This window comes from Legionella sp. W05-934-2, assembly GCF_964199965.1.
Lineage (GTDB): Bacteria > Pseudomonadota > Gammaproteobacteria > Legionellales > Legionellaceae > JAFIFT01.
Genome location: NZ_CAXMZT010000016.1, coordinates 1 through 53,241 on the forward strand (window position 1 = coordinate 1; position 53,241 = coordinate 53,241).

Genomic DNA, 53,241 nt, shown 5'->3' on the forward strand with positions numbered 1-53,241 from the left:
ATGATAGGGAACAAAAAATGTATAAAATATGATACAGTTTTGTTACCGATGTATCCGGTCAAGTTTGTTACCTATGTACCGGTCACACCGTTACGGTCAAATAGCGGCAATCCTGAGGAGGCTTGTACGACAAACGCATTAGAATGGTCATCGCTAAAATGGCGCGCACCTAGCTGCATCGCTAACGTGGGCCACACATTGCGCTTTGTTGCTGTAATCAATAGCCGGTTCACCTCAGCAATTAAGCTTTTCTCGCAAAGGAAAATACTCTTAAGCATTCGTTTTTTGATAATTGGCCAGCTTATAATGCGGTGGGGCATACTGTGGGCATCGTAGGTAAAGCGAGTTTCTGGGGATTTTCCCAGGGTCTGTGCTAGTTTTCCTTTGGCGATATTGAGATCGCGACGGGCTCTCATTTGCATGATTTTTTCATTGGTTAAATCGATTTTTGCAAACTCTAAATCCAGTTGTTTACTGGCGCCGGAGCGGATTTTTCTTTCAACGTCGTTGACAATATCTTGACTAAGCTTCACCAACTGCCCTGTTGTTTGGTACCACTGTTGTGCATAGATAACGTCGACATAAGCCTTTCCCACTTGGATATACAACTCAGACTTTTTTCGAGCAATGGCAGCTTGCATCGACGCATAGCGTGCTTGCGCTACTTTTTGCTGGAACGACCATTTCCCACCTAAAGGAATCGGCTGCGTTAGGTATACGGTAGATTCAGCCGATTCAAATCCACTAAACTCCCCTGAACCACCAATATTTTCAGACTCTAAGGTAAGTGTGGGATTTAAAAAACGATGACTTTGAATCACTTGGCCTTTCGCCGCTTGCGCTTGTGCGATTTGGGCCTGTAAATCAGGATTATTTCGATAAGCCAGATTAAGCGCTTGCTTAAACGATAGCATAGGCTGTGCACAGAATACGAAGCAACAATAGGTTGTCAAAAATATTCCAAATAGGAGTCTTCGTTTGTGCATAGTTAAATTTTAAAAAGGATTCTAACTTATAATCATATACCTAGGAGGTAACAAATTGCTAGGTATTGGCGTTGATTGCTTCAAGGCCTAATAAGTTGAGTAAAAATCGCACAACAAATCAAGCGGTCTTGAATTGATCAATGACAACTTAAATGATATCGTGCTTATTTTTTATGAACTGTAGGGATGTTATGTACACAAAACAAAATGTTGATGAATTGGTTGCGGCGTTTGTAAAAAAGCATATTCAAGAAAAGGATACTAAAACACTTAGACAACATGTCCTCCAGGAGAAAGTCTTTATACAACTTTGTGAATCAAATCTGTATCCATTGATTGAGAAAAATTATAAAGATTCGCTGCAAGATGAAACGGCGAAACTTGAGAAAAAATATTACAAAAAGCAGCATCAATTGGATCAAAAGGAAATAGAGCGCCTTACTCAGTTAAAGAATGACAACCAAGATAATAGTTTAAGATGCCAAAAACAGATCCAACAATACAAGACAAACATATTTCAGCTGGAAATAGGTCTGAATGATAATTCATCGAATAGAGATTTAGCACGTCGGCAGCATATTCATTCACACCCAGCTACGTCTGATCCCAACCATCATGGGCGAGAATCACAGTCTGATACGCATCACCATGGACGAGATTCACAAACTTCATCGCATACGCATGGGCGGGAGGAAGCGCCGGATTTATCGAGATTTGATCAAATCGAGCGGGAACTCAGGCAGAAGATACTTGATTTTGAAAATAAAATAATGCGGGAAGAGTCGAACCTAAGACGTTTTGAAGTGGAGTCAAGTCAGCTTCAGGAACAGATCTCCGCCATCAACTTTCGGCAACAACGGTACAACGTTAATAACGATTTAAAAACCTATTTATCCGAATCGCACTATCAGCAATTGGAAAAAGATCGCCGAAACTTAGAGCAAACATTAACGGGAACCCAAAATGAGTTAAAGCGACACGTCCAAGCTAGTTGTCATGCCTGTTTATTGGAGAGTTTACGCTCGCATTTAAATTCGATGAAATCAGCAAGCAAGCTTGATGAATCACAAACTGGCTTATTGCGTCTCGTTGAGGCAATTTTTCAAAGAAAAGAAGACATTGCACAATTAAAAAAACAGTTAACGGAGATGCGTTCTAGGCATCAAAAGGAGAAGGATGGTCAGGAAAAGGTTGTTCTTGAAGCCAATAAGACGTTATTACGACAACAAACATTATGCACGCGCTTAGACCAATCTATTTTCGAATCAGAACAATTTTTACTGCAAATTCCCCAACAGATACAACAACTCGAACTAGCCAACCAACAATTGAAAGAACAAGAAGAAACGTTTCAACGTGACCATAGTGACTTAGAGAAAACCGCTCGCAAGGCAAATTCGACTTATGCCAAAGTCAAAGGGTATTGTATGCCTATCATTTATGCCTCTGTTGGACTAGCTGCCGTTTCCGTCATCCCGTTAGTGATAGCTTCCGCACCCGCATGGACCATCGCATCGCTGGTCACGCTTTCTTTGAGTGCCTTGTCAGTGCTTGTTGCTGGAGGAGTAAACATCGGTTACAGCCTTAATGCTTCTTGGAAACAAAGCGCATTTGAATCAAATACGACTCAGATACGAGAAAAGCAACAAGGGCAATTTGAGAATGTTAAAAAAATTATGGGTCTGCAAGATTCACAAATAAAGCTTCCTGACACCATAGAAAAAGGTAAACAAAGCCTAGCGACGGAGAACGAAACCCTGGAGAAAAATCAAAAGTCATTGCAAGATGAACAGAAAAAACTTCGGGAAATGGTCAAAGCGCATAAGCAAGCAGAAAGTCAGTTAGAAGCTGAAATCAAGCAGTTAAAAGACAAGCCGATAGACGAAGGGGAAAAAGTCAGCCATCTTTCGATTTTTGCTTCACCAACACAAGAGCCGACCAAACCCTGGAGCCCGACATACACAACGATTTTAAATTAAATCATAGGATCGTAGCCCGCATGCAGTGAAGTGCTGAGGAATCCGGGATTAACAGGGCTGCACAGAGTGCCCCAGGCGTTTATTTAACCAAATAACCCCCTCTCCACCATGCGAAGCATGGTGGAGAGGGGGTATCATAACGATCATAACGGAAACCATTCGATACTAACGTCTTAAGGATGATGGGCTTTCAAAGGCTGTGAATGGGTATCCTCGTCTGCCGCCTTCTGGAACAAGGTTTGAATCGCTAAAGGCCCTTGTTCCAATTTTGGAAAATCTAACCAAGTCGGTTGATGCGGTGGTTTGTTATTTAATTGGTTAGCAATATCGCTTGGGTGATTGCGGATGAACGCCATTTGTGTAATGGATACTTCAGTCGGTGTGATCAAATGGTTGGCGCCTTTGTAAGATTGCTTGAACGTATTTAATGGGCCAATCAGTAGCGTATTAATAAAACTGAGTAAGCTTGAGTCTGAAAATGCACGAGCAATCGTGTTGAGGTGAGCCATGAGCACGGGGGGCAGGTCCCCATTTCGTTTGGCAGGAATCTTACCCATTTCTATCATCAGTAAAAAACGCGCTAATTCATTATTACGCAAATAAGTATTATCAATATAGGTCGATTGGTGGGCTAGGACCACCTTGGTTAATCGAAATAATTGGCGATTAGAAAGACAATGGCTCACTGCCAGGGCAAAGTCTGCCATGGCTTCCAGCGAGGTGTGAGCATCTTCCGAATAGGTTAGCTTTTCTTGATTCATAGGCTTTGGGCGATATCCCAAGCTATTTTCACAAATACATTCCTGCAAAGCCTCCACGTCTTTTAACGTCAAATCGGCTTTGATTAATTTAGGCAGCCAAATCTTGATTAAATCAATGGTCTGTGGCATAGGTTGCCATGTCGATTTCCTTGGCATAATCCCTCTCCTTTAATAACGGATCAATTGGTTTAGAATCTTACAAGAATTCCTATCATTTGGCTATTGTTTGACAATGACTCACAAGATAGGGCGTCGGAATTACCCATTTCCACACATTGGCGGCTTATGATAAAATCACAATTTAAACAGTCCGACTAGATATTGTTGTAAGAGGTCGCATGGTTAGAAAGATCCGATTAGCCATTGGATTATTGATTGGATTAAGTATCACAACGAATGAGCTAATGGCAGCGCAAATAACATTTGCTGCGATTGGGGATTATGGAAGAAACACCAGTGCTGAAAAGACGGTTGCATCCCTCGTCAAAAAACATAATCCGGAATTTATTATTACGCTCGGTGATAACAATTATCCAAAAGGGTGTTGGTCTTCGATTGATACGAATATAGGCAAATACTATCATCGGTTTATTTATCGTTATAAAGGAAAGCAGGGTGAGGGCAGTGAAAGCCTACGCTTTTATCCCAGTCTCGGAAATCATGACTGGGCAGCAGCACAAAGTTGCCTCCACCATGGTGCTCTTCCCTATTTAGCCTATTTTTCTTTGCCCGGAAATCAACGATATTATGATTTCGTCAAAGGCCCTGTCCACTTTTTTGCATTGGATAGTGATTATCGAGAACCGGATGGGAACGCTATCGGTTCCAAACAATATGATTGGTTTTTAGAACGAATCCAAGCCTCAACGGCGCCTTTTAAAGTCGTGTATTTTCATGTGCCTCCCTATAGTTCTGGAAGGCATGGTTCCAACACTACCCTGCAATGGGATTTTGCCGCACAAGGAGTCGATCTGGTTTTAACCGGCCATGATCATATCTATGAGCGAATCGAGCGTGATGGCATTATTTACATTGTTAATGGATTGGGCGGCGCAGGCCGAACACAATTTTCCAAAAATCTGGTGCAGGGAAGTCAAAGACAATACAGCAATCACAATGGCTTTTTACTCATTAATGCAAATGATCATAGCATGAGCGTTCAATTCATCAATGATCGAAACAAAGTGAGGGATGAGTTTGTGTTATCAAAATGATCTTTTTTGACTGAAGTGACCATATATATCATCTCTAAATTGAACCACCTCATCATTGTCCACCCAACTTGTGATATAGGTAATATGCAAGGGCATGTTTTTATTCAATGCAAGATGTTTGGATTTAGTGGTAGCTAGGTAGGGTTTGACATTTTCTACTTTGAGTTTTGGGTTGGTTTGACTGAGATATTCTAATAGTTTAAGCGGCTGCTCTAAACGGATACATCCATGGCTCAAGTTACGCTGGGGTTGATTAAACAATGACTTTAGTGGGGTGTCATGCAAATAAATATGGTCCTTATTCGGGAATATAAACTTAATTTTTCCAAGTGCGCTTGTTTCACTGTGTTCTTGAACTAAGCGATAGGGCATATCTTTGGGGCCTGCATATTCTTGCCAGTCAATATCTCTAGGATTTATTTCTTTCGCATCAGGCTTCCAGCTTTCTAAAATTTTTAAGTTATGTTCTTCAAGATAATTGGGATCTTCCAAAACTTTGTGAATGATTTCTTTCTCAGTAATATTCACGGGAACATTCCAACCAGGATTAATTTCGATGGTTTTAATTTCACTATCGAGTGTGGGTGTTTGCCAACTTCGGCTTCCAACAACGACACGCATCGACAATTCATTCTTACCCTGGTTAATTGCTTGCAGTTCATAACTGGGAATGTTGACTAATAAATAAGTGTCTGCCATTTTGGGCGGTAATTTTTTCCACATCTCAAGGCTTTGTTGCAATGAAGTAATACGCTCAGAAGGCGAAACATTTAATTGTTGAATGGTACTTTGACCTAAAACCCCATCATCTTTTAGCCCATGCCTTTTTTGAAAGTGACGCACCGCATTTTTTAAGCAATTATCATATAAATGAGTACTATTCTGCTCACACTCGATGGGCCAATCTTTCAGTAAAATAAGACGCTTTTTAACCTCAGCAAGCTCATTATGGGTCGAACCCGGCTTTAGTGTCTGTTTGGCGTTTAAATGCGGCCAGGGTTGGTGTTGAATTTTAGAATAACTGGCCATGGCCTTGTGGATTTTCTGCACTTGTGGGTGACTGGTATTATCAATCGATGAAACAGTGGCACATCCACTGATGAAAGAAAATAAGAAAAAATAGAAAAATCGCATTTTGCGGCAATTTGATTAGCTATTAAATCAATTATATTTTTAAATGTATCATGCTGACAACAACTATTTATTTAACATATTTTTAAACCTGTTTCATCTATGGCTCAAACACATAATGTGTTTATTTAATCGAGATTAGAATGGACAGATTATAGTCATTTTAATCGGTCAGAAAATAGGAGGGATCAATTGGTGTTCCCGTTTGCTTGCAAACGGGCTGCCGAATTGGGGACTACGCTCAAAAGCTAGCTATTTAAGATCCAAAGCGCAACGAGCGCGCAGACGAGGGCTCCGTTGAAGCGCTGGTAGAGAAAAGGCCGATATTAGCAGCACTAGCCGCTGTTTCATTTCCCGTGATCTCAGTAGAACTTTCGCTTCGAGCATGACGCATGGCCAAGGCTTCCACTTTGTGATTTTCAGCACCAGAAAGCACTTGCATATTCTCAAACCCTCTCTTGACTCGAGCTGGGTCTCGAAAGCCATCTATCTCATTCATATGTTGTTCTTGGAAGGAATATACAAATCAATAATGTGTAAAACAATTGAGTATCTCTCTTTCATAAAGGATCTCGAGGTTTCATTATCACTTTAAATGGTTCTGAATTTAATAAGTCTGGGCCTGGATGTAAATTGTTATTCCATTTTAAAAATAGGATGGTTAGTACGTTTCTATGTTCAGCTTTTTCAATCCGCCCTCTATCCCAAGGTTCATTGATAACATTTGTAATTGGGTCATAACGTTGTTTTATATATTGTCTAATTTTATCAATGGGTTGACGGTTTGTGATATTATCAGCTAATAAATAGCAAATACCAACTTCTATGATAATGTCATATTTAAGGCGAGATATAATGTCATCGATGTGAGAATCAAAATAATCATATATCCAATTAAAATCCTCTCTAGGTACCTTATGTTGGTAATAACTGCTTGCGGCAAATATAATGTGAGTCATACCATAAATTTTTTCTGTATATTCAGCATCCGTCAGTTGCCGAGCCATTTTTTCCTCAAACACTTTTTGAAAGGCTTCTTGATAATCATTGGTTATATCAATGATTTTAAGATTTCTTAGGGCATATACATGAAAAGCAATATTTGGAGAGGCATATTTAATCAATATTGGATTGAGAAGAAAACGCTTCAATTGCATGCTATCTTTCTTTAGTTGTTCGATGACATGGTTTGAATTTGGATATAATGTTGAATTCATCAGATTTAGATCAGAAGCAATAGTTAAAATATAGAGCATTTGTAGTTTTAATTCGATTTCCGGAAAATGATTGATAATATATTTTCTTTTTTCCCACTTATTCATAGCATCAAAATTTTCATCTAAATCCATTTTAAACCCTAGATCTAGGTTATGATTCCATTTTATCTTTCTGTTGAGGTTTTCATATTGTATTTTAGCTGCCAACTGATTAAATATAATCGGATAAAGGTATTTTTGATTTGCCGTTAACCGAAACATCCGAATAGCGTAGTGTGATTGTAGATAGGGCTTAAAATGATATAAGTTCGATTCAATTTTATTTTGAATGTTATCTGCAATAGTTAATATAGAAGAAAAAACCTTTTGATTTACAGATAAAATAAGAAAAATCAACCCGACATTTTTTAGAATGGCTCTCAGTAATTGTTTATAAAATTGGGGCCATTGTTCCATTGTATATTCATTTCCTCAATATGCTCTATTTCAAGTTTAGGTTAAGCATTATATTTAATCAAAATCAGGTATATCCACACAGAAAATGAAATAAGCAACATGTTAAAGTCTAAAAAATAATGATAAAAGTATAAAAGGCGCACTTGGCTCAGTTAGCGATGATGCTAATCATCGTCATGACAATATCAGCTTTTGGAATAAACAAGGGTTTGAATCTAGTATTGCAAAATTCAGCAAGAGTAATGAAATGGACCCTTCTTCTTTTATTAATTGAAAATAAATCCTTCAATCTAAAAATGGCTCATTATGAAGCCGTTTGGTGAATGGGTCCATTTCATTACGCTAGCTTATCTCTAAGCACAAATCAACAAATTAAGGCCATTGAACAAACAAAAACACATTATTTATTTGCATTATTTGAGCGCATTGTTTAAAATAAGCCTATTTTCGTATTTGTTGTTTCTTTTCAGAATAAGGTGAGTTAAATGCTTGAATACTATTTTAAACGAAAGGCATATGATGCCATGAGTGATTTTGATGAAAGTGTTAAAGGAGTTCTGGCTCAACTTGATATGCTTATTGAACCCTACTCTTGTTTTGGTATTCATCTTCTTTCTTTTACCTATCCTTTTTTTCATCTACTACACTGTGTCCAAAATTTAGTAAGCCTCTCCATGGGGGGGGTGGCGCTTGTCCACAGTGTGTTTGATTCTAAAGTGAGCACAAGGCAAAGTGCTAAAGTGATCTTGCTAGAAATAGGAAGTTTTACTTTTAATCTCATTCATGTAGGCCTATCTGTTATTAGCTTAGCGAGTAGAACACTTTCAACTCTTCTCAATTTAGGATATCCCAAAGAAAGCCGGCGTATGGATTTGTTTTTTAGTTCTTCTTTATGTTTTGCCGAACTTGCTACGCTTAAGAAAATGGATGAGTATCTTCTGGACGTAGCTTGCTCTTTGGAAACAGGTGTACGTTGGTAATGTGGTTCTGCCGCAATTTCTTTGATGAACATTGAATACTCGTTTTAATCACATCGCCCATGACATGCGTTATTGCTGATTTGGATTTATGGTTGCATCCGATGATTCATCAGTTTCTCAAGTACATATTTGACTTGCCTTATGCGAATTCAAATATTAAGCGGCGATTGGTAATTCAAACAATCCGCTACAGTATTTTTTCCATTTAAATTCATTTAACGAAATCCGGGGTGTTCGAAACCCAATATCCCGGATTACGGCTGCGCCTGCATCCGGGCTACATCTTTTGCCAAATCTATGCCTAATACGGTAATATTCTTCACTGGACTCTCCTGTTCTTTTTGTTTTTTTAGACAAAAACATTTTGGCTCATTTAATAGCCGGTTAAAAGAGAGGATGAGTCCATATCATGGCTAGCTAAATGAAGTTTTTAAAATCTTTGGGATATTTTATCTTTATAGTTGAGATGAGCGAAAATATCTCCAGAACCCTAGCCCCATCCTTCGACACGCTAAATTTGAAGTTTTGATGAATTGGCAGAAAAGCCTTGTGGAAAGTGGCTCCCCGGGACGGGCTCGAACCGCCGACCCAATGATTAACAGTTATAAAATTACGGCTTTTAATTACTTTTACCAAATTTTAAAATATTCTACAGCCCTTTTATTTAAAGGGTTTTCTTCTGTTTTTATGGTATAAGCACTTTTATTGTGTTTTAATTATCTCTTCGACACATGTTCGACACGTTTTCGGTACAACCAAAAGAGAAGAAAAATGAAGATCATAAAATCAGTCGTAGATAAATTACCAATCCCCGTTTCAAATACTCAGGGGAGAACGGCACAAAAGCGATATTACGATGATGCGATGAAAGGCTTTGGTGTCAGAGTGACTTCGGGTGGTACGAAAGCCTTTTTTGTTGAAAAGCTGATAAAAAATAAACTCTCTCGCATTACGTTAGGCCGTTATCCTGAACTTACAGTCGAAATGGCAAGAAAAGAAGCGCAAAAGTTACTGGGGCAGATTGCTATAGGTGTTGACCCGGTTGCTGAAAAGCGGGCTGAAAAAATGCGTGAAATGACCTTAAACGAGGTATTTAATGATTATATCCAAGTCCGTAAATCGTTAAAGAACAACACGTTATACAACTACAAAAAAGTGATAGGCACTGCTTTTGCCAACTGGATTAATAAACCTTTTCTTGAAATCACCAAAGATAAGGTTGCCAAACACCATAAAAAATTAGGCAAGGAACGTGGTGAGGCCTATGCTAACCTAGCTATGCGTTTACTTCGGGCATTATTTAATTTTGCAGCAGGGCAATATGAAGACTCACAAGGCCGATCATTAATTACCGAAAATCCCGTGAAACGCCTATCACAAACCCGTGCCTGGTATCGTGTTGAGCGACGACAAAGTTTTATTAAAGCCCATGAACTGGCGGCTTGGTATCTTGGTGTACAGCAATTACAAAGTGAGGTTTTGCGAGATTACCTAATGTTAATCATATTAACAGGCTTGCGACGTCAAGAAGCTGCGACTTTACGTTGGGATCAAGTTGATTTAAAAGCCAAAACACTTACCATCCTTGATACCAAAAATCATGACTCCCACACCCTGCCACTATCTAACTACCTGTATGAATTGCTTTTAGTGCGCAGCCAAAACAAGATCAGTGAGTATGTTTTTCCCGGTAAGGGTTCTGCTGGTCATATCATTGAACCACGTAAGCAAATGGCCAATGTCACTAAGCTCTCAGGCATTCATTTTACCGTTCACGACTTAAGACGTACGTTTATTACCATTGCTGAGGGGCTGGATGTCTCAGCTTATGCTTTAAAACGTTTGATGAATCATAAAATGAATGGGGATATCACGGCAGGATATATCGTGACTGATGTTGAGCGGTTGAGAAAACCCATGCAACAAATTACAGATTATTTTTTAAAGTGTATGGGGGCTGTAAATCATCACCATTAAAAGTTTAAGCATTCTTAAATTAACTATATTTCATTGTAAGTTTTTCAATAATTATGTGAAAAATCAAACATAAAATATAGTTTTTCTGATTTTATGCTATATTATATATATAAATATTCACATATAGTATGAAAAAATGAAGACTAAATATAGTAAAGCAGTTGCGTTGGGAGGTTTAGGGAAATTAGAAAGAACGTCTGTTTCTAAACTATGGCGTGGTACCAAAACAATAGTAACGCCAGAACAAGCTGCAAAAATATGGGAATTAACTCCAGCTCAAGCTGCAAAACGTTTGGCTTGGTTAAATAAAAAGGGCTGGCTTGAGCGAATCAGGCAAGGTGTATATATCATGGTACCTCTGGAATCATTAACCAGCGATATCGTAGCAGAAGAGCCTTTTGCCATAGCTTCAGAAGTGTTTGATCCTTGTTATATTGGCGGAGTAAATGCTGCCAACTATTGGGATTTAACAGAACAATTATTTAGAACCATTACCGTAATGACGGAAAAAAATGTGCAAAACAGGAAACCTGCTCTTGCAGGTACGGAATACGTTCTACATACACTAAAGACTGAATATTTTTATGGTTTAAAATCAATTTGGTTGGCTGGAGTAAAGGTAAAAATTTCAGATCCAACTCGTACATTGGTAGATATGCTAATGTTCCCAGATTTTTGCGGGGGGCTGAGTTTTATTGTGGATGTATTAGGGAACTATTTTAAATCTGATATGAAAAATATTGATCAATTTATGGAGTATTTAAAGGCAGCTCCAAATGGTGCGGCTTTAAAACGTCTTGGTTTTATTCTTGAGCTTAAATACCCAGAAGAGCAAGAATTGATAGACTATTGTCAAAAAAACTTAACCAACGGCTATGCTAAACTTAATCCCGCTCAAACTTGTGAAAAATTAGTCACTAAATGGCGAGTCTGGGTGCCGCAATCCTGGAAGGAAAAAGCAGTATGATTAACAAACAAGATATTATTGATGAAGCTAAAAAACATAAGCTGCCTGCGAATACCATTGAAAAGGATTACGTATTGAATTGGCTTCTTGCTGGTATTAGTGAAGCAAAACCATTACAAAATGGTTGGGTATTCAAAGGGGGTACTTGTTTAAAAAAGTGTTACTTCGAATCTTATCGATTTTCAGAGGATCTTGATTTCACAATATCCAATCTTGACGACCGGAGCCCAGATTACCTCAAAACAGTGTTTGTGGATATCGCAGATTGGGTTTATGAACAGATCGGACTGGCATTTCCAGAAGATGGCATAAGCTTTGAATTATATAAGAATCCAAGAGGAGAACTTTCTATTCAAGGGAAATTAGCTTACATAGGCCCTATGCAAAGAAGGGGAAATAATCCGACTCTTAAAATGGATTTATCCTGGGATGAAATCGTTGTTGAGCCACCAGTCAAGAAACCAATTTTCCATCCTTATAACGATGATGATTTTGATTACCAGGTTCAAACCTATTGCATTGAAGAAATATTTGCAGAAAAGCTACGAGCATTTGTTGAGAGAATGAGACCTAGAGATTTATACGATATTATTCATCTATTTGATGATCCCAGATGGTCTCCAGATCGTAAAAAACTAATGTCGGCTTTAGAAAAAAAATGTGATTTTAAAAATGTCACAATTCCTACTCTTGAGTCTGTGAATGCTATGTCCGGCAAAGCGGATCTTTTTGCTGATTGGAACGGCATGTTAGCGCATCAAATCTATGAGCTTGAAACACCAGAATTGTATTGGGAAAAACTACCTGATTTGTTTAACTGGTTGTATGGCAACTAGAAAAATCATGTTAAAGAATTTCTTACAGACATATAAAAATTGAGCGGGACATCGGGGACAAGTGGGGCACCCGCAGTATTACTGGGCTTGCGCCGTCCCCAACTTTAATTATTAATGTGGGGCAAAGGGGACAAAAATCCTTACTCGTTATGAAAGCTTTTTATTAAGAAGAATGTAGTACCTTTCTTTGATTCATATTACACCCTCTTTAATTAGAATAGACGTTTGATGGTGGTCATTTCATTTCAGACATATTATTAGAAACTAAGGCTCTTTTTGAAATACCTAATAATTTAGATAAATCCTTATCTGAGAAGCCATGCTTTTGTTTTAACAAATTTAAACAATCTAGATGACTAGTTTCTAAATTGCTCATAAAAACTCCTTATTCATGAAACTAAAATCAATACAATTTATTTTTTTATTCTTCTGATGTGATTAAGTTATTAGACATAAAATCGGGGAAATTAAACAGATATCGCTGAGGTCGCCTCGGCGGCCTCATAATGATAATAAGAATTATTTTAATATAGCAGGCTTAATTTATAAATAACCTTCCTTTTCTAAGATTGCATTTAATAGACGTAAGGTTTTATTTCTTTCAGGATTAATGAAAAAATTAATTATTTCTTGGGGGATTCCTAGTAAATTGGATAAATCACCGACTGAATATCCATGATTTTCTTTTAAATATAATAAACAATTAGAATAACTATCTGTCTTTAAGTCCATTGTATATATCCTAAATTAAAAAATGTGTATTTATGGCGTTACAAAATAATCTTTTGCAGGTGTAATGCATTTAGTAAGCGGTTCGTATGTTAATGAAAATATACATCAATGTAAATAAAATTTTACTATAAAGTAATTTTGTCCTTACTATAAAGTATTTTTTATTTCTGAGAAATAAAATAAGTCCTATAACTTAAAAAGATGTAGGATTTATTTATCTTTTATGTAAAAATGCTACTTTTTTGGATTATTGGCTTCACAATGGAAGAAGAAAGAAACAGTAACGATGTGGACTTAAGTTGTATATTTTTGGCAAAAAACCTCAAAAGGCTTCTTCATGAAAATAGCATCAACGAAAGTATTTTGGCAAAAACATTAAATATCCCTTATAACACAGTTAAAAGACTAACTTCTGGGATAACAACTGACCCCCGCATTTCGACATTGCAATTAATTGCTCAATACTTTGAATTATCAGTTGATCAGCTCCTTGGAAATCTAGATACTGGAAATACTCAAAAAGTTGCAACATCGGTACCATTATTTGATTGGAGTGATATCAGTAACCCTGATTTTTTTAGTAATCTCAATCTCGATACCTGGTCTAATTGGTATCCTATTCCACCAATATCTCAAAGCTCATTTAAGTCTAAAGCTTATGCTATTAAAAGCAGGCCTTCTATGCAGCCTAGATTCCCATTAGGGACTGTGCTCGTAGTTGATCCTGAAGCTGATTATTTTGATGGTGATATTGTATTGGTTAGGATAAAAGATCAAGTTGATATTTCCGTACGTGAAATTGTTATAGATCCCCCTACGCACCAACTATTATCCATAGTAAAAAATTCATCAACTTTAATGTTCGATAAAACACAGCATGAAATTATTGGCGTGATAATGTTAACTATGTTTCAGAGGGTTGTTTTATGATCAGACTTATTAGTTTTATAAAGAATTTATTTTCTGCCTTCAAAGTCTTACAAAATAGAACTGCAAGATATTACTATAAAATTGAAGAGATTGATTTAATTTCAAGGAAAGTCATCTTGTCTTGCAAAGGTAAGGGAGCAAATCTCCTCACAACCATAGAAGATATAGGGCTGGACCAAGCAGTAATTAAATTACTTGCGCCACATCATTCCTCTTGGGTTGGATATTATTTTGGCAAGTATTGGAAAAGTCACAAAATTGATATTAGTCAGTATCTTGGAAATGATGAGTTTACTAAGAAAGATGATCAAGTACATACTTGCCATATTTTAAGCGTGGATCGAAATGGAAATATTTGCTATCAAGATACAAATTTAAATAAATCGTTTCTTATGCATTCTTCTGACTTAGCTAGCGAACATCTTATCTTGAAATTTAGCCCTCTTCAGGCTTTTTATATAGGGTTCATTGCGGGTATACATAGTGAGAAGCAAGACAACAAAAAAAGAGGGGCTGGTAGAAACAGCGAATCAAAACCAAAACTGAAACTTATTAAATGATTATTTGTGACTCACATGCGTGCCCTGACTTAAGTGAAGAGGCAGATTTAAGTCATCTTCATAAATATCTTGAAAGTGGCTATAGTTTTATATCACTCAATGTAGGTTTTCAACCACAATCACTTGAAGCGATAAAGAAAAACTGTATTGCATATAAGCATTTTATAGATTGCAATCCTAAGTATTTTCAATTTGCAAAAGATGTATCAGACATAATATTAGCGAAAGAAAGTAATAAACTTGCCATTTCCTTTGATATAGAAGGACTAAATAAATCAACGTTCAATGATAGCCAATTGAATGTTTTAAGAAGTTTAGGGATCAGACAGATTTCACCTGTATATAACCAAAATAACTTTTTAGGCGGTGGTTGTTTTGACAGGGATCTAGGCTTAACTCAAGAGGGAAAGACATTTGTTAAGCTTATGAACCATTTTGGTATGGTTATTGACTGCTCACATGTTGGTGAAAAAACCGCTTTCGATATTATCGATGCTTCTGAGGATCCGGTTATATTTTCTCATAGCAACCCTAAAGCTATGAATGATCATTCGAGGAATATATCCGACAAGGTTATCATGGGATGCGCTGAGAAGTTGGGTTTAATTTGTATTAATGGTATCAATCTATTTCTTAAAGATAATGTATCCTCTCCTAAAAATATCGCGGATCACATATATTATGTTTGTAATCTTGTTGGATCCGAATTTGTTGGGATTGGTTTGGATTATGTTTTTGATCATGAAAGAACATTAGAGCTTGTAAAAGACAACCCCGATAGCTTTTCTGAGGCTGAACAATATATTAATGTTAAAGTCACTAAACCTGAGGCAATTAAGGAAATATCAAATCACCTGGAAAATCTAGGACTTTCCGAGAAAGATATTAGCAACATTCTGGGGGAAAATTACTTACGTCTAATTAATAGCGTTTGGAGATAATCAATGAGTTATACTGTATTTTCTCCAAGCCAAATGTTTGTATCAAATAGGCATAAATATTTAACATTAATTTCAATGCTATATTTATCTTGTGAGCTTGCATCTCTTGTTTTGTCATATAAGATCGTTAACTATACAATTTTTTTTGGCGCAGCTTCTTCTTTCATTTTTCCAATAACATATACTTGGAATGATTTAATAACAGAAGTATATGGTTTGAAAATCGCATTAAGAACAGTGTTTTTTGTCTTTGTATGTGATTGGTTTTTTATTCTTCTTATCACTATTTCAATAAAAGCCCCTTCTGAATCAGCAACTATTCAAAATTCTTATGATTATGTCTTGGGACACCTATGGCGATCTTTATCTTCAGAAATGTTTGGGGTGCTTATTGGTGCAACAGCTAACAGTTTCATCATGTCCAAATGGAAGAGAATTACTAAGGGAACTGGGTTTTGGTATAGATCTATCATTTCCTCATTAATAGGTGAAATAATAATGTTATGTATATCAGTGCCCTTGGCCCTTTGGGGTATATTGAATTTCCACCAAATTATAAAATTGATGATTTATGCTTTTTCATATAAGTTGGTTTTCGCTGTGCTGATATCAGTCCCAGCAGGCTTTTTATCTTCGATTTTGAAAGAGAAAGAAAATATTAGTCACTTTAATTTTGATGAGTCCTATAACCCATTTAGATAGCCACAGACTCCACAGGTTTTTACTCTACCCCATTTTTCAACCGTTTTCATGCTCGAACTTTCAAAATCATAAGCAATTAGTTCGCCTATTTTGCAAGTAGAGATATTTGTTAATATTTTAATAACTTCATTGCTCATTAACCCTGCTACGATAGATATCATAGGCATTATGGCGACATTAGGGGCAATAGCTGATTGGAATGTTGAATTTGATAATATGTCATTAAATTTAAATGAATCTACAATTTGACTTTTCCAACACTCAAGACAGCCAGAAATTCCTGGGAGCACAGAAAACAGAGTAGCCCACCTGCTGTCTACCCCTCCGCAAATGTATGGTATTTTTGACTCAATACATGCTGTATTAACATAATCCAATATCTTTTCTCTTGGGGTGTCGATAGCAGAAATGAGTATATCTGCCCCATTAACAAGATTTTTTATATCCTCTGAGCAATTTATTTGAGAGTGGTGTTCTACAATATTCAAATCTGGGAATTTTTGGGTAATCCTTTTTTTGGCAGCCGTGGCTTTAAGCGTGCCTATGTCTTCATAGTTATATAAAATTTGTCTATTTAAATTTGATAGCTCGACTTTATCAAAATCTACAATAACAAAGTTAGTAAATCCTAGACAAGCCAAATTGATTAATAGATTTGAACCAACCCCACCTAAACCAAGAATTGCAATTTCTTGCTGGTAGAGTTTGTGTTGAATATCAAATTTGTTTTGATTTAAATGACAGAAAGAACCGAAAAACTCAATATTTTTATCATACCTTGATTGTTCCCTTTTGTGAGTAGCGTCATAACTTTCTAGAAGAAGGTTTTTGTCAAGTAAAGAAATAAGATTATGTACATCATTTGTAGATACACTATGTTTAGTAGAAACAATCTCTGCTATTGAATCAGCTGGACAATCGCCATTGAGGAGTAAGCTGGTCTCATATATAAACTTACTCTCATCTTTTATTCTAATGGAAATACCAGGTAATCTAAAATAATAGATATAGCCATTTTGCCAAAAATACTCAACAAATGGCTTTATTCTTAAATTCATCAGTGTATTAACTAGTAGGGTACAGCACTACCAGCAAGGCTAACGGGGATAAAGTCAACTTCAAATTCCATATCATGCTCCTTATAAAAAACAAGCATAGTTTATATAAAAAAAATATTATTACAATGAAAAAAACAGTTAATGGGAAGATTTGGGAAATAATATGTGTATTTACAAAATTACCCGATGCAAAAAATTGATATCTGATTATTTCTTAAAGTGTATAGATGTTTAGCCATCCACCATAGTTGTGGCAATCCAACCGTCACAAACGGGATATGAAAGATTTGTGTTAAAACATATCTAATATAACGATATTCATTATATTGTTAAAGTTTTAACACAGATTAATAATATCATCATGTTCATTTTTTTATGTTGTTCATTTTTTTTGAACACGCTATAATTATGAACAAGGCATAAAGGATATTGTGATGAATATAGACAAACTATTATCGATTATAAAGGATAGTTCAAAGCTTCAATGTAAATTTGATGAAAAAAGAAATCAATTAATCCTCCAAACTGAAAAGAATAATAAGCTAATCTATCAGCCTGAATTTGTTGGTAATATCGATAATTCCAATATTGGCGCCATCATTCAATATATGCGACATTTAAATAAAAAAAGCATTTTAATTAGCAACCACATTAGTAAGGTTCTTGCTGAAAATTTGCAAAAAGCAAATATTGAGTACATTGATTTCTCCGGTAATATGTATATAGATTCGCCATCTGTATTTGTGTCTATCAAAGGAGAACCCCCCCAGAAAGTAAATCTACCGGATATAACATCATTTACACTTAGTGTTGCCAGTATAAAACTTATTTTTACATTGCTGGTTATTAAAGACCCGTTAGAGCATAACTATCGTGAGCTGGCCAAAATGAGTGATGTGGCATTAGGTAGTGTTAGCAAAACACTTTTAATGTTAGAAAAGCATGGATATATCGTAGAAAAAAATCGTGGTGAAAAGCATTTGGTTAATAAAGAAAACTTATTAAGTAAATGGTGTATCGGCTATTCTGAAAAATTACGTCCAAAGCTAATAATCAGTAAATTTTCGACAGATAATGTAGCCCAGTTAAAAGAAATAGATCCAGTGGATTTTAATTTTCTTTGGGGAGGAGAAATAGCAGCAACAAAGTTAACTCATTATCTAAGTCCCCAAATAATTACGCTTTATGCAGATGATGCATTACCACAGTTGCAATATAAATGCAGGTTAAAAAAAGATAACAATGGAAACATAGAGCTAATAAAAAAATTCTGGAATTTTGATTCCAGTGAATATAAGGAAAACCATGTGCCATTCATTTTGGTTTATGCCGATTTATTAAGCTCACTCGATGAAAGAACCCAAGAAACAGCGGAAATGGTATATGACAAGTTCATTAGAAAACAAATGGAATAATTTTTCAGATATTGATATTGAATTATTTGCATTAATTAATAAGATTGCTCGTGAGAATGATTGTTCTTATTTTTTAATTGGTGCTAAAGCGAGAGATATGCTCTTAGACTATTTTGATAAAAAGGTGGAACTAAGAAAAACTTTGGATACCGATATTGCTTTATGTTGTAGAAATTGGCAAGAGTTTTATAAAATAAAAAACGCTTTTGTCATTGACAGTGATTTTACTGTCAATGACAAAATTGAACACCGTATCATGTCTACAAAATATGGCTATCTGGATATTGTTCCATTTGGTGAAATAAACGAACATGACTCGAATCTAAAATGGCCACCAGATTATGACATAGAACTCAATTTGATAGGATTTGAAGATACATTTAAGCATGCAATAGATATCACCATTAGGGATATTACTATAAAGGTAGCCTCTCCATTAGGGTTCGCTCTTCTGAAGCTATTTGCTTGGGTTGACCGAAGAGCTCAAAAAGACGCTAGTGACTTTGCTTATTTTATTGCCAACTATTTTGATTTGGGCAATGAAAATAGGCTTTATGAAGAGAATCAGGATCTTTTAGGTGAAAATTTTGACTATACGCTGAGTGGATGTCGTCTTTTAGGTCGTGATCTTAAAGGTTTATCCAAAGAGACATGCGGTCATCTAAAGGATTTTTTTGATAGTGCCGAATTAACAGATGGACTAGCATTAGCTATTTCTAGGGCTCAATATAATTATCAGGAAGCAAGTCGTATGTTGCAAATGATTAAACAGGGATTCTTAGACTAAGTTTCATATTATGATTTTACGTGCTTTTGTAAAGAAAAGTGGAGCAAAAAGTTTTTACGCCAATAGCAAAATCCTGATGTTCATTTTTTTATGTTGTTCATTTTTGTTGAACGCAATATGTTTATGAACAAAGTAAGTGTGGGCTTGGATGTATATAGACAAATCATTCATCCAAGCAACTGGATAAAAACTTACAAAAAGGAATAATATCCTGCTGAACGCTGGCTTGCTCTAACGCTTCCATATATTCATTTCTTCTATCAACTGGAATAATCGTCCAAGGGTAATGACCAGTAGCCATCATCACATTCATTAGAAAGCGACCAATTCGACCATTTCCATCAGGGTATGGGTGAATATATACAAAAAAGAAATGGCCAAGCACAATTCTAACGGCAGGATCATTTTCCTGGCTTACTAACTGAAAGAATTCCTCCATTAATTCGCTAACAATTTGTGCTCTGGCCGGAATATGTTTTGATTGACGGATATATACAGGGTTTCTTCTATATCCAGCAAGATCGGTTGGTTTTAATAGACCTGCTACAACACTGGGCTGAAACAGTTCTCGATACCAGCTTCCATGATCTTTTTGTATGACTGTTCCCGGGTTTTTTCCACCCAGTACTTTAATCAGACTTTTTTCAACCGCTTGAAAAGCCTGCCAATATCCTCTTGCAGCTAGTGCATTGCGTTGGTTTCTATCATCTTCAAATGCATCAGGATTCCACTGACCGGAGCGTACTTTTTCAATGAGTTCTGCACTGACCTGATAGCCTTCAATGGACAATGAATGATAAGCATCATTGGTGTAGCTTTCTTCAACGGATTCTATATATTTTTCAGTGTTGATAATCTGGTGCTTTGGCTTTGGGAAATAATCGATGATAGGTTGCCGCATTTCATGCCACATCACTTCTAATCGACTACGATACGAAGGCTTATCTGATTTAGAAAAATTGATGGGAGCTTCTGTTGCAAAAGGATCTTCTTCTCGTATAAGATAGCCTGCGCTTTCCATGGTCTGTTTAATATCTTCTGCAATCTGCTCTTTGCCAATATTTTTAAAGGCACCACAAAATCTACCAGCAATCTTTGAATGCCCTTCTTCGAGTAGATAATGGAGTAAATCAGATGCATTACTGAACATTGAAAGAGCGGCTCTGGCTTCAATCGGGTATTGATTAAAAAATTTTGGAGATGAATAAATTAAAGCAGGCGTTAAAGCATATAATCTCAAGCCATCTTTAACTTCAATATCTTTCGATGCTGGCAAATGTAACTTGTGTTGAAATAGAGAAGTTTGATGAGGTAATTCCATTCTTGTGTTCGTTCCCTTAGGCGATCGTACCAATAATTGTTTGGGAACAGTCCAGTTTTCAGCATGTAATAGTAAAGATTGCTCGGGTGATAGACACCATTGATTTTTATAACGCTCATTTAAATAAGAAGCGCAGAAATGCCAAAATGAGGCATACCAAGCAGTACTATCTCCCTGCCGTTCATCTGGTTTTGATGGGATATACCAACCTTTGACCACCTCTTGTATAAAACCATTGGCTTGCAATCTTTCTCGGTGTGTTCTGCTAAGCTGTTTTGATTGTATGGCATAATGACCATTTTGTTGTAATACTCTTAATAAATTGAGAGATTCAGCTAGTTTTTCAGATGGTTTCATAGTATTTTCCACGGTTATAATCCTGCTATATTTTTAGTATATCATGTTGTGCAATTTTTAGTATATTATGTTGTTTACTTTTTATGGTATTATGTCGTTCTATTTTTAGTGTATTAAGTTTATAAAAGTTCATAAAGAGATATGAAGAAACTGGAGGGACATCGGGGACAAATGGGGCACCCGCGTCATCACTGGGCTTTCGCTGCCCCAACCCTGTTTTACATTAGTGGGACGCATGGGACACATTCATTTTTGAACGACTTTCAGTATCAATCGATATCATTCGATAACACTGCTTTGAAATCGATCTTTTTCCCTTGACAATCTTTGAAAGAATGCGCGATACTTTTTTCAAGCTTGATGTATAAGCTTTCATTGCCAACAATGGCTAATGAGTTTGAAACAAATATCAATTTCTTGTCCAGATTAAGGTGGATAGGCAATTGACTAGATTTGCAAGGATGCGACTGGTCAGCATTATGCTGAATTTAAATCAATTGCGGAGTATCCTATGCCCTCACAAAATAATTCTCGTCTACATCTATTAAACGAATTCGAATCAGCACCACATTCCACGCTATTCAATCAACAAACCATTGCAGCCGTTTTAAGCTGTTCCACTCAGTTACTTGAGCGTAATCGTTGGGCTGGTGGTGGCGTCCCCTATTTGAAAATTGGTCGCAAGGTTTTATACCGTAAAAGTGATGTCCTTAATTTTCTCCAACAACAAAAAATTTATCAATCAACCAGTGACGAAGGTCAGTCGCAGCAGGTTGAGAGCGCATAATTTTTATCATTTTAAATTGGCCGGGATGATTTGCTTTCATTTCATTCCGCTGTAATGAATGTTGTCTGGAGAACGATGTATGTCACAAAATCACGTTATTGAATTACCCAATGGGCCAAAGAAGCGACCAATTTCATGCGATTACGCCGGTGGTCGGTTCCGGTTAACGGATGAAGGGTTAACTTTTATCGGTATTGATAAGGATGACAACCCATTGCCACCTCGATGGATATGCTCACCGTTGTATGTCGTTGCAAAAACACGAGATGCTCAAAGTGGTGAATGGGGTCGCTTGCTGGAATGGCAGGACGATGATGGCATAACCCACCAGTGGGCGATGCCATTGTCATTGCTACAAGGTGATTCCTCTGATGTAAGACGAGAGCTGGCAAGGCTTGGGTTGAGTATTTCGCCCAATAGATCTGCACGCGATCTGCTTACTTCTTATTTACAGGTTTTTCCTGTCGAAGCGCGAGCCCGTTGTGTTGAAAAACTTGGTTGGTATGAAGATATCTTTGTCACAGCAGGCCAATGTATTGGCCAGTCAACAGAGAAGATTGTATTTCAGAATACCAATGCCATTGAACCTGCTTTATCGTCTAAAGGGAGTGTCGATGAATGGAGAAATTCAATAAGTCGATTGGCTGCTGGAAATTCAAGATTGGTTTTTGCCATATCAACAGCACTTGCACCAACACTTGCAAAGCTTGTTGGTGAAGATTCAGGCGGTTTCCATTTCAGAGGCGCATCGTCATCGGGTAAAAGCACCGCACTGAAAGTGGCCGCTTCTGTTTGGGGCAATCCACAATCTTATTGCCGTTTATGGCGTAGCACCACTAATGGTCTTGAAGGACTGGCGGCATTGCATAATGATGGCTTGCTTATTCTTGATGAACTCAGCCAAATGGATTCCAGAGAAGCAGGCGAGGCTGCTTATTTACTGGCAAATGGTCAGGGTAAAACACGCGCCTCCCGTAGTGGTAGCGTCAGAAAATCTTCGCGATGGTCTTTGTTTTTCCTCTCGGCTGGGGAAGAGTCTTTGACCGCGCTCATGGCAAAAACAGGCCAGCGCAGTAATGCTGGGCAGGAAATTCGACTTGCGGATATTGAAGCGGATGCTGGTTGTGAGATGGGACTATTTGAAACAATTCATGATCAATTAAGTCCTGCCAGCATGGCCTTATCCTTAAAGCAATATACTAACCAATATTATGGAGCCATAGGTTTGGAGTGGCTCAATCAAGTCGTTACCCACCGACAGAGAATAGCCAAATTTGTTACTGACACTATTCAAAATTTTGTTGATGCTGTGATTCAGCCCAACGCAACAGGTCAGATAATCCGAGTTGCCAGACGCTTTGCGCTGGTTGCTGTTGCTGGTGAGTTGGCCAGTCGTTTTGGTTTGACTGGCTGGGATGAAGGTGAATCATTCACCGCTGCACAGAAATGTTTTACTGCATGGCTGGAAGCTTTTGGTGCCGATGGTAATCGTGAAGATCGCGCCATCATGGCACAAGTGAGAGCCTTTTTTGAATCTCATGGTGCCAGCCGCTTTGACAGTGCCAACCATCCCAACAATGAAAAAATTATTAACCGTGCTGGTTTTTTTCAAACCGATAGCGAAGGACTTCGAATTTATATGGTGTTAACCGAAGTATATAAAAACGAACTTTGCAAAGGCTTCGATCAACGGATGGTGACCAAAACCTTATTACAAGCTGGTTGGTTGAAACCCGCGCCTGATGGCAATACCTCACACAAACCAAGAATTAAAGGTGTGGGGACGCCAAGGTTGTATGTTTTCACCAGTAAAATTTGGGGAGGGGAATAAAATTTGCTATGCAAAACAGAAAATTTTGGTTATTTACGTTGAGCACCGAAGGTGCGAATAAGACTCGTGAAGTTTGGCAACCAGCTTGCTGGTTAGCTAACTTCACCTATCTTGCCCTGTATTTTGAAATTTATTTTGGAACCCCCTTTGGGTTATTTTAAGGTTCTTTTTGGAGCTTAAACGATTATTAACGAAAATAATCAAAAATAAACGAGAATAAATAAAAAAGAGCTGATAAATAACCAAAAAGGACTTTGAGAGGAAGAAAAAGAGACCAAAATAAATAAAAAAAAATAATAAACACCAAAGGACTGACCAACCATTATTACAGAGAGTAGATTATGAAAAATTCCTTAATAGAAAGTATGATGGCTGCTGATAAAAATCAGCGAAAAACGCCAGCAAGAAAAAATAAAGTAGAATTTTTAGCCTTAAAAGATGACATATCCGAAGCTTTAGAAAAAGGCTGGCCTATGACTGCCATATGGGAAACGCTTCGGGATGAGGGAAGCTTCACTGCAAGTTACAATACGTTCCGGTTATACATATTAGAATATCTTAACGGTCAAAAGCCCGGGTATTCGCAAAAGGACAGCCCATCCCCTAAGCCCAAAAAATTGTTTAATAAGAATGCAGTGGAGAAAAGTAACGCCACAAAGGAAATCAAGGGCTTTACTTATAATCCTATCCCTAATATTGATGAGCTGCTTTGATTGCATGGATTTTATCATCAAATATGTCCCATATGCCCCATCTTGAATTTTAAGGTGGGGGACACTTTTAGACCAGCAATGACGCGGTTGCCCCAATAGTCCCATTTGTCCCTGTGGTTTTTGATAACTTTGTAATGGCATGAGTTATTTTCTCGTTGTGTTTTTTTGTTCAAACGCGTTGAGCGCTTCTAAACAATAGTGCTGAATATGTTGATTTTACTAGAGAAAATTAAGGATGGTTTTTTGCGTCACTGTACATGAATTTCAGTACCGATGAAGAGTAGGAGTTGAGTTATAAATGATTTATTAAGGTATAAATTACCATTCTTTGTTTGCATATTGGTTACTTACTAGGATATTAGAAAATTTGCCAGATTGATGTTTTTTCTTCAGCAAGTTGTATTCATTAACTACTCTTTGAGCTAATGGTATTTTTGAGATAGATGTTCCATCTTTGTAAATTTCGATATCACATCCCAACTTGGTTTTATTATTTGGTGTCATTTTTTCAATTGCTTCAGTGAAAATTTTGATATTATCTCGTAGCTTTTCATCAACAATCACTCTTATTGATTTGTGAAGCTCCCATATCATATCAATATAATTTCTAATCAAAAGTGTGAGATTGGCTTTATCAGAATTTATATAATTCTTAAATCTATCAATATCTGATTTTCTTTTTGCTTTCTGACTATGGCTTCCATAATTCATAAAATTATGATCGTTAGTGATAGAGGATATGGTTATAAATGGTTTTACTGTGCAGTTTCGCATCCCTCCCTCTTGTGGTTTCTTTGTCCAAAAATTATCAATCGATATTGAATGGGTTGGAAATCCATAATGTTGCGTATAGTTGCGTAGCTGCTCCATGAATCTAAATTCATCATTTTTAATTTTCTTTTTTTCTTTATCAAAAGCGTTATCAGATGTGATAGTCTTTATTCGTAAATTACCATACTGCATATAGTTATAAGCTATTGCTAAAATATTTGAAGCATACTTATTAATATCTATTCTTATTTCACTTATAGCTTTCCCATCTAGTCTAGTATGAATAGAATCGAAAGATTTATTTAGCAAATATTTTTCAAAATCAATGAAGTTTGATAACACTAAATCTATTGACTCTTCAAATAATAAGCCTGATATACAAACCTCATATGCATTCTTTAATGAGGAAAAATAGGATCCATCAATTTCCTTTACTGAACTTGATGATTTTAAATAATATTTCATATCATCACCTTATATCATGTTCACTGATATCAATAAAAGCAAAATTATAGTGTTGTCTGATCTGGTGCTCATCGGAATAAATCTCAGCTTAAGAATATATAGTTAAGTAAGTGATTTACTAATTATCAATAGTAATATGCTAGCTACTGTACCAATTAACCAGCATATTGTGGCAGTGTTCTCAAAGTATAAAGGCCATTGATTCTTGGGCGGATTTTGAATATTGTCTATATACTCTCTACCTGTAATATTATTGTTTTGGTATGCCTATATATTTCACTTCCGAGTTATCTGCCAGATAAAAAAACTTGTTTCTTTCTAGTAAAATTGATAAATAGATTGAGACAATTCCTAAGAAGTACGCGGTTGCGGAAAATATAGATATTGCTAATTGGCAACCGCTAAATTTGAATACAAAGGAGATAAGAAGAACGAGTCCTCCTGTATTCAAAGCAAATAACCAGTTAATTATTGTTTTATTCGCTTCTTGAAATATCTTACCATAATATTGTGTTATGCCTTGATAATATTTATTTACCTCAAAGTCATATATAGGTTCTATTTCATTACGGTTTTTATTATATGGATCATCACTCATAACGCATTATCCTTAGGGCATCCATTCTGTATAAAATTATAGCAGGTAAATTATTACCGTTTTGAGAAACAAACCGTGAGCAAATCATTGTATCTATATAATTGATATCGATAAAATCTAAGAATGTCCCATATGCCCCACACTGATAAATTAAGTTGGGGACGCTGGTAGCCCTGTAATGGTGCGGGTGACCCACTTGTCCCACTTGTCCCTCTCATTTTTTATAAGTCTGCAAAAAATCTATTATTTTGTTGGGTAATGATAGGTTGCTTTCCCCGTTTGCTTGCTGGGAATCGCGGTGATGTAGGGAAACATTGAAGTTATATGTGTAGAGTTTTACCTTAAGAGGTATAATCCCAATAATCATTTACATTTCTAATAAACAATTCATTAGCAAATTCTGGGTTATATGTGTCTTCAATTGTATTACCACAATAAATGCAAATATTTTCATAACTGAGAAAAGTGCCAAGGTGACATTTTGGACATTGGCTTAAGGGTACTACTCCACCTTTCGCACCTGCTTTCATAATTTCATATGCATAATATTTTTCTAAGACTTCTTCTATAATCTGAGAGAAATCAAAAGTATTATTACATTTCACGCATTTCATGTTTACATCGATATTTTTATTGAAATTATGAGTTATTGGTTCAATCAAATCTGATTGACAATTAGGACACTCAATTGATGAGAAAAAATCCAAAATGACAGCGTTAGCATTTTTGTCATGATTTTCTTGTTCTATTGGAAAAATCCTCCTTGAGATATTGTTATAATCTAAATTTTTCCATCTATTCATACAATCATTTTTTAGTTTGGTATATGTCTCCGATGGTTAATGGTAATAGTCCGAACCACGCACATTAGCATGGACTCCTAAGTTGAACTCAGTTGGTTCTTGGTAAAGCTGTGTATCCATCCCATTTTCTAAAATAGAAGCAATGCTTCTTCTTGAGCGTGCACCACTTTTCCAGCCATAAGCACAGGCGGCTTCTAATCGTTGTTTGCCATAACGTTTGGCTAAATTTAAAAGACCAAGGCAGGCGCGATAAGCTTGCTCAGGATGAGGCTTGCTATTTAGCAAGTATTCGGTGATATGAAGGGTATAAGGGCCAATATCTTTGGCCCAGTTCAAAAACCGTCCTGGGGTCCAGCTCATGTGCTTTTGATGGCGAGTTGGCATGTGCTCTTTTATAGTTGAGTGCCCGCCTTTTCTTTGAGATATGGCATGCTGAGCAATACACTTACCTTGCCGATAACAAACAAGATGCGTATTGCTATACCACAGGTCAATATGCTCTTTGCAATATTGGTAAGGCACACTGTAGTAATGACCATCAAGCTCAACATGGTAGTCAATATTGACCCTGGCCTTTTTATAGCGTCTATATTCATAACGTTGTTGTGGCAGTGGTCGCATTGCTGGTCTATCAATTGATTCAAATACACAGCGCCTTGAACCAGGCATTTTTTGAAATGGCTTGTTGTTTAGGACATCGAGCAGTTTTTTTATTTCAGCATTTAGCTCGCCGAGCCCAACAAAAGTATGATTTCTAAGGCGAGCTAATATCCAGCGCTGAACCAGTTGTACACCACACTCAACTTTTGCTTTATCTTTGGGGCGGTAAGGTCTTGCCGGTAGGACAGCTGTATTATAATGAGCAATAAATTCGTTATATACCGGGTTGGCATCTGGTTCATAGCGACAACTTTTATGGATGGCTGATTTTAAATTATCTGGCACAACCAGTGCTGGAACACAGCCAAAATACTCAAACATTCTGACTTGGGCATCAATCCAATCTGGTAACTGTTGCGACCAACTTGCATAAGCAAAACTGAAGTTCGAAGCGCCCAGCACACCAATGAAAATTTCAGCACTTCGGATTTCACCCGTTTCCGGGTCAATCACATCAACCGTTTGTCCGCTATAATCAACAAACACCTTATCACCTGCTTTATGCGTTTGGCGCATCGAACGAGGTTGTTTGGCTTTCCACTGTCGATAATGAAAACAAAATCGAGAATAGCTTAAAGTGAGTGGATTATCCTGGCTATATTCTTCCCATAAAAGCTGCATGGTAACACCTTTTCGCTTCATCTCTTGATGGATATAGGCAAAATCAATTGAATCAACAGGCCGAGGAGATGACGCTCTTTTTGATAACGAGGGCTGGCATTTTAATAGCTCGGCTAACGTGCCTTCATCCATGCCTAGTAATGCCTCATCACTTAAGTCCAAAGACTTGAAGCGATTAACATACTTACTAACAACCCCAACAGATAGACTTAAACTGCTGGCAATCTTACGAATACTTAGTCTGGCATCAATGCTAAGCCTGACCAATTCTTTGAGTTTACGCATACTGACTCCTTTAACTGGCATCGTCTCTCCCTGGTAGTGGTCAAAACGATAGTTTAACAAGGGTTAATACCAGAAAAATCAGTCAGTTAAGAAATGTTGGCGCATCGTGAACACCGATTATCGCATCGTGAACACCGATTGCCGCTAATCAGCTAATAGTGTTCACGTTCAGGCGATAATTGGTGTTCACGATCAAACGACAATCACTGTTCACGTTCCGCGACAATCGGTGTTCACGATGGGCGATAATACGCATCAATATAGATGTTTCCAGAGTTTCTTTTGGGAATTGCGTAAAGTGATGTTCTATTTCATTTCTTATTTTAGATAATTCAACTAGCTCATTTAGATGATCTTTGATACTAAGGTTTAATAAACGATAGCGGTTCTCCATATCATCTAACCCAATGGTTTTTACCCCTTTACTTTTGACAACTATATTTTCATTAATTATTGCAAACGCATGTTGTTTTTTAATTAAGGTATCACCAAAATTTTTAGGGGAACGTATTTTTAATTCAGCTTTTAAAAGAAGTAAAATCCCTGCATATATATTCCTTATAGCAGTTAGAACTCTTCGCTTATCTTGATTGATCAAAAAATAATCTTCAAAGCCTAATTGGATTAGATCAATAGCATTTTTTTGCAAAAGGTCGTTCATATTAATTTGAATTGATGGATTCTATTTTTTAGTATAGGCATAAATTAAAAATTTCATATTAGTGAGTAATCTTAGAAAAAGTGCTATGTGCGTATTATCGAAAAGGTGAACACCTCTCATTGGGATATTTTTCCGATGGTGTAATTATGTAAATTATCCTCTTTGGGGCTTTCATATCAGTATATATCTATCAAAATTGCTATACTGATATTCAGGTTAATAATGAATAAAGAACTAATTAAAATGGAATATAAAGTAAGTAGTACTTCTTGTTCATCAGCTACTATCAATGATATTGAACTAAATAGAACAAGGACAACAAGGAAAATATTGCGCCCCACTATCATTAATAATGCTAAAGATAAAAATGCTTGTGTTAAGTTTGATATTATTCACCAGCGTATAAAAAATGGTGTATTCGAAGATATTTCAGCAAAAAAATTATCAGAATATCAAAGTAATGAAATAGGTAAGCTTAGCCTAGATAGTCAGCAGGTTTTATCATTATTTAAACATCTTTGCAATTTATTTAATATATATGCTTTGCATCAAATAAAAAATAAAATAATAAGAAAGCAAACCCTACCCCAATAAGAAAAGTCGATGATGTTAAATTTCTCTTTACAAAACCAAAATAATGCTCCTTCAGCAAAAGCTAGTTGTCTTAGGATATTAGAGAGTTGTGACGAATAGAAATCAATCTCCTCATACCCACGACTAATAAACTGCTCGATTTCTTTCTTACTTCCATTTTCGTTATTTATAGAAATGTTTTTCTCTTCCATCATATTTTGGTCCAGGTTTAAATATTATATTAAGAACTCTATTCTCAATTTGTTCCTTATCCTGCGATTGGCTTTGGAATAGATCGTTAACATAAGCATCAGGAACTTTTTTTATTACGGTCTTTCTATTTGCTTTTATTGTTACAGTATAATTATCTTCATTCCTTTCTACAGAAAATTTATAATTCTTTTCATTAGAGTTAGCTTTTAAAAAGTCTTTAAGGTTTTCAGAGAAGTCCATTTCACTAAAGTTTGTAACTTTATCTTTTGGTCTTTGATAATTGTCTGGTAATGAGTGAGAGTTAAAAGATAAAAAGGTAAGAGTTATGATTAATAATGAAGTTATATATCTCATCTAAAATCCTTGAACTTTATTTATTCCTTATCATTACAAATTATAGGCCAAAATAGCTTAACATAATAAGCAGTGTTACGGATAAACGAATTTCTCGAGATTTTTAAAAAAATTGTAAGTAGTGATATCTATTGGTAGGCCAACAAAAACTTTGGAACAACAGAATATGAAATATAAGTTTAAGGATTAGCTTGTTCACTTAAGTCCAAACTTCGACACATGTTCGACACGCTAAATTTGAAGTTTTGATGAATCGGCAGAAAAGCCTTGTGGAAAGTGGCTCCCCGGGCCGGGCTCGAACCAGCGACCCAATGATTAACAGTCATTTGCTCTACCGACTGAGCTACCGGGGAAGACAGGCGAAATGTTATCGAGATTTCGCCTGAAGGTCAAGGGGAATCCCTGTTTTTTTTAGACCAAGCAGAATTCCGCTAAGCGGTCGCAGGCCTTGCGTAAATTTTCCATGCTGGTGGCAAACGATAAGCGGATGCAGCCGGGCGTTCCAAAGGCAGACCCTGGGACTAAAGCGATGCCGGTTTTGTGGAGCAGTTGCTCTGAAAACGCTAAATCATCGGCAAATCCTTTGGCATCAATAATTTGTTGAACGGATGGGAATAAATAAAACGTGCCATCCGCAGGAACGACATGTATTCCGTCGATTTTTGATAATCGATCAGTGAGATAATCGTGCCGCTCTTTAAAGGCTTTCACCATCATGGCAACACTATCTTGAGGCCCACTCAATGCTTCCAACGCCGCTCTTTGAGCAATGGAGCAGGGATTGGATGTGGATTGCGATTGAATCGTATTCATTGCCTTAATTATTTTGGCAGGCCCGGCTGTATAGCCAATGCGCCAACCTGTCATAGAATAGGCCTTGGATACCCCATTTAATACCACCGTTCTTTCTTTTAATTCAGGGCAGACATTTAATATATTAACAAATGGTTGAGACCAAATAATATGCTCATACATATCGTCGGTGGCGACAATAACATGTGGGTGTTTTAATAACACTTTTGCCAATGCTTTTAGCTCATCAGCGCTATAAGCTACCCCAGACGGATTCGATGGGCTATTGAAAAACATCAGCCGTGTTTTCGGTGTAATCGCTTTTTCTAATTGTTCAGGCGTAATTTTGAACCGGGCTTCAGCGTTTGCACTGACAATAACGGGCTTTCCGCCTGCTAGTAATACCATATCAGGATAGGAAACCCAATAAGGCGCAGGGATAATGACTTCATCACCATCATTGAGTAATGCTTGGCAAAGGTTATAGCAGCTTTGCTTGCCACCAACTGAGACAATGACTTCATTGAGTTCATAGTCTAATTGGTTGTCTCGCTTAAATTTATTAATAATGGCTTTTTTAAGATCAACAATGCCATCGACTGGTGTATACTTAGTAAAACCTGCTTCGATAGCAGCGATGGCTGCACGTTTAATGTTATCTGGCGTATCAAAGTCGGGTTCTCCTGTCCCTAAACCAATGATATCATGGCCTTCTGCTTTGAGTTTGGCTGCCGTTGCTGCAACGGCTAATGTTGGGGAAGGCTTCACCTGTTGAACCCGATTTGCCAAGGTAAAATCCATACGGATGCTCCTTATTGTTTGAGTGTGTTATGAAACAAATATTTACCATCAATTCCAATTACCAACCGGCGGGCGATCAACCCACCGCGATTGCATCCCTGGTCGAAGGCCTTGAAAGTGGCCTTGCTAGACAGATTTTACTCGGTGTAACCGGTTCTGGCAAAACTTTTAGTATTGCCCATGTCATTCAGCAGGTAAAACGACCCACATTAATCATGGCCCCTAATAAAACATTGGCTGCTCAGTTGTATGGTGAATTTAAATCTTTCTTCCCTGATAATGCGGTTGAATATTTTGTGTCTTATTATGATTACTATCAACCGGAAGCGTATGTTCCTTCCTCGGACACCTATATCGCCAAAGATTCCTCCATTAACGAACACATTGAACAAATGCGTTTATCGGCGACTAAAGCGATGATCGAACGGCGTGATGCCATTATTGTTTCTACCGTTTCAGCCATCTATGGCTTGGGGGATCCCGATTCGTATTTGAAAATGATCTTGCATGTATCGCGAGGCGAACGGACCGATCAACGCCAGATTGTTAAACGATTAGCAGAAATGCAGTATATTCGAAGCCCAACCTCGCTCGAGCGAGGACAGTTTCGTGTGCATGGCGATGTGATTGATATCTTCCCCGCTGATTCCGATAAAGAAGCGGTTCGAATTGAGCTATTTGATGATGAAGTAGAGAATATAAACCGCTTTGATCCGCTCACAGGTGAGGTGTTGCAAAAGCTTCCCCGTGTGACAGTTTTCCCCAAAACCCACTATGTCACCCCAAGGGAGCGTATTTTGCAAACGGTTGACTTGGTAAAAGAAGAGCTCAAAGACCGATTAAAATTTTATGAAAGCGAAAAAAAATTATTGGAAGCCGAACGATTAAAGCAGCGAACCGAGTTTGATATTGAGATGATGTTGGAGTTGGGTTATTGCTCCGGAATTGAAAACTATTCACGCTACCTATCCGGACGCAATCAAGGGGAGCCACCACCGACGTTATTTGATTATTTACCATCGGACGCATTGCTTGTCATCGATGAGTCGCATGTCACCGTGCCCCAAATTGGTGGCATGTATCGCGGGGATCGTGCCCGGAAAGAGACATTAGTGAATTATGGCTTTCGCTTGCCGTCTGCTTTGGATAACCGTCCTTTACGCTTTGAAGAATTTACCGATCGATCCCCACAAACCATCTATGTGTCTGCAACACCGGGTCCCTATGAAATGGAACATACCGATAACACGGCCGAGCAAGTCGTCAGACCAACGGGCTTGATTGACCCAACCGTGATCATTCGACCGGCTAAAAATCAAGTCGACGATTTAATGTCAGAAATCAACAAAGTGGTCGCTGACGATGAACGAGTGCTGGTGACAACGCTGACAAAACGAATGGCCGAAGATCTCACCGAATATCTGAATGAACATGATATTAAAGTCCGCTATTTGCACTCCGATATTGATACGGTCGAGCGGGTGGAAATTATTCGCGATCTGCGCTTAGGGAAATTCGATGTGTTGGTGGGGATTAACTTGCTTCGAGAAGGCTTAGACATGCCGGAAGTGGCATTAGTCGCCATATTAGACGCCGATAAAGAAGGCTTTTTACGTTCAGAACGCTCGCTTATTCAGACCGTTGGACGAGCGGCAAGGAATTTAAATGGGCGTGCCATCATGTATGCCGAGAACATAACCGGTTCGATGCAAAGGGCCATTCAGGAGACGGAGCGTCGCCGGGAAAAGCAAATCAAATTTAACCAAATTCATGGGATAACCCCCATGGGGATCAAAAAGAAAGTCGCCGATATCCTCGAAGGGGCCTATTTCGAACAAAGCCAGAAAAAAGTGGCTGAGCCCAAAGCCCCTTACAAAGCCATGTCACCGCAAAAACTGGTCGAAAAAATTGCTAAATTGGAAAAACAAATGCACCAATTTGCCCAAAACATGGAATTTGAAGAAGCCGCTAAAGTTCGCGACAAGTTGCTTGATTTAAAAGAGCAACTTAAAAAGACGGGATAAAGTTTGCGAGGGTACCATCTGTTTTACCCATGTCCGGCTCGATTAGGTCTTTCTGGATAGAAAGCTCACCGGGCCGGTGGGGTGGTCTTACAGGGAGGCACGGATGATTGGCATCATCGATAATTCAACACAATCTTGCCGCGGGATTGACAACTTTCGAGTAATTCATGCGCTCTTTCAATATTGGCAACGGATACATCCCCAAACGACTCATTCATCGTTGTATGAATTAATTGCTTATCAATCAGATCGGCAATTTTCGTTAAAATATCATGCTGCTTTATCATATCGGCTGTTTGATACATCGAACGAGTGAACATAAATTCCATATGCACGGCCGCACTTTTACTCTTAAATGCCAGCAAATCAAATTGCTTTGGTTCATCAATGAAGATGAGTTGACCTTGTGGGGCAAGGATATCGACATATTGCTTAAAATAGTCGTCTGTGTGTGTAAGGCTAAAAATGACATCAACGTGTTTGATGTTTAGTTTTTGTAATTGCGGATTGAAATCCATGGTGTGATTAATCAAATGATCCGAGCCCAGCTGTTTAATCCACCCTTTGGATTCTTCTCGGCCATACGTCGCGATAATGGTGCAGTGGGTTAGTTTTTTTAATAATTGGAGGGTAATTGAGCCAACGCCACCCGCAGCACCCGTCACTAAAACAGTTTGGTTGGATTCAGCCGATAGTTTTAGCCTGTCAAAAATCATTTCCCAAGCGGTTAAGCTTGTTAGCGGTAGAGCGGCGGCTTGTTCAAAGTTAAGTGATTTTGGCGCTAATCCCACGATCCGCTCATCCACCAACTGGCTTTGTGCATAACTGCCAGGTCGGGTCAAATCACCGGCATAAAAAACTTTATCACCGGGCTTAAATAATGTCACTTTTTCACCGACAGCTTTCACAGTCCCGGATGCATCAAAACCAAAGGTGTCATTGGCATATTTACCCATTTCCAATAAACGCTTCACCTTATAATCGACGGGATTAATGGAAATCGCAGAAATATCCACTAGCAAGTCATGCCCTGTGGCACGGGGTGTTTCTTTTTCAATTGACTCAAAACCAAATTGACCATTGGGGTGCTGCTTATAGACGATTGCTTTCATAGAGATACCTTTTTATTTTCAACCTTGAGGGTAGTATGGGACATTTTATATTCAAAATAAATGGTATAAAATAATAAATACTTTCAAAAAATATTTGAAAAAATGAATACTAATGATATTGAATTATTTTTAGACATTGCCCACTATGAATCCATCACGGATGCGGCAAGAAAAAGGGGCATATCCGCTGCTAATGCCAGTGCGGCATTGCAACGCTTGGAAAAGCAATTAAATGCACAGCTATTCATCCGTAGCACGCGCCATTTACGATTAACCATTCATGGTAAGTGCTTTTTGCCTCATGCAGAACAAATGATTAACTCACTGCAACAAAGTAAACAAGCATTTGAACAAGCAGGCAGTTTAAAGGGACAATTAAGGATCACAGCACCGTCAGATTTTGGCCGTCATATCTTACGATTTTGGTTAGATGACTATTTAGAAAAGCATCCTTTAATCGCCTGTCATTTAGTGTTAACCGATAACCTCAGCAATTTATATGAAGACGACATTGATGTGGCGATTCGATATGGATTATCGGCGGAACCGGATTTTATTGTCAGTCCCTTAATAAAACCCATACACCGCATCATTTGTGCCTCACCAAAATACCTTGCCAATCATGGTCAAATAGAATCCATTAGTGATTTAAAATCCCATAGGGTGCTTCTTCTCACCATCAACAACCAACTGGAAGAATGCTGGACGCTTTATCAAGGTGAGCGGGTAGAAAAAGTGAAACTATCCAGCCAATACAACAGCAACGATGCGGAAGTGATTCGACAGTGGGCATTGCAAGGAAAAGGGTTGGTATTAAAGGCGAATTTAGATGTGATTAAAGATATTGAAGCGGGGCGATTGGTTCGCGTGTTGCCTGAATACCAAGGGGCGCAAACGGCTCTGTCATTCATTACCCTAGAGCGCCCCTCTAATAACGCTATCATTCTTAGCTTGAAGCAATTTTTACAACAAAAAGCGCAAACTATATATCTCCATTGTTAGGCTAATTCTACTTTCAGCGTATGACCAGTAGGCACCTCATCGTCGATGTGTTTTTTAATGAAAGGGTATAGTGGACTTGATTTTTATTACCTTCTCTTTAATATAAAAAGCTGGAATGAACCCTGGTTGTAAGCAGCTTTTACAACAATCATCTAGCCGCACGGATTGTCGGTTGAATTAATAGCTGCTCTATTCGTTCAACTTTTAGCGCTTTTTGTAAATGAGGAAAACAATCACTAATTTGGATTAGCGCTTCTTGCCGAAGTTCTCCGGCTAATTCTTTCCCTTGATCTTTCTTATCAAACACTTTGATGTCGCCTTTGCTATCAAAGCAAACTTGATAATTCTTATTTTCAAATCCCATCTTATTGACTGGTTGTAGAAGACCAAATTGCAATGACTCACCCTCATTAAGCCTTGTTCCTTGATTCAGTTTATATTTTGCTAGGATTTCTCTAATATCAACAGGGTTGTTTTTGCTTTCAGGATCAAGGTGTGACAATGTTTCATGAAGATGTTTTAAATGACCTTCAACCAATGTAAACAAGTCGCCGCGAGCCATTTCGTGAACAATGTGTTCAGCGGCTTGTTTCTTTTCGTGCTTGCTACGGATCTGTTGCCCACCATCAATATTCCTATCATTATATGCTTGTATAATAACCAGCTGATTGTTATTTAGTTGAGCTGAATAATTTCCAACGTTGAGTGTAGCCTCATCAGCACCTTCTGCTTGCGTATGAGATATTAATTTTTTAAGTAAATACTCGCAGGTATTGGTCATCATGGTGTATTTTATTTTAAACAATTGCCCCTGGATGTTTTGTGCTTCTCCTTTATTGTCTAATGTATTTGACAACAATCCCATGCTATTTTGGATTTTCTCTATTTCTTTTGTGAGGGCATCAAATTTTCCTTGGGACTCATTAACTGATGAACGTTTATTCACCCCCAGTGCGGAATAAACTTGGACAAGTGGACTTCCTCCCTTATTTGCAGCAGATTGTTGACCGACTTGATGGCTAATAGTATTTATTTTTGCAGAAAGCGAATGAAGATCTTCTTCTATAGATTGAGTCAGTTTAGCAATTTGAGCCATAAATACCTTGCTTGAGTGTGGCGAAGCATTCGCTATTTTTTTATTTAATTCCTCTAAATCTTCCATTCTTCTTTGAATACGCGAGGAAAGGGTCAGTATTTCTTGGTAGTCGTTAGCTTTTACAAATGAACTACAATTCTTTATCAATTCATTTAAGTTGGTTTTTTCAAGCTTAGGCATCGCTTGTTCAAGTTGTGCTTTTTGAGCTTTAATGGCTTCAAGTTGCAGATTTGCCCCATTGACTAAGCTGATTTTCTTATCATTAATCAGTTGTTGCAATGGTGAATTGTGTTGGTTTAAGCCAAGTACCTTCTGTGCATCTATTAACTTTGGATTGTTTAAAAAGGCATTTAGATTTTCGTGCATAGCGTTTAATTTATCATCGACTTTGTCTTCTTTATCTAGATGATCAAAAGGATGTTTTGTATCGATGAGATTTAGTTGTTGTATGGCAGAATCGACGATACTTTGAGCGGCAATTAAATCAGCTAGATACGACTTCCCTGCGAGATAAGCGTCATTTTTCTTATTAGCTAAAAGTACGTTTAGCTGTTTAGGATAACCCAATAACTGAAAGGCTGAGCGCGCTTCATCAGTTGTAGTAAGATTAAGAAGTTGCTGCTGATATTCCTTGATACATGATTCAATCTCTTGTTTGCTGTTTGCCTCTTTAAATGAGATCTCTGATTTCTCTATCTTTTCAATCAAATTACTAATGGTGTTATAAGCTTTCTCTATGTTCAGTACTTGATGATGGGCTTGTTCTCGAGCCATCTCAAACTTTACTGCCAAAGCTGAGTTGATACGGGATGATGCGCTATCATAATCTTTCCCTTCAAGGCGTGCTAATGCTTCAAGTAGTGAGCTATCTTGTGCCATAATGTTAAGCTGATTTACAAACTCATTGCTTTTCTCTTTGATTTCTTCAATCGACTGACATTGTCCAAAATCAACTGACATCTCATTTAGTAATGCCAGTTTATCTACAATCGTTTTAATCGCTTTATCGATTTCCGTGTCTTTACTTTGAGGGAGATTTTCATTAAACCAGTCCTTAAACTTACTCGGTTTTTCATCTTCAAGTGATAATCTAAACTGATTTAGGTTTGTTTGACTAAACTGCTCATCAAAGTATTTAATTGTAAAATGAAGAAGTGCTTTGCCAACCGAATCATTTACTTGACTAAGCTTGAAAATTTGTTCTAAGCAGACTCTAGGGTTTTCGGCATCAAAGTTTTCCATTAATTTTCCGATGGTTTCCTCAGATAAAATAAATGGTTTTTCTTTAATGAGCTTAGCCCCCTCGGTTGATAATTTACCTTCTAATAATAATGGAATTGCTTGAATTAGCCACTGCTCGGAGTCAATCGATTGAACTTGTTCGATAAATAAAGATTTTTCACGGACAAACAGTTCTCGTAATTCTTCAGAGAGTGTTATGGAGTCCGCCTTTCTATGTTTACTTAGAAACAGGTTTATCAGTTCCGCATTGACTGCCTCAATGGTATTATCCCCTAATTTCTCTGATAAATCGGCAAGAGTTTTGTTATAGACAAGGCCAAATAAATCTTTAAATTCAAACTGAACCGGTAATTTAGGTTCCGAATTCTCAACATATGCAGCAATTTCAGTTAGTAATTTGATATCCAATGGAGATTGAGTCATAGCTAGTTCAAGTAAACGTTTAATAAATGTTTCCTCTCCTAAAGGACTATTGGCCGCATAGTCAATAAAATTAGCAGCTTTCAGTTCGTTAAAAAGCGTTTTATCTTGGTTTTGAAGACAAATGTGTATTAGCTCATTAAGTTTGGGAGATATGAGCTTCTCAATTTCTTCTGAGTTTTTTGCTTGTAAAATATTTGAAATGAACTGTTCCCGTTTGTGTTTTGATAATGCCCCATATATGAGGGTAAGATGGGTATTAAAGCGACAAGCTTTTATAAGTTTTATTTTGTCTTCTCTGGTTGGCGAGCCCGATTCAATTAGGTTTTTAAGCATTTCTAACAGAGGAGGATTAGCTAAAGCCTCACCGATATAACTCATTTCCAAATTTAGATTTTTTATTAATTGCTCTGTTATGTGATCTTTGGGAAAATACCCAAACCGGGGCTTCCTGCTTTTTAACTCTTCAACGCTTAAATCTAAGACCTCCTCTTTGCTATTATCCCATGGATTGACCAGCACAAACTCATAACCTCCTGGCTTGCTAAGAGATTTTCGGATTTCCTTTAATCTCAGTGAATGTCTACCATGTATTTTTCCATGTTCATCAATCCTTCCATAACCCATTGAAACGTAGATGCTATTTTCTGGGTCGCTTTTTTGAAGAGCAATAATCTGTTCAACAGAATGAATGTCTATACCCTCTAAATCAAGCATTTTGCCAACACCAATGTTAGACGTATCTCCTGCAAAACGATTTGCTTTATCGTGGGCAACCAGTGTCTCTAAAATATTGCCTCCATCAACCCAGTTTCCTGAGAAATAATAAGGGGCAATATGTTCAAGAATTAAGACAGCAAACGAGTTGCTTTGAGCTCGTTTTAAATTTTGCTCGATTTCCTCTAGACGTTGATTGCTGAACATGAACACATCATATTCATGACCATCGGCATCGGTTTCAACTCTAAATTCAGTACCTTTTGATGCTAAGCGATTGATTCGAGATTGGTCAATGGTTTGGCTGTGTTTGTTTCGCTTTATCCGAACAGTAATCCCTTCTTCGGATTGAGTAAACATAGACTCAATTCTCTCTCTTCCTAATGGATTTGCATTATATAAACAATCCATCATTGCCAACAAATAACAATCTCCTGTTTGACCTTGTTTTATAAGAAGCTTTTCACCTTTCACAGGGAATAGTTGGCGAGGCATCATCGTGTTCCATAAAATCTATTTTGTTAAGTATAGCAAATCAATGTAGACTTTAAATGATGAATTAAAACAATAGGTTAGAAGTGATTGTTTGGGTGCGTTTTGTGAATTAAAATTTCGAAAGTTGAGGAGTTTAATATATCATTCAGTGTATCAAATGCCGTCTATGGGGTTGGCTGTTCATTGATTAAGCAGTCAAAAGCCTTTTGGTCAGCCCGCTCAAGATGAGAAAAGCAATTACTTAATGATTCGAGTGCCGACGCTCTTTCTTCTCCCACTAAGGGTTTATAGTCTGTCTTTGTACCTGATTGGTTTTTTTGATACACCATAATTTCACCATTTGCTTGAAACTCAATCAAAAAACCGGGGTTAACATGGCTTAAGGTTGCGAATGCAAGATTACCCGTATGATCAGAACGCCCAAACTCCCAATTGGTTTTGATGCTTTCATTAAATTGGTATCTCCCCATATTTTCTAATGTAGTAAGACTGCTCCACTGCTTACGGTCAGGGCCATTTCCATGGTTGAAAAGTTGGGCAAGACGTTGCTGGACGTGATAAAGATGAGCTTCTACTAATAGTGGATGCCTTTGATTACTAAGGTTGCTAAAGACATCCTTTATCACACTAGCACGCTTTTCGCTATCCTGAATAAGTTCCAGCTCGCCCTTACTGTTTTTCTTATTTTTATCAAAAATAAGAAGCTGCTCACCGTTATTAACTAAAATATAATCGGACGTTGCCAACGCCGGCCTATTAAAGCCTTTTGAGATACCTACTTCAACTTTTGGATCGGTCATTAAAACAGTCCAGCGTCCTTTTGGAAAATTGCACGTTTGTTGGATAATCATAGCTCTCAAAAGGATTCTATCGCTATGGCTCATGGCTTCATTCTTCCCTTTTTGTCGCATAAATGCATGCTTTGAAGCGGATACTGTCGTCGTGGATGACGTTTTTTGCGTGGGATCTGAGGGCGTGGTGGCTATAGCCCCGACAGCAGCTGCACTGTGATTACTAGGGGTTTGTGATGGTTTTTGCGTATTTTTTACTAAAAAAGGATTTGATAGGTCATCAAATATGCTTTCAAGCTTTTGCGCAACTTCTGCTTCTAAATGAGTTTTCGCCCTTTCGATTTCTTCGGCAGATGCTGTCGCAATAATGGCTCCTAATGTCACTTCATTGTTTATTAAACCCTGTGCTCTTTCTTTTATGCCTTTTGCTTGTTTATTAACTGAATACGGATTTGCCATGTTTTCGCTTGAGGGATTGTAATCCGTTATTTGACTCTTAAGGAAGTTATTAACTTCCTGCTCTGCTTCAACTATTTCTGTGCTGCTACTATCATTTTTGAGTTGGTGAATTTGCTGAATAGTGGCTTGATGCTTGGATTTAACTTCATCACAAAATGTGCCATATCTTTGCTGAAGTAACTGAGCTAACACTCTCCCTTTGTCTTCTTCCCAAAACCCTCCACCTATGAGCATCGATAACACTAAGGTTTCCATATTGCCAAAACGCGTCAATTGTTCGTAGGAGTCATGTTTTATTTGTTCACCGTTATTTCTATTAAGCCTAAAACTTGACGTCTCATCATCAGTTTTAATAGCTATAACCTCGGACTCAAATAATTGGACTATATCTTCTGGAAAATTTTGTCTGGCACTGTCTTGGAAAAACTTCAGTAGTTCAGGCGCTGTTTTATCACCTACATAGCGAACGGGCTTTTGATATTGTGTGCCATTTATACCATCAAAGGGTAAAAATGTGCTGGCCATACCTGAATTGATACCCGATGAGCAATAAAACGGATACCCCCCTATAACGACTATTTGCCGGTCTTTAAAAATAATATTAGATATTTTTTCTGATTGTGAGCCAGTAACGGTTGAGGGTGAGGCCGTAGATGAGTCTTTTTTCATTGGCTCTGAGGGCACGGGGGCTTTAGCAGCAGCAGATGAAACTTCCTGTAATAAAAGATCGACATTGACGTTTACAACTTGCGCCTCCCCTCGAGCAGCTTCATCTAAGTTAAGATTGACTCCTTGGGTCATTAAAAAATGGTTTATATCGGGGAGGTGTTCAACGATTTTTTCTTGCTCAATAGGTTGTATAATGATTTGTCGTGCTTCTTCTAATTCTGTTTTATACTGCTCTTTTATGTGTGCACAATAGTCTGGATATTTTTCCTCAATAAACGACTTTAACTCTTTCCCATGCTCTTGGTCCCAGAAACCACCACCGATATACATCGACAGAACCATCCCTTTGATATTTCCAAACCTAATTAATATCTCCTGGTCTATCTTAGGAAAAGCTGATTCTATTTCCTTGCCAAAGACCATATCTTTTCTCTTTTCCTGCATCTTAGCAGCAAGTTCAGGCGGAAAATTTTGATCGATATATTTCTTGCTTTGTGCTATGAGTGCCTTTGGCGAAAAAAAAGGAAAATCAATTGGCTTTATGAGTTTTAACGGACTGGCGCCATTAAAAGGAAATGGTGTTCCACCAGCGTGTGAATTTTGTCCTGTTGAAATATAGAATGGCCATTGATTAACAACAAATATTTTTCGCCCACCTTCATCAGTTACTAGAACTCTGTGTTCTTTAGGCATAATAAGGCACTCCTATCAACATGCCAATTTAATATATTTTAGCACATATCTTGTTTGGTCATGCCGCCACTGCACCTGTTCTCGCCATGTTAAATCCTTTTTCGAAGTTGGAAAAAAGTTCTATCACTTACAGAAATGAATTTAATTTAAGCTACAAAACGCTGTAAGGACTACTAAATCTCATTGAACCGATATACGCAATTGATAAATTGATATATTTTATTCTTCCACATGGTCGGACCACTAAGGGTGTGTATATCTCCATTGTTAGGCTAATTCTGCTTTCAGTGGCTGATCAACAGGCACCTCATCGTCGATGAGTTTTTTAATGAAAGGCACCAAAACAAATAAAACCAACCCAACCAGGACAGCGCCCCATCCAATGAGGCTAAACATATGATTATAAACTTGGATACCAGAAGATGCCACGGAGCTAGCCTGTGGAATCACCATCATTTGCGATAACGACTTGGATATTATCGAAGCAACGCCCGATACCATAGCCCATAAGCCTAATAATAATCCTTGCTTTCCTTTGGGGGCTAATTTTCCAATCATCGCCACACCAACTGGGGAAAGGAATAATTCGCCAGTGGTTTCTAGAAGATAGCTGATGACGACCCAAATCATGGCGACCTGATTGGCATGACCCGAAAGAAAGATTCCGAGTGATAATATGAGATAAGCCCCGCCAATATTTAAAAGCGCGATTGCAAACAGGAGCGGAAAACTTAAGTCAACACCTTGCTCGCGCTTTTGTTTAAACCAATTAGCAAGCAAAGGCCCACCCACCACGATAAGGCCGGTGTTGATATTATTATACCATTGAGGCGGGATGGTGATGCCCATGACTTCATTATTGACATAATGCTTGATAAATAGTGTTAATCCCATCGGGCCGACAAAAAATAGCGACCAAAATGCTAAAGCGGCGATGACCAGAATCAAAAACGCTAAGACTTTGTTTTTATCCGCTTGGTTGGGTTGTTTGATTGCAAATAAAAAGGTAGAGCAAAATATTGCACCTCCCAAAAGCATAATCAGCTTACTGGTTTCTGAGTGATAGATGAGCGAGTAGCAGACTAAGTAAATAATGAGTGGAATAAAGCTCATTGTTGAAAGCAAACGTCTTCGATGTGCGTAAGCAGGGATGCGCGACAACTCCGTGGTTTTATCCAAAAATTTATCCCAATTGAGACCAATGAGTATCAGCGAGGAAAATGTGGCTGCTATAGCGCTAAAAAAGAGCAATTGGTAATTACTTTGAATATGAAAATAGCCACTTACTGTATGGCCGATAAAAAATCCCAAGTTCATACCCGAATAAATCCAAAAAGAGGCAAGTTCTCTTCGGCTATCATTTGGCTCATACTTCTGAATCATAATGGCATTGATGCTGGTGACATAAAGTCCTGATCCGGTTAAAAAGATCCCCAATCCAAGGAAAAGATTGATACTGATAATCGAAACACCTAAAAACTCCATTATCATGCCAATTAAAAGCAACATTCTATTGCTTATCAATTTCCCACCGGCGAAGCCGCCGAAAAAATGTAATATAAAATTTAAGGATATGAAAACTCCCACAACACCGGTTGCATATTGATTCGATAACCCGACATTGTCGGTCATATATAAGACTAAAGACGCATAAAAAATAGCATAACTATACGTGGAAAATATTTTCAAAAAAAACAACTCGCGGACTTCTTCGGGGACAAATTTAAAAAGCGAAATCAATTTCATAAGACATCCTATTATGGCTCGTTAAGAGAATTTTCGAGGCTATTGTATAACCTTTAACAACTAAAATGTACCATTTTTGAAAACAGTTAAAATAATTTGTTGTGTCTGGGCGTTTTATTGATGGTTATGATCAGCCAAAGACAAACTGCCCGAAAAATCATGCAACACCCCCTCTTTTGTTAGAACGGCCTTAAAAAGATTGAGCGAATGAATCTCTTTGGTTTTGCCAATTTTTCTTATTGAACAAAAATATATCAGGATTCCTCAGCGCTTCGCTAATGTGGGCTAAATTATTTATTCAGCTCATCGGTCTTGCTTTATGTCCGATGCCATGTATATACAACGCTAAGACAAGGTTTTTGAACTTTCTGAATGCCTTGGGTATGGCGTTTTCAAACCTTGGGCTTTTGGGATATACAATCTGTATTATACTGTTTATAAAATTAATCACTGGATATGGGCTACCAAAATGAGTATTCAAGAGAAACATAGTTCAAAAGTATGCCTTTTAAATATCATTGCATTCATCACAGCATATTATATTTCTGTTTTGTGTCACGAATGGGGTCATGGACTGGTTGCGTGGCTTTATGGTCTAAAGTCTAGTCCTTTTTCAGTTCACTATGGTGGCTGGTTTTTATTAAATGTCGATGAGAATGTGGACTATAATTTACTGTTCCAACAAGACAGTGGCACGGCAGCAGCTCTGATAGGCATTGCTGGTCCCTTTGTTAGCCTTGTCATTCTTCTTATTAGCCTATGGACTATTAATCGTAAAAACATAAGCCAACAAAGAAATCTTTTTATTTTTGCATACTGGTTTTTAGTTTTTAACATGCTTCCTCTTATCCAGTACTTAACCGTTTCCTTATTTGCCATTCAGGGAGATACCAATAGGTTTGTAGAAGGGCTATCAATCTCCCGTTGGTGGGTTTTTATTCCGGGCACTATCTTTAATATCTATATGATACAAAGGATTATGAGAATTGAAATTATAAAAGCTTATTTGATCATGCCTATTAAAGAGCGTATGTATAGAAATATTATGTTATTTTTTACCCTCTTTGTCATGTTTTGGTTTATCTATGCAGGTGGATTCAACCCTTTAAGCGCGGAAGGTTTGATGCCCTTGAGCAGATATTTAGCGATCTTTTCAATTGCTTTAGTACCTATATTGTTTATTGTATGCAATCCCATGCGGGACTGGGTTAAAAAGAGAATGGTAAAAAACTTAACATGAAGTCCTTTGAGCAATATCAACTTGAAACACTGTTAATAGTACTGCTTGGAAAATACAACTCGCCCTAAAGATAACTTGGGGTTTTGGGACAATCTCCTTCCCAAGTAGTATTAAATTCAAGCGCCCGTCCTTTTTTGATAATATAACCCATGTTGTATATATTCTAGCCTCAATTAACTTGATGAGTCACCTAGAGTGAACTCGTGCTGCTGACACCATTGCTTGATGGTATCAAGTAATTTTCTGGATATCGGCTTTGTAACTGACTCGCGGTATTCTTTCAATAGACTTAACAAATGATGATGTGAATCAACATCACGCAATAGATGATTCATCCTTTCCAGCACCACGCCATCTGCTTCATTTACAAGCTCACAAACTTTAGCGACTTCCTTAGCATTAACCTGAATGTCTCTAGAACCACCTACTACCAACGTGGGCATAGCAACTTGCTTTAACACTTCGGGGGTATTGAACTGATGAAACTCCCTCAGCCATTTGGCATTAAATGGCACAAAGCCTAACAATTTGATGACTGATTTGTTTGTTCTAATTGATTTATTAACCACATGGTTAAACTGCCAGTTAATGAGCCGATGAATTTGTAATATTTTCAGCAACCGAGCCTTAAAGCCTTTACCCTCTTTGATTTCATTAATCAACTGAGCGGGCTGTTCGGGCAATAACTCGCGACCAGGCCTTGCTCCGCCACACAACAAAATAAGACCATTACAAGCGTCGGCTAAAGTCGGTGCAATAAAAGCGCCTTCACTGTGCCCCAGCACTAGCACTCTGCTTAGATCAACTTCAGGAACGGCCCTTAATGTCTTCAGTGCACACTTCGCATCATTAATAAAATCATTTAAACCAGCTTCAAGGTAATTGCCACCACTTTTTCCGCAGCCTCTTTTATCAAATCGCAGTGTGATAAAACCAAGTTCGCTAAAAAAATCTGCCAATAACTTAAAAATATTGGTCTGTAACTGGGGTATATTCACATCCCGATCAACTTTGCCGGAGCCAGGAATAAATAATACTGCCGGAAATGGTTTTTTGCTTGATGTTCCCGGCAATGTGAGCGTGCCAGAAAGTTTGAAATCGCTTTCGATAATTATCTCTTGTGTTTTCATTGAAGTATTATTGAACATCATTATCTCGCTTATACTGCTGCCATTTGGCAATTAACTGTGGCCACTCTTGTTCCATGAAAGCGACATATTGTTGCAACTCTTTAAGGGAGTCAGGTACTGACCTAAATTCTTTCTCAGCGCTGTGTAAAATTGATTGAAGCGCGGATAATTCAGCTTGCTTTTTAGCAAGTGCGCTACTCCAAAGGTTAGGTTTTAGACGATAATAATGGCCGCGCTGATTAGGGTTAATTGTTTTTTCAATCAATCGCATTTGTTCCAATCGCGCCACTTCGACACTAGCCGTGCTTTTGGCAATTCCGAGTTGCTCGACTACCTCCTTCATTGCAATCACTTTCTCTTCCGATACCAAGAAAAGCGCAAGAATTTTACTTAAGCTCATTGAAAGCCCACTGTGATTAAATTGCTGGGCAAGCGCTTCAAAAGTTTTCGAGGAATAAATGCTCATTGCAGTCTCTTTTACAAATAGATGTTCGCAAAATTGTGAACATACCGAATTATATTAACCATCTGCTTAATTGTCAACAGAGGTAATCTCTTATCATCAAAATAAAATGTTATGGGTTTGTGCGTTCTAAATTATTAATTCAAGTAAAGTGCTAACAGATAAGAATTACTATTAATCATGGGTAGAAACACGTTTGAAACAGTGATTGGCTTTGACTGTGAGTGGCCATATAGTAAACCGGTTTATGTTCTTAGTAACACATTAAAGACTCTTCCAGAACAAGTTGCCGGAAAAGTAGAGTTAATGCAGGGTTCACCCCATGACGTAGTGAAAGAGCTTAATCAGAAAGGCTACACGGATATCTACGTCGATGGCGGAAAAACGGTACAAAAATTCCTTCAAGAAGGCTTGATTGATGAAATGGTGATAACAACTATTCCCATTTTACTCGGTGGAGGTGTTTCTTTATTTAGTTATTTAGGCAACCCAATCAAATTTAGCTTATTAAAAAACAATGTTTATTTAGACTCATTAGTGCAGTCCCACTATGAAAAGTTAGCGGCCAACCTGGGTTAGGTGTAACGCTGAGTAATCCTGATATTTCTTTGAATCGCTAATTTTTTTCTTGAACAAACTATATAAAGGCTCTTCTGGCGGATCCGAAATACTAAGGCATTGATTCCCAATACACTTCGCTAATATGGGCAACCTTGCGTTAAATCCAGGGTTGTTCATCGACAAGCAGGTTGCTTTCAATGCCGCCCGTTTGTTCAGTTGATTTGGGTTCCAGCAATAAGACGTGGGCTTCTTCATCTAGCGTTACTTTTGTCATGACGCGCCTCCTATTTACTTGATTAAGCCATGACTCTTACATTGTCCCACCAGCCACCGAAGACCATCGGTTAATTTAGATGATGATAGAATGTCTGCCTCATTGTTAAAGTATCTTGGCTCACGCTCGTAGCACCCGGTGATACTGCCCAGCTTATCATGCCAAAAAAATGTATGAATAAGTTCGCTATGCTTTGACAATAACTCAGTAATTGCAACAAAGCGGGTTACGTCTTTCAAATTAACATGGGCGCCCAGTTCTTCTTTTGGCCATCAACCAGAGGTGGACCCATTGATGTTCATTGACATTGATATCGTCAGAGTGTTTCCATGTAGACCATGATGTGCTATCATAGGTCTTTTTTTTGGGGTTTCAGCCTATTATGATTGATGACAATTCAACGAAAGAAGAAATATTTATTGGTGCTACTAAAAACATAGGTTTGCTAAACACCTTATCTGAGCCAATCAAAGAGCAAATGCATGATGTTGTTATTGCTTACTTAGTGCTTAGCGCGAAGATAGAATCGCTGGATGGAAAGGTCAAAGAAAAAGCGAATGCCATTATTAATCATACCAGAAGTTTATTTTTGGCTGACCAGATTGATGCTCATAACGCATTTAAGGTTCTGTCATTAACCAATTCCGTTCTTAATCAAAAAATGTCAATCGCCAAGTATCAAGTAGAGGCCGGTCGGTTTAACTTAGCGCCAACGCCAGCAATGAAATTTATTGGTGGTTTAATGATGTCATTGAGCACTATCCTGTTTTTGTGCGTCTTAGTGCTAGTGCCAGCCGCTAATCTACCAGTCTCTTCAATGGCATTAATGGTTGGATGCAACTTTCTTTGTTCATTATTTATATGTGCTACTGGACACGGTCTATACAATAAAGGCCTTCCATTGGGAAGAGAGCATAATCAATTGACTGAGGATATCGATAATCTAGCCGATGCAATGTTTGAATCAACTCATGCTACCCCCTGAATTTTAACTCTTCTAAGAACTCAAGTATCCCTAGTGTAAGCATGGTGAATAGAATTTATCATTATTAATAAAACCCAAGAATCAATCGAGTCTGCCCCCATTGATGGCAACCTTGCGTTAAATCCAGGGTTTTAAATCCAGGGTTGTTCATCGACAAGCAGGTTGCTTTCAATGCCGCCCGTTTGTTCAGTTGATTTGGGTTCCAGCAATAAGACGTGGGCTTCTTCATCTGCGATGGGCTTATGCTCAACCCCTTTAGGAACGATATAAAACTCACCTTCGTTTAACGTCACTAAACCGTCTCTAAGCTCAATTTTTAGTGTGCCTTTTATCACTAAAAATAACTCATCTTCTGTTGCATGGCTATGCCAAACAAACTCCCCTTTAAATTTGGCCAGTTTAACATATTGCCCATTGAGCTCGCCGACGATGCGAGGAGACCAGTAATCATTAAAAAGATTAAATTTTTCATCTAGCGTTACTTTTGTCATGATGCGCCTCCTATTTATTTACTTGATTAAGCCTTGGCTCTTACATTGTCCCACCAGCCACCGAAGACCATCGGTTAATTTAGGTGATGCCAGAATATCTGCCGCATTGTTAAAGTATCTTGGCTCGCCCTCATAGCACCCGGTGATACTACCCAGCTTATCATGCCAAAAAAATGTATGAATAAGTTCGCTATGCTTTGACATTAGCTCAGTAATCGCACCAAAACGGGTTACGTCTTTCAAATCAACATGGGCGCCCAGTTCTTCCGTCATTTCTCTAACAAGCGCATCCTCCGCTTCTTCACCTTGTTCAATTTTGCCACCAAACTCACATAAATACCCGGGGTAGGACGAAAAATAATCGGGTCTTTGTTGAAGTAAAATTTGATTATCTTGGGTTAAAACCACACAGCCAATATAGTGGGATTGAAAGTGCTTATGTGGTTTGGCAAGATCCACTTTGATGACATTTTCTTTCACAAAAAGCTCCATTTAAACAATTAACATGGATTTTAGGGACAGTAATATTAATCTAACGCTCTTCCATTAATCTTAACCATGGAGACTGTAATCTACATGAAAAATCAATTTGCCACCACAGTCAAGTAACAACCCTTTCGGTTTAAATTGAACTACCTATTGATTGTGCATATCTTGGATAGGGGGTTTTCAAACCTTGGGGTTTTGAGACAGGTTGGATAGCAGGCTCTATAATTTAATAAACTATCGTTCTTAAATGGCACGCCAATTCGTCAAGGAATAACAACATGAAAACCAGGACTCTCATTGACAATATAAAATTTGCCGAAGGTTTGAGATGGCACAATAATGAGTTATGGTTTTGCGACTTATGGTCGAATAAAATATACAAAATTGATCAAAACAATAAATTATCTTGTCAAATTGAGTTAGACGATCAGCCGGTTGCTTTGGGATGGTTATCGGATGATAGTATGTTAGTCGCCTCATTATATGAACGAAAATTATTACAGTTAAAAGATGGCGTTTTTTCTTGTTATGCTGATTTATCGAATACTCAACCAGGTTATGCCCATGATTTTGTAATATCATCACAGGACTACGTCTATATTAGCACCTCAGGATTTTACCCATCTTATAAAGCCAAGCCAGTAACCTCCAATATACTTCTGATAACCCCTGAAAAAGAGATTAGAACAGCAGCATCAAATATCAGATACCCTAATGGTATAAAGCTAATCGACTCTGAAAAAAGGCTTCTTGTTTCAGAAACTTTTGCAGCATCAGTCAGTGAGTTTCAAGTCAGTAAAGACCATTCACTCATTCATCAAAGGAATTATTACTCGTTTGATAACAAAGGGTTTGACGTTGAGTTTGATAAGAATGGAGTGCCCTTTGACCTAAACAGATATTATCCTGATGGTATCTGCTTTGATGAGAAGCGTGAAATCTTGTGGGTAGCTTCACCCGGCAGGAATGAAGTGGTTGCAATTAACAAAAAAGGAATTCAAGAAGTGATAAAAATAAGACTGATACCATTTGATTGCTCTCTTAGCGGTGTAAGTAATAACAGGCTCTATATAGGTTCTTCTAACGGCGATAAAGTCAATGCTAAAGGTATGATTGAATATGTTGATCTTTAATTAAATTAACCCTTAATTTAGGTCTTGGCAACAGCGATAAGCGGCAACACATTCTTCCGTTTTAAATAACAAGGCCTCAAATCGTCTTGCAGTGCACTGCACAGATCAATTGATCTTCTATGCTTAGATTTTTACTTTATGGTCGGACCAAATGGCCATCAACCTAGCAAGCTCGTTCAAACATAATAGTTCATTAATTATACACTATTAAAGCTGTTCGAAAGGCGCATTGTTTCATTTCATTCCGATGGCTTATAAGGGTAGTGCTTAAAAGCCATTTTTGTACCTAACACAAATATGCAAGCAGCAACAAATTCATAATTAAAACTACACAAAATAGGCATTTGAACTTGATTCAGCATCAGGAGAATGCATTTCACTTTTTAAATTTCCATCTTTGTTTGAAGCTAAAGGTGTACTATAACCATTTGGTGATATTTCGGTTAGCTCGGCAAAGTAACAAATTAAATGCACAATATCTGTAGGAAGAATGCTCGTATCTTTCACTTGCTTTCCTGTGTTACTTTCTCGTTCATAAAATTTGGCCAAAAATGTCATGAGGCGTAAATTTCTCTCATTTTTCTCAACTACTTTTGTTTTTAAAGAATTTAGTTCCGATATTACCTCATTTGCCGTGCTCTTCTTTAAATTAGTTTCAAATTCAATAAGATGACTATCTTTTTGTATCTCTTCCAATAAATCTTTTGTGTCAGGAGCAAGGTCATCAATTGGGTCTTTTCTTGAGTAAAGAGGCCAAGTTGAAAATGCACCTACACAACATCCAAACGCTAAAAGAAGCAAGATGAGAAATGCCGCAAAGGAGCCTCCAATAACTGCCCCAGAAGGGCGGTGGCAATCTATTTGAAACACGTCATTGAAGGGTCCTGAAAATTCCCTATCAAATGTCGTTGCACAAGATTCAAAGGTTGTTAACGAGCCAAATGTTTGGTTACAACTGCTCTCTAGAATATGAGATGCGTTACTAGAGAAACAGTTGCCATAATAAGTTTGATTATTTTCAGGAATCGATGTTTGGCAATAAACATCATTAATTTGCAACAAAAGTGGCGCTAACTCTTGGCAGGTTTTATTCAGCTCCTCTAAAACATCGGAGTAATAGAATGATGTTTTCCATTGGTTTTCCACATCTTGACGATATCGCCTCTGCTGTTCTTTGCGTGCGCGTGATTCATACTTTTTAAAATTAGCGAAAATATGAGCGCCACCATAAAAACCTACGGCACCCAATCCAACTAGAGTGCAGGCACTTAAGCGAAATTTCACTTTCTTTTGCCATTTAATTTTATTAATGTTTATTTTGGCTTTGTCAATTTTGTTTATCAAAGAAGATAAGCTGATAGGCTTATTATCACTCCTCGCTTCTTCCATAGGTATCGAGATTTCATTGTTTTCATCATGTTGCATAGACCTACCGCTTAAAATCGATCAAAGGATGCGCATCCTACATTGATGATCATATAATGTCAATATTGACCAGAAGAAGCTCATTTCGTTGCTATCTATCGGCTTTCCGCAATCAAAATCCACGGCGGAACGAGTGGGATAGTTGTTAGGATCGCTGGTTAACTGGGTATTTTCCCGTAATCCGCTTTGCTCTGAGTGATCCTGATATATTTTTGTTCAATAAGAAAATTTGGCAAAACCAAAGAGAACCCCCTCGCCCCTGAGGTATCCCCACATAATTATAGAAAGATTGGACGTGCATAAACATTTATGATCAAATTTATTTTGCCGATAATTTTGAAGAGAGATG

The 53,241-nt window shown here is 37.7% G+C and carries 48 protein-coding genes and 1 tRNA gene; 23 read left to right on the forward strand and 26 right to left on the reverse strand.

The window, feature by feature from the left end; genetic code table 11:
- Positions 1 to 71 precede the first annotated feature (71 nt).
- Positions 72 to 986, reverse strand: a complete 915-nt coding sequence (locus tag AB3348_RS14205) for a TolC family protein (RefSeq protein WP_367608273.1) — start codon at positions 984 to 986, stop codon at positions 72 to 74.
- A 191-nt stretch (positions 987 to 1,177) separates the two neighbouring features.
- On the opposite strand from AB3348_RS14205, the gene AB3348_RS14210 reads away from it, so the two are divergent.
- Positions 1,178 to 2,965 (forward strand): hypothetical protein, encoded by a 1,788-nt coding sequence (locus AB3348_RS14210; protein ID WP_367608274.1) that lies wholly within the window; start codon positions 1,178 to 1,180, stop codon positions 2,963 to 2,965.
- 173 nt (positions 2,966 to 3,138) lie between these two features.
- Here the strand turns inward: AB3348_RS14210 and AB3348_RS14215 are convergent, their stop codons facing one another.
- The gene (locus AB3348_RS14215; RefSeq protein WP_367608275.1) at positions 3,139 to 3,882 is read right to left on the reverse strand and encodes a hypothetical protein; all 744 of its coding nucleotides are present in this window, start codon (positions 3,880 to 3,882) and stop codon (positions 3,139 to 3,141) included.
- Positions 3,883 to 4,064: 182 nt separating this feature from the next.
- Here AB3348_RS14215 and AB3348_RS14220 point away from each other — a divergent pair, with 182 nt between their 5' ends.
- Complete coding sequence (locus tag AB3348_RS14220) at positions 4,065 to 4,940, forward strand: metallophosphoesterase (protein WP_367608276.1); 876 nt, start codon at positions 4,065 to 4,067, stop codon at positions 4,938 to 4,940.
- Here the strand turns inward: AB3348_RS14220 and AB3348_RS14225 are convergent.
- The 3 genes from AB3348_RS14225 to AB3348_RS14235 all read right to left on the reverse strand — a co-directional run bounded on the left by AB3348_RS14225 (position 4,932) and on the right by AB3348_RS14235 (position 7,744).
- Positions 4,932 to 6,074 (reverse strand): murein L,D-transpeptidase, encoded by a 1,143-nt coding sequence (locus AB3348_RS14225; protein ID WP_367608277.1) that lies wholly within the window; start codon positions 6,072 to 6,074, stop codon positions 4,932 to 4,934. The genes AB3348_RS14220 and AB3348_RS14225 overlap by 9 nt on opposite strands.
- Positions 6,075 to 6,327: 253 nt before the next feature.
- Positions 6,328 to 6,570, reverse strand: a complete 243-nt coding sequence (locus AB3348_RS14230) for a hypothetical protein (RefSeq protein WP_367608278.1) — start codon at positions 6,568 to 6,570, stop codon at positions 6,328 to 6,330.
- A 61-nt stretch (positions 6,571 to 6,631) separates the two neighbouring features.
- Complete coding sequence (locus AB3348_RS14235; protein ID WP_367608279.1) at positions 6,632 to 7,744, reverse strand: DUF3541 domain-containing protein; 1,113 nt, start codon at positions 7,742 to 7,744, stop codon at positions 6,632 to 6,634.
- A 485-nt stretch (positions 7,745 to 8,229) separates the two neighbouring features.
- On the opposite strand from AB3348_RS14235, the gene AB3348_RS14240 reads away from it, so the two are divergent.
- The 4 genes from AB3348_RS14240 to AB3348_RS14255 all read left to right on the forward strand — a co-directional run bounded on the left by AB3348_RS14240 (position 8,230) and on the right by AB3348_RS14255 (position 12,504).
- The gene (locus AB3348_RS14240; RefSeq protein ID WP_367608280.1) at positions 8,230 to 8,724 is read left to right on the forward strand and encodes a hypothetical protein; all 495 of its coding nucleotides are present in this window, start codon (positions 8,230 to 8,232) and stop codon (positions 8,722 to 8,724) included.
- A gap of 771 nt (positions 8,725 to 9,495) precedes the next feature.
- The gene (locus AB3348_RS14245; protein ID WP_367608281.1) at positions 9,496 to 10,701 is read left to right on the forward strand and encodes a tyrosine-type recombinase/integrase; all 1,206 of its coding nucleotides are present in this window, start codon (positions 9,496 to 9,498) and stop codon (positions 10,699 to 10,701) included.
- 136 nt (positions 10,702 to 10,837) lie between these two features.
- Positions 10,838 to 11,668 (forward strand): type IV toxin-antitoxin system AbiEi family antitoxin, encoded by an 831-nt coding sequence (locus AB3348_RS14250; RefSeq protein ID WP_367608282.1) that lies wholly within the window; start codon positions 10,838 to 10,840, stop codon positions 11,666 to 11,668.
- Entirely contained in the window at positions 11,665 to 12,504 is an 840-nt protein-coding gene (locus AB3348_RS14255) for a nucleotidyl transferase AbiEii/AbiGii toxin family protein (protein WP_367608283.1), read from the forward strand. Before AB3348_RS14250 ends, AB3348_RS14255 begins: the two co-directional genes overlap by 4 nt.
- A gap of 235 nt (positions 12,505 to 12,739) precedes the next feature.
- Here AB3348_RS14255 and AB3348_RS14260 read toward each other — a convergent pair whose 3' ends face one another.
- Positions 12,740 to 12,880 carry a hypothetical protein gene (locus AB3348_RS14260; RefSeq protein WP_367608284.1) on the reverse strand — a complete coding sequence of 47 codons (141 nt, stop codon included), beginning with the start codon at positions 12,878 to 12,880 and terminating at the stop codon, positions 12,740 to 12,742.
- Between the two features lie 167 nt (positions 12,881 to 13,047).
- Positions 13,048 to 13,236 (reverse strand): hypothetical protein, encoded by a 189-nt coding sequence (locus AB3348_RS14265; protein WP_367608285.1) that lies wholly within the window; start codon positions 13,234 to 13,236, stop codon positions 13,048 to 13,050.
- A gap of 261 nt (positions 13,237 to 13,497) precedes the next feature.
- Between AB3348_RS14265 and AB3348_RS14270 the strand changes: the two genes are divergently transcribed.
- Genes AB3348_RS14270 through AB3348_RS14285 form a run of 4 tightly spaced genes read left to right on the forward strand, consistent with a single transcriptional unit; the run spans position 13,498 to position 16,369 of the window.
- Positions 13,498 to 14,166, forward strand: coding sequence for a helix-turn-helix domain-containing protein (locus tag AB3348_RS14270; protein WP_367608286.1), 669 nt, complete (start codon positions 13,498 to 13,500; stop codon positions 14,164 to 14,166).
- Entirely contained in the window at positions 14,163 to 14,726 is a 564-nt protein-coding gene (locus AB3348_RS14275; RefSeq protein ID WP_367608287.1) for a hypothetical protein, read from the forward strand. Before AB3348_RS14270 ends, AB3348_RS14275 begins: the two co-directional genes overlap by 4 nt.
- Positions 14,723 to 15,667, forward strand: coding sequence for a dipeptidase (locus AB3348_RS14280; protein ID WP_367608288.1), 945 nt, complete (start codon positions 14,723 to 14,725; stop codon positions 15,665 to 15,667). Before AB3348_RS14275 ends, AB3348_RS14280 begins: the two co-directional genes overlap by 4 nt.
- A gap of 3 nt (positions 15,668 to 15,670) precedes the next feature.
- Complete coding sequence (locus AB3348_RS14285; RefSeq protein ID WP_367608289.1) at positions 15,671 to 16,369, forward strand: queuosine precursor transporter; 699 nt, start codon at positions 15,671 to 15,673, stop codon at positions 16,367 to 16,369.
- Here AB3348_RS14285 and AB3348_RS14290 read toward each other — a convergent pair.
- A complete protein-coding gene (locus AB3348_RS14290) occupies positions 16,351 to 17,427 on the reverse strand; it encodes a ThiF family adenylyltransferase (RefSeq protein WP_367608290.1) in 1,077 nt (358 codons plus the stop codon). The genes AB3348_RS14285 and AB3348_RS14290 overlap by 19 nt on opposite strands.
- A gap of 434 nt (positions 17,428 to 17,861) precedes the next feature.
- Between AB3348_RS14290 and AB3348_RS14295 the strand changes: the two genes are divergently transcribed.
- Together AB3348_RS14295 and AB3348_RS14300 are read left to right on the forward strand one after the other, a co-directional pair.
- Entirely contained in the window at positions 17,862 to 18,842 is a 981-nt protein-coding gene (locus AB3348_RS14295) for a type IV toxin-antitoxin system AbiEi family antitoxin (RefSeq protein WP_367608291.1), read from the forward strand.
- Positions 18,811 to 19,629: a hypothetical protein gene (locus AB3348_RS14300; RefSeq protein ID WP_367608292.1), complete on the forward strand. Its 819-nt coding sequence runs from the start codon at positions 18,811 to 18,813 to the stop codon at positions 19,627 to 19,629. The genes AB3348_RS14295 and AB3348_RS14300 overlap by 32 nt, the downstream gene beginning before the upstream one ends.
- Before the next feature lie 163 nt (positions 19,630 to 19,792).
- On the opposite strand, the gene AB3348_RS14305 is transcribed toward AB3348_RS14300, so the two are convergent.
- Positions 19,793 to 21,307 (reverse strand): Fic family protein, encoded by a 1,515-nt coding sequence (locus AB3348_RS14305; RefSeq protein WP_367608293.1) that lies wholly within the window; start codon positions 21,305 to 21,307, stop codon positions 19,793 to 19,795.
- 511 nt (positions 21,308 to 21,818) lie between these two features.
- Here AB3348_RS14305 and AB3348_RS14310 point away from each other — a divergent pair.
- From AB3348_RS14310 to AB3348_RS14325, 4 genes are all read left to right on the forward strand, one after another.
- Positions 21,819 to 22,094 carry a DNA-binding protein gene (locus AB3348_RS14310; RefSeq protein WP_367608294.1) on the forward strand — a complete coding sequence of 92 codons (276 nt, stop codon included), beginning with the start codon at positions 21,819 to 21,821 and terminating at the stop codon, positions 22,092 to 22,094.
- A gap of 79 nt (positions 22,095 to 22,173) precedes the next feature.
- The gene (locus AB3348_RS14315; RefSeq protein WP_367608295.1) at positions 22,174 to 23,925 is read left to right on the forward strand and encodes a DUF927 domain-containing protein; all 1,752 of its coding nucleotides are present in this window, start codon (positions 22,174 to 22,176) and stop codon (positions 23,923 to 23,925) included.
- An 8-nt stretch (positions 23,926 to 23,933) separates the two neighbouring features.
- Positions 23,934 to 24,086: a hypothetical protein gene (locus AB3348_RS14320; protein WP_367608297.1), complete on the forward strand. Its 153-nt coding sequence runs from the start codon at positions 23,934 to 23,936 to the stop codon at positions 24,084 to 24,086.
- Between the two features lie 180 nt (positions 24,087 to 24,266).
- Positions 24,267 to 24,638, forward strand: a complete 372-nt coding sequence (locus AB3348_RS14325) for a TraK family protein (RefSeq protein WP_367608299.1) — start codon at positions 24,267 to 24,269, stop codon at positions 24,636 to 24,638.
- A gap of 318 nt (positions 24,639 to 24,956) precedes the next feature.
- Here AB3348_RS14325 and AB3348_RS14330 read toward each other — a convergent pair whose 3' ends face one another.
- The 5 genes from AB3348_RS14330 to AB3348_RS14350 form a co-directional block, all read right to left on the reverse strand.
- Positions 24,957 to 25,874 (reverse strand): hypothetical protein, encoded by a 918-nt coding sequence (locus AB3348_RS14330; protein WP_367608301.1) that lies wholly within the window; start codon positions 25,872 to 25,874, stop codon positions 24,957 to 24,959.
- A gap of 250 nt (positions 25,875 to 26,124) precedes the next feature.
- A complete protein-coding gene (locus AB3348_RS14335) occupies positions 26,125 to 26,472 on the reverse strand; it encodes a hypothetical protein (protein WP_367608302.1) in 348 nt (115 codons plus the stop codon).
- A 341-nt stretch (positions 26,473 to 26,813) separates the two neighbouring features.
- The gene (locus AB3348_RS14340) at positions 26,814 to 27,275 is read right to left on the reverse strand and encodes a hypothetical protein (RefSeq protein ID WP_367608303.1); all 462 of its coding nucleotides are present in this window, start codon (positions 27,273 to 27,275) and stop codon (positions 26,814 to 26,816) included.
- A gap of 36 nt (positions 27,276 to 27,311) precedes the next feature.
- Positions 27,312 to 28,862 carry an IS21 family transposase gene (gene istA / locus AB3348_RS14345; protein WP_367608304.1) on the reverse strand — a complete coding sequence of 517 codons (1,551 nt, stop codon included), beginning with the start codon at positions 28,860 to 28,862 and terminating at the stop codon, positions 27,312 to 27,314.
- Positions 28,863 to 28,989: 127 nt separating this feature from the next.
- Positions 28,990 to 29,502 carry a hypothetical protein gene (locus tag AB3348_RS14350; protein ID WP_367608306.1) on the reverse strand — a complete coding sequence of 171 codons (513 nt, stop codon included), beginning with the start codon at positions 29,500 to 29,502 and terminating at the stop codon, positions 28,990 to 28,992.
- 222 nt (positions 29,503 to 29,724) lie between these two features.
- Between AB3348_RS14350 and AB3348_RS14355 the strand changes: the two genes are divergently transcribed.
- Positions 29,725 to 30,096 carry a hypothetical protein gene (locus tag AB3348_RS14355; protein ID WP_367608308.1) on the forward strand — a complete coding sequence of 124 codons (372 nt, stop codon included), beginning with the start codon at positions 29,725 to 29,727 and terminating at the stop codon, positions 30,094 to 30,096.
- A gap of 162 nt (positions 30,097 to 30,258) precedes the next feature.
- Here AB3348_RS14355 and AB3348_RS14360 read toward each other — a convergent pair whose 3' ends face one another.
- From AB3348_RS14360 to AB3348_RS14370, 3 genes are all read right to left on the reverse strand, one after another.
- Positions 30,259 to 30,642 carry a hypothetical protein gene (locus AB3348_RS14360; protein ID WP_367608310.1) on the reverse strand — a complete coding sequence of 128 codons (384 nt, stop codon included), beginning with the start codon at positions 30,640 to 30,642 and terminating at the stop codon, positions 30,259 to 30,261.
- 277 nt (positions 30,643 to 30,919) lie between these two features.
- Positions 30,920 to 30,995, reverse strand: a tRNA-Asn gene (locus AB3348_RS14365).
- Positions 30,996 to 31,053: 58 nt separating this feature from the next.
- Positions 31,054 to 32,235, reverse strand: a complete 1,182-nt coding sequence (locus AB3348_RS14370) for a pyridoxal phosphate-dependent aminotransferase (protein ID WP_367608312.1) — start codon at positions 32,233 to 32,235, stop codon at positions 31,054 to 31,056.
- Between the two features lie 29 nt (positions 32,236 to 32,264).
- Here AB3348_RS14370 and uvrB point away from each other — a divergent pair, with 29 nt between their 5' ends.
- Complete coding sequence (uvrB, locus tag AB3348_RS14375; protein WP_367608314.1) at positions 32,265 to 34,259, forward strand: excinuclease ABC subunit UvrB; 1,995 nt, start codon at positions 32,265 to 32,267, stop codon at positions 34,257 to 34,259.
- Between the two features lie 113 nt (positions 34,260 to 34,372).
- On the opposite strand, the gene AB3348_RS14380 is transcribed toward uvrB, so the two are convergent.
- Positions 34,373 to 35,371, reverse strand: coding sequence for a zinc-binding alcohol dehydrogenase family protein (locus tag AB3348_RS14380; RefSeq protein ID WP_367608316.1), 999 nt, complete (start codon positions 35,369 to 35,371; stop codon positions 34,373 to 34,375).
- 102 nt (positions 35,372 to 35,473) lie between these two features.
- Between AB3348_RS14380 and AB3348_RS14385 the strand changes: the two genes are divergently transcribed.
- Positions 35,474 to 36,373 (forward strand): LysR family transcriptional regulator, encoded by a 900-nt coding sequence (locus tag AB3348_RS14385; protein WP_367608317.1) that lies wholly within the window; start codon positions 35,474 to 35,476, stop codon positions 36,371 to 36,373.
- A gap of 148 nt (positions 36,374 to 36,521) precedes the next feature.
- Here the strand turns inward: AB3348_RS14385 and AB3348_RS14390 are convergent, their stop codons facing one another.
- The 3 genes from AB3348_RS14390 to AB3348_RS14400 form a co-directional block, all read right to left on the reverse strand.
- On the reverse strand, positions 36,522 to 39,848 hold the full coding sequence (locus AB3348_RS14390; RefSeq protein WP_367608319.1) for a hypothetical protein: 3,327 nt from the start codon (positions 39,846 to 39,848) through the stop codon (positions 36,522 to 36,524).
- A 659-nt stretch (positions 39,849 to 40,507) separates the two neighbouring features.
- Positions 40,508 to 42,955: a hypothetical protein gene (locus tag AB3348_RS14395; RefSeq protein ID WP_367608320.1), complete on the reverse strand. Its 2,448-nt coding sequence runs from the start codon at positions 42,953 to 42,955 to the stop codon at positions 40,508 to 40,510.
- Between the two features lie 267 nt (positions 42,956 to 43,222).
- Positions 43,223 to 44,701: a peptide MFS transporter gene (locus tag AB3348_RS14400; RefSeq protein WP_367608321.1), complete on the reverse strand. Its 1,479-nt coding sequence runs from the start codon at positions 44,699 to 44,701 to the stop codon at positions 43,223 to 43,225.
- 469 nt (positions 44,702 to 45,170) lie between these two features.
- On the opposite strand from AB3348_RS14400, the gene AB3348_RS14405 reads away from it, so the two are divergent.
- Positions 45,171 to 45,941: a hypothetical protein gene (locus AB3348_RS14405; protein ID WP_367608322.1), complete on the forward strand. Its 771-nt coding sequence runs from the start codon at positions 45,171 to 45,173 to the stop codon at positions 45,939 to 45,941.
- 173 nt (positions 45,942 to 46,114) lie between these two features.
- Here the strand turns inward: AB3348_RS14405 and AB3348_RS14410 are convergent, their stop codons facing one another.
- Positions 46,115 to 47,071: an alpha/beta hydrolase gene (locus tag AB3348_RS14410; RefSeq protein WP_367608324.1), complete on the reverse strand. Its 957-nt coding sequence runs from the start codon at positions 47,069 to 47,071 to the stop codon at positions 46,115 to 46,117.
- 7 nt (positions 47,072 to 47,078) lie between these two features.
- A complete protein-coding gene (locus AB3348_RS14415) occupies positions 47,079 to 47,537 on the reverse strand; it encodes a GbsR/MarR family transcriptional regulator (protein WP_367608325.1) in 459 nt (152 codons plus the stop codon).
- Between the two features lie 177 nt (positions 47,538 to 47,714).
- Between AB3348_RS14415 and AB3348_RS14420 the strand changes: the two genes are divergently transcribed.
- Positions 47,715 to 48,113 carry a dihydrofolate reductase family protein gene (locus AB3348_RS14420; protein ID WP_367608326.1) on the forward strand — a complete coding sequence of 133 codons (399 nt, stop codon included), beginning with the start codon at positions 47,715 to 47,717 and terminating at the stop codon, positions 48,111 to 48,113.
- 638 nt (positions 48,114 to 48,751) lie between these two features.
- Positions 48,752 to 49,354: a hypothetical protein gene (locus AB3348_RS14425; RefSeq protein WP_367608328.1), complete on the forward strand. Its 603-nt coding sequence runs from the start codon at positions 48,752 to 48,754 to the stop codon at positions 49,352 to 49,354.
- Between the two features lie 131 nt (positions 49,355 to 49,485).
- Here AB3348_RS14425 and AB3348_RS14430 read toward each other — a convergent pair whose 3' ends face one another.
- Together AB3348_RS14430 and AB3348_RS14435 are read right to left on the reverse strand one after the other, a co-directional pair.
- Positions 49,486 to 49,845 (reverse strand): cupin domain-containing protein, encoded by a 360-nt coding sequence (locus AB3348_RS14430; RefSeq protein WP_367608330.1) that lies wholly within the window; start codon positions 49,843 to 49,845, stop codon positions 49,486 to 49,488.
- An 18-nt stretch (positions 49,846 to 49,863) separates the two neighbouring features.
- The gene (locus AB3348_RS14435; protein ID WP_367608331.1) at positions 49,864 to 50,325 is read right to left on the reverse strand and encodes an NUDIX domain-containing protein; all 462 of its coding nucleotides are present in this window, start codon (positions 50,323 to 50,325) and stop codon (positions 49,864 to 49,866) included.
- 287 nt (positions 50,326 to 50,612) lie between these two features.
- Here AB3348_RS14435 and AB3348_RS14440 point away from each other — a divergent pair, with 287 nt between their 5' ends.
- Complete coding sequence (locus tag AB3348_RS14440) at positions 50,613 to 51,467, forward strand: SMP-30/gluconolactonase/LRE family protein (RefSeq protein ID WP_367608332.1); 855 nt, start codon at positions 50,613 to 50,615, stop codon at positions 51,465 to 51,467.
- Between the two features lie 327 nt (positions 51,468 to 51,794).
- On the opposite strand, the gene AB3348_RS14445 is transcribed toward AB3348_RS14440, so the two are convergent.
- Positions 51,795 to 52,892: a hypothetical protein gene (locus AB3348_RS14445; protein WP_367608334.1), complete on the reverse strand. Its 1,098-nt coding sequence runs from the start codon at positions 52,890 to 52,892 to the stop codon at positions 51,795 to 51,797.
- Between the last annotated feature and the right edge of the window lie 349 nt (positions 52,893 to 53,241).

Excerpts from the sequence above, each read along its gene's own strand:
- AB3348_RS14290 (WP_367608290.1), bottom strand. The coding sequence starts at position 17,427 with ATGAATTTAAGAATAAAGCCATTTGTTGAGTATTTTTGGCAAAATGGC.
- AB3348_RS14395 (WP_367608320.1), bottom strand. The coding sequence starts at position 42,955 with ATGCCTAAAGAACACAGAGTTCTAGTAACTGATGAAGGTGGGCGAAAA.
- AB3348_RS14420 (WP_367608326.1), top strand. The coding sequence starts at position 47,715 with ATGGGTAGAAACACGTTTGAAACAGTGATTGGCTTTGACTGTGAGTGG.
- AB3348_RS14305 (WP_367608293.1), bottom strand. The coding sequence starts at position 21,307 with ATGAAACCATCTGAAAAACTAGCTGAATCTCTCAATTTATTAAGAGTA.
- AB3348_RS14230 (WP_367608278.1), bottom strand. The coding sequence starts at position 6,570 with ATGAATGAGATAGATGGCTTTCGAGACCCAGCTCGAGTCAAGAGAGGG.
- AB3348_RS14325 (WP_367608299.1), top strand. The coding sequence starts at position 24,267 with ATGAAAAATTCCTTAATAGAAAGTATGATGGCTGCTGATAAAAATCAG.
- AB3348_RS14285 (WP_367608289.1), top strand. The coding sequence starts at position 15,671 with ATGAGTTATACTGTATTTTCTCCAAGCCAAATGTTTGTATCAAATAGG.
- AB3348_RS14350 (WP_367608306.1), bottom strand. The coding sequence starts at position 29,502 with ATGAACGACCTTTTGCAAAAAAATGCTATTGATCTAATCCAATTAGGC.
- AB3348_RS14370 (WP_367608312.1), bottom strand. The coding sequence starts at position 32,235 with ATGGATTTTACCTTGGCAAATCGGGTTCAACAGGTGAAGCCTTCCCCA.
- AB3348_RS14215 (WP_367608275.1), bottom strand. The coding sequence starts at position 3,882 with ATGCCAAGGAAATCGACATGGCAACCTATGCCACAGACCATTGATTTA.
- AB3348_RS14405 (WP_367608322.1), top strand. The coding sequence starts at position 45,171 with ATGAGTATTCAAGAGAAACATAGTTCAAAAGTATGCCTTTTAAATATC.
- AB3348_RS14400 (WP_367608321.1), bottom strand. The coding sequence starts at position 44,701 with ATGAAATTGATTTCGCTTTTTAAATTTGTCCCCGAAGAAGTCCGCGAG.
- AB3348_RS14410 (WP_367608324.1), bottom strand. The coding sequence starts at position 47,071 with ATGAAAACACAAGAGATAATTATCGAAAGCGATTTCAAACTTTCTGGC.
- AB3348_RS14440 (WP_367608332.1), top strand. The coding sequence starts at position 50,613 with ATGAAAACCAGGACTCTCATTGACAATATAAAATTTGCCGAAGGTTTG.
- AB3348_RS14270 (WP_367608286.1), top strand. The coding sequence starts at position 13,498 with ATGGAAGAAGAAAGAAACAGTAACGATGTGGACTTAAGTTGTATATTT.
- AB3348_RS14430 (WP_367608330.1), bottom strand. The coding sequence starts at position 49,845 with ATGACAAAAGTAACGCTAGATGAAAAATTTAATCTTTTTAATGATTAC.
- AB3348_RS14260 (WP_367608284.1), bottom strand. The coding sequence starts at position 12,880 with ATGAGCAATTTAGAAACTAGTCATCTAGATTGTTTAAATTTGTTAAAA.
- AB3348_RS14250 (WP_367608282.1), top strand. The coding sequence starts at position 10,838 with ATGAAGACTAAATATAGTAAAGCAGTTGCGTTGGGAGGTTTAGGGAAA.
- AB3348_RS14255 (WP_367608283.1), top strand. The coding sequence starts at position 11,665 with ATGATTAACAAACAAGATATTATTGATGAAGCTAAAAAACATAAGCTG.
- AB3348_RS14295 (WP_367608291.1), top strand. The coding sequence starts at position 17,862 with ATGAATATAGACAAACTATTATCGATTATAAAGGATAGTTCAAAGCTT.
- AB3348_RS14235 (WP_367608279.1), bottom strand. The coding sequence starts at position 7,744 with ATGGAACAATGGCCCCAATTTTATAAACAATTACTGAGAGCCATTCTA.
- istA (WP_367608304.1), bottom strand. The coding sequence starts at position 28,862 with ATGCCAGTTAAAGGAGTCAGTATGCGTAAACTCAAAGAATTGGTCAGG.
- AB3348_RS14245 (WP_367608281.1), top strand. The coding sequence starts at position 9,496 with ATGAAGATCATAAAATCAGTCGTAGATAAATTACCAATCCCCGTTTCA.
- uvrB (WP_367608314.1), top strand. The coding sequence starts at position 32,265 with ATGAAACAAATATTTACCATCAATTCCAATTACCAACCGGCGGGCGAT.
- AB3348_RS14425 (WP_367608328.1), top strand. The coding sequence starts at position 48,752 with ATGATTGATGACAATTCAACGAAAGAAGAAATATTTATTGGTGCTACT.
- AB3348_RS14225 (WP_367608277.1), bottom strand. The coding sequence starts at position 6,074 with ATGCGATTTTTCTATTTTTTCTTATTTTCTTTCATCAGTGGATGTGCC.
- AB3348_RS14330 (WP_367608301.1), bottom strand. The coding sequence starts at position 25,874 with ATGAAATATTATTTAAAATCATCAAGTTCAGTAAAGGAAATTGATGGA.
- AB3348_RS14310 (WP_367608294.1), top strand. The coding sequence starts at position 21,819 with ATGCCCTCACAAAATAATTCTCGTCTACATCTATTAAACGAATTCGAA.
- AB3348_RS14390 (WP_367608319.1), bottom strand. The coding sequence starts at position 39,848 with ATGCTTGATTTAGAGGGTATAGACATTCATTCTGTTGAACAGATTATT.
- AB3348_RS14385 (WP_367608317.1), top strand. The coding sequence starts at position 35,474 with ATGAATACTAATGATATTGAATTATTTTTAGACATTGCCCACTATGAA.
- AB3348_RS14280 (WP_367608288.1), top strand. The coding sequence starts at position 14,723 with ATGATTATTTGTGACTCACATGCGTGCCCTGACTTAAGTGAAGAGGCA.
- AB3348_RS14320 (WP_367608297.1), top strand. The coding sequence starts at position 23,934 with ATGCAAAACAGAAAATTTTGGTTATTTACGTTGAGCACCGAAGGTGCG.
- AB3348_RS14240 (WP_367608280.1), top strand. The coding sequence starts at position 8,230 with ATGCTTGAATACTATTTTAAACGAAAGGCATATGATGCCATGAGTGAT.
- AB3348_RS14415 (WP_367608325.1), bottom strand. The coding sequence starts at position 47,537 with ATGAGCATTTATTCCTCGAAAACTTTTGAAGCGCTTGCCCAGCAATTT.
- AB3348_RS14205 (WP_367608273.1), bottom strand. The coding sequence starts at position 986 with ATGCACAAACGAAGACTCCTATTTGGAATATTTTTGACAACCTATTGT.
- AB3348_RS14445 (WP_367608334.1), bottom strand. The coding sequence starts at position 52,892 with ATGCAACATGATGAAAACAATGAAATCTCGATACCTATGGAAGAAGCG.
- AB3348_RS14300 (WP_367608292.1), top strand. The coding sequence starts at position 18,811 with ATGACAAGTTCATTAGAAAACAAATGGAATAATTTTTCAGATATTGAT.
- AB3348_RS14380 (WP_367608316.1), bottom strand. The coding sequence starts at position 35,371 with ATGAAAGCAATCGTCTATAAGCAGCACCCCAATGGTCAATTTGGTTTT.
- AB3348_RS14360 (WP_367608310.1), bottom strand. The coding sequence starts at position 30,642 with ATGAGATATATAACTTCATTATTAATCATAACTCTTACCTTTTTATCT.
- AB3348_RS14210 (WP_367608274.1), top strand. The coding sequence starts at position 1,178 with ATGTACACAAAACAAAATGTTGATGAATTGGTTGCGGCGTTTGTAAAA.
- AB3348_RS14315 (WP_367608295.1), top strand. The coding sequence starts at position 22,174 with ATGTCACAAAATCACGTTATTGAATTACCCAATGGGCCAAAGAAGCGA.
- AB3348_RS14355 (WP_367608308.1), top strand. The coding sequence starts at position 29,725 with ATGAATAAAGAACTAATTAAAATGGAATATAAAGTAAGTAGTACTTCT.
- AB3348_RS14275 (WP_367608287.1), top strand. The coding sequence starts at position 14,163 with ATGATCAGACTTATTAGTTTTATAAAGAATTTATTTTCTGCCTTCAAA.
- AB3348_RS14220 (WP_367608276.1), top strand. The coding sequence starts at position 4,065 with ATGGTTAGAAAGATCCGATTAGCCATTGGATTATTGATTGGATTAAGT.
- AB3348_RS14265 (WP_367608285.1), bottom strand. The coding sequence starts at position 13,236 with ATGGACTTAAAGACAGATAGTTATTCTAATTGTTTATTATATTTAAAA.
- AB3348_RS14335 (WP_367608302.1), bottom strand. The coding sequence starts at position 26,472 with ATGAGTGATGATCCATATAATAAAAACCGTAATGAAATAGAACCTATA.
- AB3348_RS14340 (WP_367608303.1), bottom strand. The coding sequence starts at position 27,275 with ATGAATAGATGGAAAAATTTAGATTATAACAATATCTCAAGGAGGATT.